The organism is Brachybacterium sp. NPDC056505 (assembly GCF_042794925.1).
Classification (GTDB): domain Bacteria; phylum Actinomycetota; class Actinomycetes; order Actinomycetales; family Dermabacteraceae; genus Brachybacterium; species Brachybacterium kimchii.
This window is the reverse complement of record NZ_JBHTSV010000026.1, coordinates 1-49,969: the sequence shown is the minus strand read 5'-3', so window position 1 is coordinate 49,969 and position 49,969 is coordinate 1. Positions and strand designations below refer to the sequence as shown.

Genomic DNA, 49,969 nt, shown 5'->3' with positions numbered 1-49,969 from the left:
GAAACAGGCCCTCGCCCAGCTCGCAGCCGCCTACCCCGACCGCATCAACCCCTACCTCTGAACACCACCACTTACACAGACAGATTGACAGGCTCCACCGCCTCGATCGCCTCGGAGGCCGACCACATCGTCGAGTACGACCACGAGGACCCGGTGTCGGGTGGTCAGACGGCGGTGGAGAACCTGCACTTCCTGTGCTGGTTCCACCACGCCATGAAGACCGCCGGAACCCTCGACCCCACCCGAATCGAGGCCGACGCCTCGCCCACGGGGCGGGGTGGGACAGTGTGGGAGATCGAGGAACGCGTCCGCGTGTTCCGTGAAGACGACACCGACCTCCTGACACCGCAGGCCGTCGCCCAGCTCAACGCCGTGGAAGAGGCCATGCGGCGCCGGCAGGAGGACTTCCAGCAGCAAGCGGCCGCAGCCGACGCGGCCAACGCGCCAGGCAGCCCGGATCCCGCGAACCTCGACTCGCCCTGGCCCATCCGCCCGGGGCCACCGGACCCCTGGCCCCGCGTGGACATGGACCGCGCGGGCGCCCCGGACGAGGAAGAGTTCCCCGTCGAGAAACCCGCCGGGCGCCGCTGGCAGGGCCGCCCCCACCTGGGGCCCGTATGTCAATGCGGACGCCCCATCCCCGTCCTCGAACGAAAACCCGACCGCGATCCCGAACCACCACCGAAACGGGACCCGGGCCCACCACCCTTCTGACCCCGAGCGCTGGACCGGCTCGCCACCCGAAGCGCCGCCCTCCCCTGTAGAGGGGCACGCCACCGTGGCCCTCTACACGCACGCCCGAAAGCGCGGGCAGCTGATGGGCGGTCTCGGGGCATCGTGGCAACGCATGGAACACTGATCCGCAGGCCACGGAGGGTCCGCGCAGCGGAGGCATCGATGACTGCGCGCGGCCCCGCAACGACTCATCGACGGACCGAGAGGATGCATGGATGGGCCGCGAGGATCGAGCGCAGGCACGACGATGGGGCGCCGCTGCATATGACGGCGCCGTCGGCAGGCGCGATGGCAACTGCTTCGTCTTCGCCGAGATGGCCTTCATCGCCGTGATCGCCGGGATGTACGCCTCGATGGCGCATGGACTGTCGACGCCCACCGCGATCGCCATCGGCATCGGCGTTTTCGTCGGCGGCGGGATCCTGCTGCTGCTCCCGGTCGTGGGGCTCATCGTTTCTCTGCTGCTGTCCGTCGGTTGGGGCATCATCGCCGGGAACATCGCCTTCCACGTCGGCAACCAGCTGCTCGGCATCGTCGTGGGCATCGTCGTCGGCCTGATCGTCGCGGGACTCCACGTCGGCTTCCGCGACTGAGCTCTCCGCCGGGCTCGCCGGCGAATCCCACCGCTGCTCCCTCGGCACGTCTGCGGGCTCGGACCCCTGCGCTCTCTCGCCCCTCCGCCGCCCCGCGACGTGCGAGGATCGGACCTCGGCGGCACGCGCGACCACGAGGCGGAGGAGCATGAGGATGCGGACGATCGGCATGCTGGGCGGGATGAGCTGGGAGTCGACGGCCGAGTACTACCGGCTGGCCAACCAGGCGGTGCGTGAACGCCTCGGCGGGACGCACTCGGCGCGGATCGTGCTGGACTCCGTGGACTTCGCGCAGATCGAGGCCATGCAGGAGGCCGGGGACTGGGACGCGGCCGGGCGCCTGCTCGCCGAGCGCGCCCGTGCCCTCGAAGCAGCCGGCGCCGACCTCCTGGTGCTGTGCACGAACACGATGCACCTGGTCGCGGACGCCATCGAGTCCGCCGTCGACATCCCCCTGCTGCACCTCGTCGACATCACGGCGGGCGCCGTCTTCCGCGCCCCGCTCTCGCGCGTGGGCCTGCTGGCCACCGCCTTCACCATGGAGCAGGGCTTCTACGTGGAGCGGATGCGCGAGCACGGCATCGACGTCATCGTCCCCGACGCCGAGGACCGCGCGCTCGTGCACCGCGTCATCTACGAGGAGCTCGTCGTCGGGGTCGTCAGCGAAACCTCCCGGCGCGAGTACCGGCAGGTCATCCAGCGGCTCGTCGACCGCGGCGCCCAGGGGATCATCCTGGGGTGCACCGAGATCGAACTGCTCATCGGCGCCGACGACGCCCCGGTCCCGGTGTTCCCGACCACGCGTCTGCACGCGCAGGCTGCGGTCGACGCCGCCCTCGCGGACTGACGGGTCCCGCTCAGAACTGACGGGTCCCGCTCAGATCGGCGCGGCTCAGGAAGCGTCGGCCCCGTCGGCCCCGCCGAGGTCGGGAAGGTGCAGCGACCCGTCCTCCGCGAGCGGGAAGCCGGGGTTGAACGCGATCTCCCACAGGTGGCCGTCCGGGTCGGCGACGCAGCCGGCGTACCCGCCGTAGAACGTGTCCGCGGGGGCGCGGGTGACGGTGCCGCCGGCCTGCTCCGCCCGTGCCACGAGCTCGTCGACCTCGCCGGTGGATCGCACGTTGTGGGCGAGCACGATCCCGTCGAACCCGTCGCCCGACGGAAGACCGAAGACACCCGAGTCCGCGGCGAGCTTCTCGCGGCTCCACAGGCTGAGGACCATGCCCCCGGCCTGGAAGAACACCGTCTCCTCGACCTCCTGCCCGCGCCAGCCGAGCGCCTCGTAGAAGGACCGGGCCCGCGCGAGGTCTGCGACGCCGAGCGTGATGAGTGAGATGCGCTGCTCCATGGGGGCGAGACTACTGCGCACCCTCGCCCGCGCTCGCGGTCGCAGCTGCCGGTACCTCGTCCTCCGGCGCCGCCGAGCGGAACCTCCCGCTCAGCGGCAGCATCAGCAGCGCCGCGAGCAGCGGGCCGATCGCGAGGGTCACGAACGCCGAGTACACCGAACCGGTCGAGGCGAACACCGCCCCGACCACGGTCGGCACCACCACGCTGCCCAGCTGCCACACCGCGTTCAGCGTGCCCGCGGCCGAGCCGGAGTCACCCGCACCCGCGTAGTCGAGGATCAGGGCGTTCTGGATCGGCGAGTAGCAGTATGCCGCGAAGCCCAGCACGGGCGCCGCGATGTAGAACGCCGGCAGGGAGCCCAGCGCCCCGAACACCAGCAGCATCAGCGCGAACAGCACGAGGATGCCCGCGGCCAGGTACTTGCGGTGGAAGGGCACGCGCCCCGCCACCAGGCCGATCACGGGCTTCATCACCACGGCGGTGATCGCGAACAGGGCGACGATCCCGCCCGCATGCACCGGGTCGATGCCCTTGCCCTCGATCATCAGGGTGTTCGACCAGGTGATGAAGCCGTACGTGCCCCACAGTGAGAAGAAGCCCGCGATGCCCAGCACGAGCAGGTCGCGGCTGCGCAGCACGCGGCCCAGGTGCGGGGTGCGCGGCGCCGCCGGTGTGGCGAGCTCCGCGCCCTCGGCCTGCGGGGGCCGCGACCGGTGCAGCACGGCGATGACCAGGCCGAGCACGATCGAGATCGCGCCGAACAGGTGGTAGGAGAGTCGCCAGCCGTGCTCGGCGATCATCGTGGGCACCACGAGGTTCGCGACCACCGTGCCCAGCGACGTCGCGGTCGTGAACAGGCCGACGGCGAAGGTCCGCTCGCGCCCCGAGAACCAGGAGGAGATCGACTTCGCGCCCGCCGAGTAGTCGGCTCCCGCGAAGAAGCCGACGAGCGCCTGCGCCACGAGGCCCAGTGCGAAGGACTCGACGCTGCCGAAGAACACCATCCCGGCCCCCGCCAGCACCATCGACGCGGTGAGCACCACGCGCGGCCCCGCCCAGTCGGAGGCCAGCCCGCCCAGGAAGTTCGAGACCACGTAGCCGATGTAGTAGCAGGTCGCGAACACGCCCAGGGAGGCGAGCGCGACCCCGAGGGCCTGCCCGACGCTCGGCGCTGCCGGGCCCCACACGGACCGGTCGAGCGAGGTCATCGTGAAGGCCGCCCAGGCCAGCACCAGGATCAGCCAGCGGCGCGGGTGCGGGGCTGGGAGGGCGGAGGCGACGGGAGCGCCGGGGACGGGTGGGAAGGGGGAGGAGGTGGTCATTCGGATTCCTGACGCGTCGACGCGGGGGAGGGGACGGAGGGCGACGAGGCGTCGAGCAGCGGCATGACCTGCTCGAGGATCGGCTCGGCGGGGGCGAGCGTCCCGGCGTGGGTGCGGCCGGGCAGGGGGACGAAGCGCGCGTCGGGCATCATCGCCGCCGCGCGCTGGGACTCCTCGAAGCGGGGGTGGTCGCGATCGCCGGCCATCCACAGTGCGGGGACCGGGCACGCGGCGAGCTCGGCGTCGGGGATGCCGGGGGTCGTCTCGGTCGCCGTGAACAGGGCGGCCATCGCCAGGGGGTCGGCGGCGAGGAAGGCGGTGCGGGTGCCGCGGTCGCGTCGGCCGGTGACCTCCGGCCCCAGGCCCTGCGCCTGGCAGAAGCCCTCCATGCCCTCGCTGTGCAGGGTCTCGACGGTGCCGGGGAAGAACACGGTGTCCACGGAGCCCTGCTGCGCGGGGGCGGAGCCACCCAGGGAGACCAGGTGCGTGACGCGCTCGGGGCGGCGCACGGCCGCGGTGACGGCGATGCGCGCGCCGAGCGAGTAGCCGATCAGCGCCGCGCGCTCGATGCCCTCGCCGTCGAGGACGCCCAGCAGGTCCGCAACGAACGCGTCCTGGGTATAGGCCGAGGCCACGTGCGGGGCGTCGGACCGCCCGTGCCCCCGCAGGTCGATGCGGATCACCGTCCGGTCGCTCCTCAGCGCGTCGACGTACCCGTACGCGCGCCAGATCGCGCGGGAGAGCACGGAGCCGTGGAGGAGGACGACCGCGGGGCCCGAACCGGTCACGTCATAGGCGATGCGGGCGCCGTCGGAGGGGGAGGGGATCTTCGGCACGGGCTGACGGTAGTCCTCGCCGCGCGGGAGCGGCAAAGCCGTCCCGCGCGGCGAGGGCCTCCCGGTCAGTGGCCGACGGGCGACTCCTCGACCTTCGCGAGCTGCAGGAGGTCCTCGGGGTCCAGCTCGATGTCGTCGACCGCGAGGTTGTCCTCGAGGTGGGCGACGGAGGCGGTGCCGGGGATCAGCAGCACGTTCTCGTACTGGGCGAGCAGCCAGGCGAGGGCGACCTGCGTGGGCGCGACGCCGTGCTTCTGGGCGACCGCGGCGATGTGCGGCCCGGCCGCGATCTTCTCCGGGCCCCCGGTGAACGCCGAGCCCAGGGGGAAGTACGGGACGAAGGCCAGGCCGTGCTCGCGCGCGGCCTCGAGGGCCTCCTGCCCGGAGCGGTCCAGGATCGAGTAGGGGTTCTGCACCGAGACCACGCCTGCCGCCTCGACCGCGCGGCGCACCGTGGCCGCCGGGACGCTCGAGATGCCGATCTGGGCGATCTTGCCCTGCTCGCGCAGCGTCACGAGAGCGGCCAGCTGCTCGTCGAGGTCGGGCTCCTCGCCGCCGGGAGCATCGAGCTCGTAGCGGCGAAGGTTCACCATGGCCAGCTGCTCGGTGCCCAGGGAGCGCAGGTTCTGCTCGACCTGCTCGACGATCTGGTCGGGGTCGCCCGCGGGCAGCCACTCGCCCTTCTCGCCGCGCTGCGCGCCGACCTTCGTCACCAGGCGCAGGTTCTCGGGGTAGGGGTGCAGGGCCTCGCGGATGAGGTCGTTGACGACGTCGGGACCGTAGAACTGGGCGGTGTCGATGTGGTCCACGCCGAGCTCGACGGCGCGGCGCAGCACCTTCTTGTTGTTCTCGGGATCGGCAGACGGTCCGAAGACGCCCGGGCCGGCGAGCTGCATGGCGCCGTATCCGACGCGGCGGACGGTGAGGTCTCCGATGTGTCCAGTGCTCATGGGGGACATCCTGCGCCTCGGTGACCGGGAGCGCCAACGGGTGCGCTGTGGGCGGAATGCGCCTCGGCTCTCGACGAGCGCTCCGGCGATGCGTACACTTTTCTGTACAGGTTGTGATCGGAGTGCGGCACGAGAGGCGAGGCGGTCATGAAGACGATGAGCTACACGGAGTCCCGTGCGCGCTACGCAGAGGTGCTCGACGGCGTCGTCGACGACCGCGAGGAGGTCGTCGTCACCCGTGCGGGGCACGACCCGGTCGTGATCCTCTCGCTCGAGGACTACGAGTCGCTGCGCGAGACCGCGTATCTCATGCGGTCGCCTCGCAATGCTCGCCGTCTCCTGGACGCGATGGAGCGACTCGAGTCCGGGGCCGGCAGCGAGCACGAGCTGATCGAGGACAACGGTCCGGATCCGGATTGGGCCTGAGATGCGGCTCGTCTGGGACGAGAACGCCTGGGAGGACTACCTCTGGTGGCAGGCGCAGGATCGCAGGGCGCTCCGCCGCATCAATGCGCTCCTCAAGGACATCGCCCGGAACGGGAACGAGGGGATCGGCAAGCCCGAAGCCCTCAAGCACGACTTCGCCGGCTACTGGTCCCGCCGGATCACCGACGAGCACCGGCTCGTCTACAAGCTCGTGGGCGCGGAGGAAGTGCGCATCGCCGCGTGCCGGTATCACTACGGGTGAGCCCGGCGCGCAAACACCTCGCCATCCCCGACGGCGCCGCGTAGATTCGCACGCCATGAGCACAGGTGCCTCCCCGCGTCCCGATGCGGCCGACGTCTTCGACCACCTGCGCGCCGAGGACGGCGAGCACGTGGGCTACATGGAGATGACGGCCGACGGCGGCTTCGTCCCCTACGACCTGCTGTGGCAGCGCCGCGGCGAGTCGATGGACCTCGACGAGGCGGAGGCCGTGCTCGACGGGATCGGCCTGCGGCTGCTCGCCGAGGACTGGCTGCTGCAGGAGGAGGCGGGGTGGACGCGCGTGCGCATCCGCGAGATCGATCGCGACCGCGTCGTCGTCGGCCGCGCGATCGAGAACATGTCCGCCCACGTCGCCAAGGCCGTCGACCTGGTGGGAGGCATCGACGTCGAGCTGCCCACCGACCGGCTGCGGCTTGCGGACGCCGCGCGCTGAGGGGGACGCCGTGCATCTCGAGAACATCGTCATCGACGCGGTCGATCCGCACCGACTGGGCGGCTTCTGGCGGCAGCTGCTGGACGCCGAGCCCCTCAGCGACGGGCCGGAGGGGTTCGAGATGCGCGTGCACCTCGATCTCGGGAACGGCCCCGAGCCGGGCGCCTTCCTCGACGTGTGCCTCCAGCCCGTCCGCGTGCCGCCGACCGAGCCCCTGCGCCTTCACCTCGACCTGCTCGGCGGGCCCGGGCAGGCGGAGGTCGTCGAGAGGGCCCTCGCGCTCGGCGCACGGCACCTGGACATCGGACAGGGCGACGTGCCGTGGGTGGTGCTGGGCGACGTCGAGGGCAACCCCTTCTGCGTGATGGAGGAGCGCGCGGCCTATCGCGGCACGGGCCCGATCGCCGCGCTCCCGCTCGACTCCGCCGATCCCGCGCGCGACCGGGAGTTCTGGTCGTGGCTGACGGGATGGACGCCGGTCGACGGCGTGGCCGACGCATCCCTGCGCCATCCCTCGCGCCGCGGGCCGCTGCTCGAGATGTGCGCGGAACCGGCGCCCAAGCGCGCGGCCGACGGCAAGAACCGGATGCACCTCGACGTCCGCCTCGGAGCGGGCGAGGACGCCGATGCGATCGCCGCGGGGATCGTCGCGCGCGGCGGCGCCGAGCTCCGCCCGGGCTGGGGCGACCTGCCCTGGCGGGTGTTCACCGACCCCTCGGGCAACGAGTTCTGCGTGCTGCCCGCGCCGTCGGGCGCCTGAGCGGGGCCCTCGCCGGGACGGCCGGCCTCAGCGGGCGGTCGGGAACATCTGCGCCCGGGCATCGGAGGAGGAGATGACCTCCTTGCCGAACGGGAAGCAGGTGACCGGGATCAGCTTGATGTTCGCCCAGGCCAGCGGGATGCCGATGATCGTCACGGCCTGCGCGACGGCGGTCAGCACGTGCGCGATCGCCAGCCACAGCCCGGCGACCAGGAACCAGATCACGTTGCCCACGGCGCTCATGGCGCCGCCGCGATGGGTGTCCACGACCTCGCGCCCGAAGGGCCAGATCACGAAACCGGCGATCCGGAACGACGCCAAGCCGAAGGGGATCGTGACCACCAGGATGCAGGCGATGATCCCGGCCAGCACGTAGCCCAGGAACAGCGACCAGCCCGCGGTGAGCAGCCAGATGATGTTGAGGATCAGGGTGAGGATCGAACGCATGCCCCGATCGTAGGCGGGGCGGCGCGGAGGCGTCGATGGGGGTTTCCCCCGGTCCTCGGACCCCGGCCCTCAGCCTTCGGCCTTCAGTCCCCGTCGGACGGTCCGTACCAATCGGGCAGCGGCGCGGGCTCGAGCCGGGTGGTGTCGCCGGGGCGCGCGAGCGTCAGCAGCGCGCGCTCCACGTCGTCCTCGCGCTCGAGCAGATCCTCCACGGCCTGCACCTTCTCGCGCAGCTCGGACTCCTTGACGTCGCCCACCACGTCCACGGAGGCGACCACGAAGAGCTTGTTCGCGCCGATCCACTCCGTGTGCAGGAAGGTCACCGTCTCGATGTCGGGGTTCTCCTCGAGGATCGCCAGCAGACGGTTCCTCACCAGCGGCGTCCCGCCCTCGCCGGTGAGCAGCGAGGCGTTGCGGCCGATGAGGATCACCGCGATCACGCCCAGCAGCACGCCGACGAGGATCGAGCCGAGCGCGTCCCACATCGCGTTCCCTGTGACCTGGTGCAGGAACAGTCCGAGTCCCGCGATCACGAGCCCCACGAGCGCCGCCGAGTCTTCGGCGAACACCGCGCGCAGCATCGGGTCGGACGTGGTGCGCACGTAGCGCAGCGGGCTGATTCGACGCCGCTTCGCCCCCGCGCGCGTCTGCCGCAGGGCCTGCAGGAACGAGGTGCCCTCGAGCAGGAAGGAGATGCCGAGGACCACGTAGCCCCAGGTGTAGTCGGCCCCCTCGTCGCCGCTCGCGCCGAGCGATTGGATGCCGTGCCAGATCGACACCCCGGCGCCGACGGCGAACAGGCCGATCGCGGCGAACATCGCCCACACGTAGCCCGAGCGGCCGTAGCCCATGGGGTGGGCGGCGTCGGCCGGCTTGCGGGCGCGGCGCTCGCCGATCAGCAGGAAGACCTCGTTGCCGGTGTCGGCCCAGGAGTGCGCGGCCTCGGCGAGCATCGAGGCGGATCCCGTGAGGGCCGCGACGATCGACTTCGCGATCGCCACCAGCAGGTTCGCCCCGAACGCGAGGATCACGGTGAGGCCGCTGCCGGAGGAGTCGTCGGAGTCGTCCCCTGCCTGCGGGGTCGGCGCGAGCGGCGCCGGGTGAGCCTCCTGCGGGGCTGTGCTCATGCCTCGTCCCTCTCCTCGTCTCCGGTGCTGCGGGCCCTGCCGTCCCATGGGCCGCCCGCCCATTGTGCGCCCGCGGCGGCCTGCGTCGCCGCGTCGGCCGCCTCGCGCAGCACCTCGAGCACCCGCCGCACGGCCGAGCGCTGCGCCGCGTCGGGCCGCATCAGGGCGCTCACGTGGCGCAGGGTCGGCACGCCCTCCACGGGGCGCAGGGCGATCCCGCGATCGGTGCGCGTGGTGTAGCGCGGGAGGATCGCGAGGAGGTCGCTGCGCGCGACGAGGGCCTCGATGAGATGGTTGTCGCGCAGGCGCTGGACCACGCGCAGGTGGACCCCCGTGGCCATCGAGATCGTCTGCAGCACGCGGTCGAAGGGGAAGCCCTCGGGCACGCCGATCCAGTCCTGGTCAGCGAGGTCGGCCGCGGTGAGGGTCGCCCGGGAGGCCAGCGGATGGTCGGCCGACATCGCCACGTCCAGCGGCTCGGCACCGAGCGGCACCACCCGGCAGCGCTCGCTGCCAGCGGGCGCCGGCCCGATCAGCGAATGGCCGATGACGATGTCGTGGTCGGCGGTGAGCGCGGCGAAGGCGGTCTCGGCGATGTCGTCGTCGTGCAGCACGAGGTCGATCCCGGAGCCCTCGAGCGTCGACACCGCGTGCGGGTAGAGGTAGACCGCGGCGCTCGCCAGGGCGAGCACGTCGACCGTGCCGCTGGGCGCGCCCAGCAGGTCGTCGAGCCGGGAGGCGACCCCGGCGACCGCCTCGGCGACCTCGTCCCCGCCGCGGGCCAGCAGGTCCCCGGCCTCGGTGAGCCGCAGACCCCGGCCCTGCGGCCGCACGAGCTGCACCCCCAGGTCGCGCTGGGCGGCGCGCAGCTGCTGCGAGACGGCCGACGGGGTGCGGTGGGTCGCGGCGGCGACGGCGGTGACGCTGCCGCGCGCAGCGAACTCGCGCAGGAGCTCCAGGTGACGCACATCCATGCAGCAACGCTACAACGATGGTGCAGAACTCTGCGATTGTGCTGAAGGGATCGCGGGTGCACCGTGGACCCATGCCCAGCCGCCACCGCCTCCTCGCGATCGCCGTCGCCGCGATCTGGGGCGTCAACTTCCTCGCGATCGACGCCTCCCTGGCGCAGTTCCCGCCGCTGTTCCTGGTCGCCCTGCGCTTCGCCCTCATCGCGATCCCCACCGTGCTGCTCGTGCGCCCGCCGCAGGTCCCGCTGCGCTGGCTGCTGGGCTACGGCCTCGGCTTCGGCGTCGCCCAGTACTCCCTGCTCTACATCGCGATGACCCTGGGCATGCCCGCGGGCCTCGCCTCCCTCGTGCTGCAGGCGTCGGCGCCGTTCACGGTGCTCCTCGGCGTCCTGTTCACCCGGGAGTCGCTGGGGCGGCGCGCCGGGATCGGGATCGGCGTGGCGGTCCTCGGCCTCGCCGTCGTCGGCTGGCACCGGGCGGAGAACGCGGCCATCTGGCCCTTCGTCCTCACCCTGCTCGCGGGCCTCGGCTGGGCGATCGGCAACATCTGCACGCGGGAGGCCCGTTCGACCCAGCCTCTGCGGCTCGTGCTCTGGATGTCGGTGATCCCGCCGATCCCCACGCTCGCGCTCTCCCTCCTCGTCGAGGGGCCGCAGCGCATCGCCGCCTCCGCCGACGGCCTCCTCACCGGTCGTGGCCTGCTCGCGATCCTCGGCCTGCTCTACACGGTGGTCATCGCGACGCTGGTCGCCTCGGGGATCTGGAGCTGGCTGATGTCGCGCCATCCCGCAGGGTCCGTCGCGCCGTTCTCGATGCTGGTGCCCGTGGTGGGGATGAGCGCGGCCTGGATCGTGCTCTCCCAGGGCGTCGCCCCGCTCGAGCTGGCCGGGGGAGTGTTCGTGGTCGGCGGGGTGCTGCTCGCGTCATGGGCGCCGCGGCGGGCACGACGGGCACGACGGGCCGACGGGGCCGTGGCCGACGAGGAACATCAGATGGCGAGACCTGCGCCCGGGGCCGAGGAGGCGCGCGTAGCGTCGCGCCCATGAGCGAGCACCCCGGTCACGGCCACGAGCACCACTACACCCACGGCTACGAGGACGCGGTGCTCTCCTCCCACCGCCACCGCACCGCCGAGAACTCGGCCGCGCACCTCCTCCCGCACCTGCGCGAGGGCATGCGCCTGCTGGACGTCGGCAGCGGCGCGGGCACGATCACCGCGGACCTCGCCCGCATCGTCGGCCCCGAGAACGTCACCGCGATCGAGGTCTCCGAGGAGTCCGCGGGGATCACCCGCAACGAGCTCGCCCGCCAGGGCCTCGAGGGCGTCGAGGTCCGTGCGGCCGACGCCCACCACCTGCCCTTTGCCGATGCCGCCTTCGACGTCGCCCACACCCACCAGGTGCTCCACCACGTCGCCGATCCCGTGCGCGTGCTGGCCGAGATGCGCCGCGTGACCGCCTCCGGAGGCATCGTCTCCGCCCGCGAGGCCGACTACGGCGCCTTCCGCTGGTGGCCCGAGCTGCCGGGCCTGGAGACGTGGCGCGAGCTGTTCATCGAGGCCATGGCCGCCAACGGCGGCACGCCCGACGCCGGTCGGCGCCTGCTGGGCTGGGCGCTCGAGGCGGGACTGAGCGACGTGGAGCCCGGCGCGGGCACCTGGTGCTACGCGACCCCCGCCGACCGCGCCTTCTGGGCCGGTTCCTCCTCGCAGCGCATCACCGCGGGCGCCGTCGCCCAGCAGCTCCTGGACGCCGGCCGCGCGAGCCAGGACGAGCTCGACGCGATCGGCGAGGACTGGAAGCGTTGGGCGGACGATCCCGCCGGCTGGTTCGTGCTGCTGCACGGGGAGATCCTCGCGCGGATGTGACCGGCGCGGACGGCACCCGCGTCCAGGCCGCGCTCAGGCCGAGAGATCCCGGGCGCGCTCGGTGATCTGCTCCGCGACGCGCCGGCTCTCGGCCGCGTAGCCGCCCCCGAACAGGACCACGTGCGCGAGCAGCGCGAAGAACAGGTGCGCGGGGAGATCCTCGCGCCACCCCGTCGGCATCGGGTGCGCGGCCTCGTAGCCCGCGAGGATCGCGTCGATGTGGGGCGCGCCGAACATCGTCAGCAGCGCGAGATCCTCGAGACGGTGCCCGCCGTGCGCCGAGGGGTCGATGAGCGTCCCTCCCGCGTCCGTCCACATCAGGTTCCCCGACCACAGGTCGCCGTGCACGCGCGAGGCATCCTCGCGCCCCTGTCCGCTCACGCCGTCGAAGGCGCCGCCGGCGATCGCGTCGATCGCGCGGGAGACGGCCGCCGATCCGTCGGCCCCGAGCTGCGGGGAGGCGCGGCGCGCGAGCGGCTCCAGACGGTCCTGCGCCCAGAAGGTCGCGAAATCCTCGCGGGCGGTGGTCGGCAGTTCGAACGGCGAGTTGAGCGGACCGAACCACGACGTGTCCGACGGGGAGGCGCCGAATCCCTCGGCTCCTGCGTCGTGGAGGTGGGCGAGGCGCCCGCCGAAGGCGCGGGCATCCTCGGGGGAGGGCCGCACCGACTCGAGGCGCTCGAGGCGCAAGTGGTCCTCGCCCTCCTCGAGCACCTGGACCACGGGCACCGCGCGCGGCGCCGCGAGCCAGGCGAGGCCCGCGGCCTCGGCGGCGAAGAAGCCCTGCGGGGCGCCGGGACGCTGCTTCAGAAAATCAGACATGTGCCACCGTAGGCATGACGACGGAGAGGAGACCACCATGACCGAGGACGAATCCACCGGCGAGCAGCGGCCGCGCAATCCTCTGCGGCGCGGCGCGATCCCCTCGCTCCCGCCGACTGCGGCCTTCCCGTGGTGGCGGCCCGACGAGGACATGGAGGAGGTCGCCGAGGCCGAGAGCGCGAGCGAGACGGATCCCCGCCGCGACGCGGACTTCCTGGACAGCGGCACCATCACCCTCGACGTCCCCGCGGAGGGCGACGAGGGGTCGGGCCGGCACGACGCCCCCTGACCCGCAGACCCGACGGTTCGGACCCGGGCCGGGAAACGGGCGCCCATCGGGTCCATGATCGAGGCCATGAGCAGCACGACCCCGCCGCCCGCCCTTCGCCCGACGGCCTCCCGCGACCCCTCGCCCACGGCCTCGATCGACCGCAGCGACCGCCGTCGCTGGCTCCAGCTGATCCTCGGGGTCGTCCTCTTCCTCGTCGCCGAGGTCGTGATGGGGGCGGTCTCGGTCCTCGCCTCCGTCCTCGCCGGCGGTGACGTCGCGGACGGGCCGGCACCCTGGGCGTTCCTGCTCGGCGGTGTGCTCGCCGCGGCGGTCGGGGTCGGCGGCTTCCTGCTGATCGTCGGGCCCGTCGGCCGCAGCCCCGGCCTCGCCCTGCGCGGGCCCGGCAAGCTCGCGGAGCTCGTCGTCGGCCTCGTCATCGGCACCGTGCTGATCTCGCTGAGCGTCGCCCTGATCGCCCTGCTCGGCGGCTACCGGGTCACAGGCATCTCGCCGTCCCCGCAGCTGCTCGCGCCGCTCGCGATCGGCATCGGCGCCGGTTTCGTCGAGGAGATCTTCTTCCGCGGCATCCTGCTGCGGCTCATCGACGCCTGGATGGGCAGCTGGGGCGCGCTCGTGCTCACCTCGCTCGTCTTCGGACTGATCCATCTCACGAACGACGGCGCAAGCCTCGCCAGCGCGCTGGGACTCGTCGTCGAGGCGGGGATCCTGCTGGGCGCCGCGTATCTGCTCACGCGCAGGCTGTGGCTCGCGATCGGCATCCACATCGCCTGGAACGCGGTGCAGGCGGGTGTGTTCTCCTCCGTGGTCTCCGGCACAGGGCAGCAGGAGGGCCTGCTGCTCGCCGACATCGACGGGCCGACGTGGCTGACGGGCGGGTCGATGGGCGTCGAGGGCTCGCTCGTCACCGTGCTCGTCGGGCTCGCCGCCGGGCTGGTGATGCTGGTCCTCGCGGTGCGGCGCGGGAGGATGCTCGGTCCCGTCAGTCGACGGGAGAGGGACGGGATCAGCGGGTGATCTCGGAGCGCTCCGCTCCTTCAGAACGGGACCCGGCCGACTCCGCCGCGACCGTCTCGCGCCGCAGCCCGCGACCGGCGACGAAGCCGACGAGGGCGATCGCGATGATGAACACGATCGTGCCCAGGGTGAGCGCCTCGAAGGCCGCGTAGGGCACGCCCATCGCGCTCGAGAAATCGTAAGGAACGCCCAGCAGGGTCTCCAGGGTGCCCGGGAACACCGAGACCCATGAGCCCAGTGCCACGAACCCCGTGGTCACGACGCCCAGCGCGACGAACACGCCGTTCGGGCCGGGCACGCGGAAGGGCCGCGGCTGGCCCGGGAACCGCAGGCGCAGGCGCACGGCCGCGGGGATCACCAGCAGGTAGCTGAACAGGTAGGTGGTGATCGCGACCGAGAGGACCACGTCGAACAGCGCCGCGCTCGAGCCGGTCAGCTGCATCGCGGCGATCATGAACACCGTCGCGACCGTGCCGGAGAGCAGGTTGACGCGGATCGGGGTGCCCAGGCTCCGGTGGAACTTCCCGAAGAAGCCGCCGAAGAAGGAGCCGTCTGCCGCGGCGATGGCCTGCATGCGGTCGGACATGATCATCCACGCCGCGCCCTGCCCGATGTTCGCGAGCAGGAACAGGATGACGGCCGCGGTGAGCACGACGGGCGCCGCCGCTCCGTAGACGGAGAACACGGTCGCGACCGCGCGCAGCAGACCGGAGACCCCGTCGATGTCGGAATGCGGGATGACCAGCAGGATCGTGAAGACCGGGATCAGGTAGAGCACGCCGGCCATCGCCGAGGAGCGCAGCACGGAGAAGGCGACGTCCTTCTCGGCGTTCTTCATCTCGCCCGAGGCGCTGGAGCCGGACTCGAAGCCCAGGAACGCGAACAGCAGCAGCGGGGTCAGGGTGATGAACCCGGTGACGGTGGGGGAGAAGTCGCCGATCGCGAGGCTCTGCACGCCGTGCTGGGCCGCATAGATGATCGCGGTGAGGATGAACAGGCCCAGGAACACGATCTTGCAGACCGCGCCCATCGTCGGGATCCACTTCGCGCGCTTCAGGGAGAGGATCGCCGCGAGCACGGTGATCCAGATGAACGCGGTCTTGAAGGCGTAGTCGGCGAACGAGCCCTCGGCGAAGTGCACAAGATGCTCGCGGGCGGCCTCCGCGCACAGGAACGCCATCGACCCGCCCACCCACACGGGCTGCGTGATCCAGGTGAACGCCGAGGCCACGGCCGCGGCGGGGCGCCCGAAGGCCTGACGCACCCACAGGTACACGCCGCCCTCGCCCACGAAGGCGGAGCCGGTCTCGGCGAAGATCAGCGCGTAGGGGACGAGGAAGACGATGATCAGGAAGACCAGCCAGGTGAACGTCTCCGGTCCCTGCGAGGACACCGAGCCGAGCATCTCGAGGCCGACGACGGCCGAGACCACGATGAACACGATGTCGAAGCGCCCGAGCGTCCGATGCAGCACCTGGTTCTGCTCCTCGGCGAAGCGGGTGCTGCCGTCGGGGCCGATCTCGGTCATGCCGGTGCTCTTCTCTGGCGGGGGCGGAGGAGGGGCGCGGAGGTCGTCCGGGTGACGGGACACCGTCTCTGCGCCGGGGCGAGCATAGTCTCCACGGCCGCGCCCGCGCCCCCGCGCCCTCGATGCGGCCAGGGATCCTCACACCGCGGGCCTCACACGGCGGGCGTCGCGAACCCTCCGTTGGACAGCAGGAGCTGGCCGCGGATCCAGCCGCCGCGCTCCGAGACCAGGAAGCGCACGAGATCCGCGACGGTGCTCGGGGCGCCGAGACGCCCGCCGGGGGTCTGGGCGGCCCCGGCCTCGCGCACGGCGTCGTCCATCCAGCCGGTGTCGATCGGGCCGGGGTTCACGACGTTGGTGCGGACGCCGCGATCGGCGAGCTCGTGCGTGCCCGCCAGCACGAGCCGGTCCAGCGCGCCCTTGGTCGCGCCGTACGGGAGGTTGTGGGCGGTGTGGTCGCTGGTGAGGGCGACGACGGCCCCGCCGGGGGTGTCGGCGCCGACCTCCACCTGCTCGGCGAAGGCCTTCAGCAGCAGCCAGCTGGCCCGCACGTTCACCGCATAGTGGCGGTCGAAGCTCTCCACGGTGGTATCGAGGATCGCCGAGTCCACGGACTCGCAGTGGCACATGACGAGCGCGCCCAGCCGACCGAGCTCGGCGCTCGCGGCGTCGAGGATCCGCGGGGGCTCGGCCGGATCGGACAGGTCGCCGGGGACGAGGACCACGTGCCGGCCGACGCCGCGCAGCTCCTCGGCGAGGACCTCGACGTCGGAGGGCTCGGCGTTCACGCGCCGGTCGTAGTCGTCGGAGAAGCTCAGGGCGAGGTCGAAGCCGTCCTCGGCCAGCGCGCGGGCGATCGCGGCGCCGATCCCGCGGCGCCGGCCCACGCCGGTCAGCAGCGCGGCGCGGGGGAGGGGCAGGTCGTCGGTGTTCTCGTGCGTCATGGGGCGGACGCTACGGCGGGGCGTGCAGGTGGGCAACGGGATTATCGGGCGGCCCGGCCGACGGACAGGAGGGTTGTCCCGGTGCGGACGTGACAGCTGTCAGGGGAGGGCGGGACGGGCGCCGCCTAGCGTCGAGTGCATCGACAGCACACGCGCCGACGGCGCTCGGCCAGGAGGGCCACCATGGATCGCTTCGACGACAGCTTCCCCCGCTCGGACAGCAGCGACGCGGAGACGGATCTCCGCCGCCGCGCGGTCGAGCGCCTGCACGCCCGTCGCAACCTCGTCATGAGCCTTGCCGTGTACGTCGTGGTCAACGGCATGCTCGTGGTGTTCTGGGCGCGCAACGGCGGCGGCTTCTTCTGGCCCTTCTTCCCCATCGCCTTCTGGGGCATCGGGCTGCTCTGGCAGGTGCTCGGCGTCTTCGGCGGTGGAGTCAGCGAGGAGCGGATCCAGGCCGAGATGCGGCGGCTGGGCGGCGAGGGTCGCTGACGTGCGCGGGCGGCCCCGTGCCCGCGGGTTCCGCTCAGCCCGTGATCGTCCCGGCAGGCGCCTCGTAGGGGCTGAAGAACTCGTTGGCCCCCTGCCCTGACAGGGTCATGAGGATCGTGGGGACCGTGACCCCGTCGATCTGCTCGCGGATGATGTCGGCGTGGCCCGCGTGCCGGGCCAGCTCCTCGACCTGATGGACCAGGTAGTAGCGCTGCAGGATCGGCGTGGGTGCGGTGATCCCGGCCCAGGGGGCCGGCGCCTCCTGCGAGGCCGCCGCCGGGTCCGTCGATCGCAGAGCGGCGAGGTAGTCCGCGCGCGCGGCGTCGAAGGCGGGCAGCAGCGCGGCGGCCGACTCGTCGTCGCCGAGCCGCGTGCTGTCCGCGTGCTTCGCGAAGGCCTCCGGAGTGAGGGGATCCAGGCGGGGCCCTGCGGTGAGGCGCTCGGTGGCTTCGCGCATCACGTAGATCGCATGCTTGACCAGCGCACCCACCGAGAGCGCGCTGCGGCAGGGCGCGGCATGCGCCTGCTCCTCGGTGAGGCCGTGGATGCTCGCGCGCAGGGCCTCGAGCTGTGCGTCGATGTATCCGACGAGGCCGTCGATCTCGGTGTCCTGCGTGGGTGCGTACATGGTGTGCTCCTGGCTCGGTGCGGGGCCGGGAGCGGTGCGCTCCGTGGCCATGAGTACATACTGCGCCGCGGTGCGGACGATTTCTGTCCTTTGAAGCAGGCGTCGCGCGGTGCGCCGTGCGTCCCGGATACCGTCGGCCCCATGCGCATGTTCCCTCTCGCAGACGGCACCGAGCTCGCCACCTGGACAGACGGCGAGGCCGGGGCCCATCCGCCCGTCGTGCTCGTCCACGGCGGGCCGGGCCTCTGGGACGACCTCGGCGACCTCGCCGCTCTGCTCTCCGACCAGACGCTCGTGCACCGTTACGACCAGCGTGGATGCGGACGCAGCACGCCCAGGCCCGTGCCCGAGGAGCAGCTGGCCGTGCGGCGCTCCGTCGCCGACCTCGAGGAGCTGCGCGCCGCGCTCGATACCCGGCACGGCGGCCACGAGCGATGGATCGTCGTCGGCCACTCCTTCGGCGCCTCCCTCGCCCTCGCCTATGCGGGCGCGCACCCCGAGCACGTCGCCGCCGTCGGCTTCCTCAGCGGCACGGGCATCGGGGACTGGCGCACGGACTTCCGCGCCGAGCGCGACCGCCGACGCGAGGTCGCCGGGATCGCCGAGGAGCTCGCCCGGCTCGACGGCCTCGGGCCGGACGGACGCACCGGGGAGCAGGAGACCCGCTGGCGCACCCTGCAGTGGGCCACAGACTTCGCCGACACCGCCGACGGGATCGCGCGCGCCGAGCGCCTCGCCGCCGTCGGGCTCGACATCGAGCACACCGCGAACCGCCTGGCGGCGGCCGATCCCGCGGTGGCCGACGACGCCCTCGTCGCCGACCTCGCGAGGATCGACGCGCCGGTCTGGTTCCTCCACGGGCTCGCCGATCCGCGGCCGGTCGCCGGCGTCGTCGCGCTCGCCGCCCATGCGCGTCGCGGACGCAAGCGGATCATCGAGGCCGCCGGACATTTCCCCTGGGTCGAGCGGCCCGAGCGCACCCGCGAGGTGCTCGAGGAGGTCCTGCGCTCCGCCGGGTGAGCGGGGCGGGGACGGCGACGGGCAGGGAGCGCTCGGGAGGCGCGGCTAGACTCCATGGGTCCCCGACACCCCTGCCGCCCGAGGAGGCTCCCGCCCAGTGCCGCCGCTGCTCTCGCGCCCGTTGGACGCTCTCATCGCCTCCGATCCGGGTCTGAGCAGACTCCGCATGGGCCTCGCCGGGGCCTGCTGCGTCGCCGCGAACCTCGCCGCCGAGGCACTGCTGGGCACGGCCCTGCACCTGGAGCCGGCCGCACTGCTGCCGACGATGATCCTCGGCGCGGTGATCGCGATGATCGGCTCGAACGCCCTCGCGCGCCCGATGGCCCGCGAGAGCCTGCGCGCAGCGCTCTTCTTCCCTGTCGCGATGGGCGTCGGCCTGGTCGTCGGCACCCTCGTCGGCGACTCCCTGTGGCTCTCGCACCTCGTGTTCGTGCTGGTCATGTTCGGTGCCGTGTACGTGCGGCGCTTCGGCCTCGACTTCTTCTTCTACGGCTTCCTGCTGTGGATGGGGTTCTTCTTCTCGCTGTTCCTGCGCCCGACGCCCGGCCAGCTGCCGCACCTCGTGCTCGCCGTGGTGGTGGGCACCGCTGTCGTCGCCCTGCTGTGCACCACGGTGTTCCGGCCCCATCCGCGGCGTACGCTCGCGCGGGTCTTCCGCAGCATGGTCGCGCGCCGCAGCCGACTGCTGCGGCTGATGGCCTCCCGGCTGCGCGCGCCGTCGCAGCGGGACCGCGACCGGCTGACCCGACGCGTCTTCGACGAGCGCGCCCTGTTCGACGAGATGGTGCTCATGAGCGACGGCTGGGCGGCGAACGCCCGGGCGCTGCCGGTGGGCTGGAGCGCGGAGACCGTGCGCCGCAGCCTGCTCGAGGGCCAGCTCTCCCTGGACCTCGTGGGCTGGGCGTCCCTGCACCTCATGGAGGCGCCGCCGCGCGTGCGCTCGCTCGCGGCGCGGGCCCTGGTCCATCTGGCCGACGGCGACGCCGAGAGCGCCCGCAGGGTCGCCGCGCTGCTCGAACGGATGATGGCACGCGAGGGCGCTCCCGGACAGGACCCCGCGGCCGACGGGGCGATGGACGCAGGCCGCCTGCGCCGTGAGGTGCGCTCCCTGGTGCGCGGCATCGACGAGCTCGTGCGACGGCCGGCCGATCCCCATCTGCCCCCGGACCTCGAGCGCAACGCCGAGTTCACCCCGGCCGCGGCGCTCACCGGGCTGGGCATGCTGCCGGGGCCACCCTCGGTCGCCAAGGACGTGCGCGCCCGCGGCGCCCGCTGGAACCCGGTCGTGCGCGCGCAGGCGACCACGCGGCAGGCCGTGCAGGTCGCGATCGCCGGTGCGCTCGCGATCCTCGCGGGCACCCTGATCAGCGACTCGCGCTACTACTGGGCGGTGATCGCCGCGTTCGTGGTGTTCACGGGCACCGGCACCCGCATGGACTCCTTCGGGAAGTCCCTGAACCGCGTGATCGGGACGGTGCTGGGCCTGGTGGTGGGCATCGCGCTCGCCGCCCTCACCGCGGGCCATCCGATGATCGAGCTCGCGGTCATCCTCATCAGCGTCTTCTGCGGCTTCTACCTGATCCGCATCTCCTACGCCTACATGATGCTGTTCGTGACGATCCTGGTCGCGCAGCTCTACGGGATCCTCGGCCTGTTCTCCGATGCCCTGCTCCTGCTGCGCCTCGCGGAGACCGTCGCGGGCGCGGGCATCGGCGTGCTCGTGGCGCTGCTGTTCGCTCCGGTCAGCACGCGCGACACCGTGGCGCGCGCGGAGCGCGAGGTCGCCGCGTCGATCGGCGACCTCATGGAGGGCACGGCGCTCGCGCTGCGCGAACCCGGCCCGGCGGTCCAGCACGAGGTCGACGCCCTGCTGCTCGCGACGATCGGCGCCCGCAGGCGGCTCGCGCTCGCGGCGGCGCCGCTGACGCGCTACCACCTCACCGAGCACCGTCCGCGCCGGGTGCGCCGCCGGCTCACCGTGGTGGCGACGTCCGTGAGCATCGCCCGCACCGTGACCAGCCGCGTCATGGCACGGGCCGCGAGCGGTGGCCCGATGGACCCGGTGGGCCCGGCGGACCAGGTCGAAACGGTGGACTCGCCGAGGGTCGATCCCCGGGTGGCCGACGCCTGCGACGCCGTCGCCGCCCTCGCCCGCGACGTCGCCGACGAGGAGCGCGTGGCGGAGGCGAGCGCCGCCGTCGGCGCCGCACCCGCGCCCGGCGAGGGGCCGCAGGACTCCCGCGCCGCCCACGGCTCCCATGCCGCCCGCACCTCCCGGACCTGGGAGGACGAGACGCTCGAGCAGCTGTCGATGCTCGCCCGCTCCCTGCGCGAGATCGGCCACCCGGCCGCGCGCTGACCGACTGACCGAGGGGGCAGGCCGGCGGCCAGCGCCTCAGAGGTGCTCGGTGGGTCTCTCGAGCAGCTCCTCCGCCTCGTCGAGGACCTTCTGCTGCGAGGCGGGGAGATCCGAGGCCTCCGTGTCCTCGCCGCCGATGCCGGGAGAGGTGCTCGGCGCCTGGCCGTGGGCCTCGCCGAGCGCCGCGTTCACGAGGGCTGCGAGCACCACCACGGCGGCCGCCCCGGTCGGCAGCCACATGGCGGCCTGCGCCCCGACGTTCTCGGCGAAGGCACCGGTCAGCGCCGAGGCACCGGACTGGCCGACGATCGTCGCGGAGCCCAGCATCGTCATCACCGTCGCCGAGCGGCCGCGCGGGGAGCGGTCCGCGGCGAGGCTGTACAGCGTCACGACCGTCGGCCCGATCCCGATGCCCGCGATCGCCATCGCGCCCGCGGTCCCGGCCAGGCCGCCCGCGAGGCCGAAGGCGACCATCGCGGCGAGCATCAGGGCCGAGAACACGAGCCAGCGCCAGCGGAGCGCGAACCGCTCCGGGAACAGCGAGATGCTCAGCGCGAGGATCGTCGAGCCCACGCCCATGATCCCGTAGACGAGCCCGGCGGAGTCGCCGTGACCGGTCTCCGCGAGGAAGGCCGTGAGCGAGGTGAGGACCGTGCCGAAGAAGAGGCCGACGCCGAGCGCGCCCGCGACCACCACGAGCACCCGCGCGCTGCGCAGCTCCCGCGCCGGGGCCTGCACCACGGGCGATCCCGTCGCCGGCGCCGCGGCGCGCGCCGTCGGATGCAGAGCGAAGGCGGTGACGAACACGAGGGTGAGGACCGCCGCGCCGATCATCGGGGCCGCGGCGCTCATCGTCGTGGCCAGCAGGCCGACCACGACGGGGCCGAACACGAAGGCGGTCTCGTCGGCCGCGGACTCGTAGCCCATGGTCGCGTTGAGGCTCTTCGCGCGGCGTCCCGAGGGCAGGCGGGTGAGGATCAGGTGCACGAGGCGGCTGCGCGAGAGCGGACCGATCTGCGGGGAGGACGCGCCGATCACGAAGCCCACGGCGAGCACCGCGGGATCGGGCAGGGAGCTGAAGGCCACGGCGGCCATCGCGAGCAGGGCCAGGGAGTTCACGATCCCCGCGAGCAGGATGACCGGGCGCTGGCCGATGCGGTCGGCCGCCGCGCCCAGCAGCGGGCCGACGAGCGCCGAGCCGAGGCCCACGACCGCCGAGTTCAGCCCGCCCAGCGCGATCGAGCCGCGCGCGGACACGACGAGGGTGAGCGTGCCCACGACCATCATCGCGAACGGGAAGCGGGCCACGAACGCGATCGGGAAGTAGGCGAGGCCGGCGGCGCGCGTCAGGGTGGTGGCCTGCGGGGCCGGCGTCGGGTTCTGCGGCGAGGTCATCGATCCTCCGGACGGTGGGGTGCCGCCTTGGACGGCCCGCACCGGAGAAGAACTGCCGGATGGTCTGCGGACCCGAGGTGATGCACTGCTGATGGGACGCTGGGAGCCTATCCGGGGGCGCCGCCCCGGGGCCAGGGATCCGCCCCGGGACGGCCGTGGAGGTCACAGATTCGCCGGCGCGGGATCGCACCTGATATCCGGTGCGGCACGGTACGGCGCACAGTGCGCGGCACGGAGCACAGTGCGCGGCACGGGGCACGGGGCACGGGGCACGGGGCGTCGACGGGCGGTTGTCACGGAAGGGCCGGTGGTGAGGAGCGATGGCGATATCGCCACGGCTCCCCAGCATCGGCCCGTCCGCGACAGGTCCGGCCGGATCCCCCGCCCTGCCTCGCCTGCGGCCGCCTCCTGCATCCCGTCAGCCCGGGCCCATCGCCCCCGAGTCGACGTAGGCGAGCAGGGCGTCGCGCACGTATGCGCCATGGCCTCGGTAGGTCGCGTCGAAGCGCGGGTCGTCGGCGTACATCGGCACCAGGTTCCGGATGTACTCCGGCGTCGGGTCGGTGTACCGCGCGAGCCAGGCGACGTGCCGCCTGCAGATCGCCTGTACCCGAGGATCCTCCGGGGGCATGCCCTGCTCGTCGGCGGAGGCGAAGGCGTCGACGAGGGACTGGGAGAGGGCGAGCTCCGCCTCCTTCTCCTCGGCGCTCATCGAGTTCCACGCCGCGATCGACTGCTGGTGGGCCGCGGCGCCCCAGCGCTCGGTGACCTCCTGCTCGAAGACCTCGGGGTCGAACCCGTCGAAGGTGCGCTCGGTCATGATGCTCTCCTTGCTCCGCAGTGACTGCAGGGTCGTGGTGACCGACGCGAGCTGCCTGCTCAGGCGGGAGATCTGCTCCCGCAGCAGGTCCGCGTGCTCGGCGAGGGCGTCGACGCTCGAGGTGGGCCGGGAGAGCATCTCCCGGATCGCCTCGAGCCCCAGGCCGAGGTCCCTGAGCGCGACGATGCGCAGCAGCACGGCCACGGCACCGTCGTCGTAGAACCTCTGCCCGGCGTGATCCGTGCGCGACGGCGGGAGCAGTCCGATCGCGTCGTAGTGGCGCAGGGTGCGGGTCGAGATGCCCACGCGCTGCGCGAGCTCGCCGATCGGCACGTCGGCCGGCTGCGTCGTCATCGCTCCTCCTGTCCTCGGCGGGGTCGTCGGATCATCCTCGTCGAACGCGGTGGTCCTGCGTCGGCAGGAGCGACGCTATGAGTTGACGCCGCGTCAAGCGCAAGGTCGACCGTGCGCGGGTCGCTGCCCAGCGCGGATCACGCCACGATGAGGACGATGCCGCCGAGCACGATCGCCGCCCCCATCACCCGGCGCACCGGGTCCGGCTCGCGGAACAGCCACCAGGCCAGCAGCGACCCCACCACGATCGAGGACTCGCGCGCCGGCGCCACCAGCGAGACCGGCGTGGACCGCATGGCCTCGAGCACGAGGACGTACGCGAGCGGCGAGAGCATGGCGACCACGCCGACCTCCCGCCACCGTCGGCGCAGCACCCCGCCCACCGGCGCGGCGCGCCCACGACGCAGGGCGCCGGGCGTCATCGCGAGCGCCTGCAGGGTGCAGCCGAAGGAGAAGTAGACGACGGGCGCGAGGGACCACGTGGTCACCGCGTGGTCGTCCCAGAGGGTGTACGCCGCGATGCCGGCACCGGTCGCGGCGCCCCAGGCGATGCCCGTCGACGCCCGGTGCCGCAGGGCGCGCGCACCTCCGGTGGCGACGACCACGATCCCGGCGATCACCACCACGGCCCCCGCGATCGCCGGCCACCCGGGGCGCTCCCCGAGCACCGTGAGGGCGAGCACGACGGTCAGCAGAGGGCCCGTCCCGCGGGCGACGGGGTAAACGACGCCCAGGTCGGCGCGCTGGTAGCCCGTCTGCAGGCACAGCTGGTAGGCGATGTGGAAGACCGCGGAGACCGCGGGTCCCACCAGCAGCTCCCAGCCCCAGGGCCACCCTGCGCGGGCGAGGAGCACGAGCCCCAGCGGCAGCCACAACACCGCGGAGAAGACGTTGTACCACCACACGAACACGTACCCGTCGCCGCTCGCGCGCTTCGCGGCGAGGTTCCACAGGGCGTGCAGCACCGCCGCGGTGAGCACGAGCGCCAGGGCGGAGGGCGTCATGGGCGCTCGGCCGGCCTCGTGGCCGCGCAGCTGCGGGGTGGCATCCGAGAAGGCTACGCGGAGGCCCCTTGACCTGGAGCGCGCTCCAGCATCCATGCTCATGCGCATGGCACGCATCGCAGCACCCGCACCCGCACCCGCCCTCCCGACGACGCCCGCACCGCCCGCCCTCGGCACCATGCACATGGGCACCCGCCTCGACGAGCGCGAGAGCTTCGCCCTCCTGGACCGCTTCGTCGCGCTCGGCGGACGCTGGCTCGACACCTCCGACAACTACTACTTCGACCAGGACGCCTCAGGGCTCGGCGGGCAGAGCGAGGCCGTCATCGGCCGCTGGCTGCGCGCGAACCCCGGCGCCCCGGTCAGGATCAGCACCAAGGTCGGCGCCGAGCCGAACCGTCCCGGCGGCTTCCCGGACGATCTCGAGGGCCTCGCGCCGGACGCCGTAGACCGCGCGCTCTCCCGCAGCCTCGAGCGCCTCGGCGTCGACGCCGTCGACCTCTACTGGGCGCACATCGAGGACCATGACGTCCCGTTCACGCAGGTCGTGGAGACCTTCGGAGCTCTCGTGGCGGACGGGCGCGTGCGCGCCTGGGGTCTGTCGAATCATCCCTCCTGGCGCGTCGCCGAGGCCCGGCTCCACGCCCGCGAGGCGGGCCTGGCGGGCCCGTCGGCCTACCAGCAGCGCTTCTCGTACCTGCAGCCGCTGCCCGGCACCGAGGTCGAGGGGCAGCCCGTGGAGCTCGGCATGCTCGGCGCCGACGGACTCGACCTGCTGCGCCGCGACCCCGCGCTGACCGGCTGGGTCTACACCCCGCTGCTGCGCGGCGCCTACGACCGCGCCGACCGTCCGCTGTCCTCCGAGTACCGCCATCCCGGCAACGAGAGGCGCATGGCCGCCCTCGCCGAGGTGGCGGGCGGTCGCGGGCTCAGTCGCGGCCAGGTGGCGCTCGCCTGGCTCACCGGAGGGGCTCCTGCCCTGGTGCCCATCATCGGCGGCAGCCGGATCGCGCAGCTCGACGAGGCCTGGCGCGGAGCGACCACCGTGCTCACGGCGGAGGAGAGGGAGACCCTGGACGCTGCGGGGTGAGGGTCGACGCGGTCGCCGCGGGCGGGCTCGCTCCCGCGATCGTCACCCCCGCGATCGTCACTCCTGCGCGCTCACCTCCGAGGCTGCTCGCGCGCTCCGTAGTAGGCGATCTTGTCGTCGAGCACCTCGAGGGCCCGCCGCGTCGCCCGCTGCCGCTCCTCGAGCTCCGCACGCCGCTCCCGCAGGAAGGTGACGCGATCCGTGGGATCCGCGCTCTGCGTCAGCAGCCTCGTGAACCGCCGCAGGTCCTCTATCCCGAGGCCGGCATCGCGCAGGCAGGTGACGATGCCGATCCAGGCCACGTCGTCGGCGGAGTACCGGCGACGGCCGCCGGCATCCCGTGCGATCGGGCCGATCAGCCCCTCGCGCTCGTAGTAGCGCAGGGTGTCGAGGCTGAGCCCGGTCGCGGCGGCGGCGTCCGCGGGGGAGCGGTCCGCGGGGTCCGAGGGGGCGGTGGTCCGGGACCGGTCAGCGGCGTCCATGTCCCGGAGGGTACCGGGCCGCGGGGCGGCTCACGCTGCACGGGCCGTCAGCACCTCCGGCAGCTCGCGGACGCCGTCCTCGGCGAGGAAGTGCCCGGCTCCGGTCACCACCTGCGCGCGCACCCCGAGCCCGGCCGCGACCTCGTCGCTCAGGCGAGGTGGCACGATCGGGTCCTCGTCCGAGCGCAGCACGTGCACGCTGCCCAGCAGAGGTCGCAGGACCTGCAGGTCGAGCCCTTCATAGAACGCGTGCTGCGGAGCCTGGCGGGAGGCCGTGCCGGGCGCGTTCCACTCCTCCTGCTCTCCCGCGCCCGATGGGCCCTCCCCGAGGAACGCATCGAGCTGCGGGTCGCCCACGGGCGGCACGGGGGAGATGAACGGGGCGACGCCCACGAAGGCACGCAGACGCACGGGGCGCCCTGCGTCGGCGAGAGCGCGCAGAGCCTGCAGCGCGGCGGCGTTCCCGAGGCTGTGGGCCACCACGGCCGTGCCGTCGCCGAGTCGGTCGAGTGCGGCGGCCACGAGAGGCACCCATGCCTCGGCGCGCGGGGACAGCGGCTCCGGGAGCGCGAGGCGCTCCGCGCCCGGCCGGACGGCGGCGAGCCACGGGAACCAGTGGTCCTGGGGCGAGGCCCCGAAGCCATGGACGATGAGGAGTCGATCGGCGTGCGTCATGGGATCGGACGCTAGGGGTTACCGTCAGCGAGAAGGTCAAGCGCCGCCACCCGTCCGCCCGTGCAGTAGGAGGCCGCAGATGCTCATCGCCGATTTCGCTCGCCGCGCCGGCGTCTCCCCGCGCGCCCTGCGCCACTACGAGGAGCAGGGCCTGCTCGCCCCGGAGCGCACCCCGGCCGGGTACCGGCAGTACGACGAGTCGGATCTGCCGACGGTCGAGCGGATCCGCCTGATGATCGAGGCGGGTCTGTCCACCCGCGTGATCGGCACCTACCTGGACTGCGTGCGCGGCGGCGCCGACGGGCACGAGGTCGAGATGTGCCCTGACCTGCGCCGGGAGCTCGAGCGCGTCGAGCAGCGCCTGGACCGCCGCAGCCGCGAGATCGAGCGGACGCGGCGGGCTCTCTGCGCCCTCAGCTGAGCGCGCCGCGCCACTCCTCCTCATGGGCGGCGGCGAACACGGCAGCCTCTCGCCAGTGGTCGCCGTGGCCCGTCATGAACATCGACCCCCACGGCTCGCGACCCTCGGCGTGCGAGCGTGCGAGCGTGCGAGCAGATCGTGCATCGCCTGCGTGCGCTCGGCCAGGAGTCGCGGCAGTTGGGCGCGCATGTCCGCGTCGGCCTCGTAGCCGTCGACGACGAGGGCCCGCAGGCGCGCGGCGACGTCCGCGGGGTCGGCCCCGGCGACCATTCCCGAGAACGACTGCGCCGCATAGGCGAGGTCCCAAGCGCGGGTGCTCGGCCCGGCGCCGTCGGGGTCGATGAGGATCATCCGCTCGCCGTCCACCAGCAGATTCCAGGGGGCGATGTCGTGGTGGCAGATCAGCTCGGGCGGTGTCGGGGCGGGCAGCAGCACCTCCCAGCGGGCGCCGTGCGGCTCGGAGGTCCCGCGCCCGTCGGCGGTGGTCCCCGGAATCGGGGAAAGCGGGAACCGGTCCCGCGACAGGGCGGCGCTCGCCTCGTGCACGTCGCGCACCAGGCGGCCGACGCGCTCCAGCTGGCCGACGTCGAGCTGCCCGATGTCCATGGCGAGGACGCCCGGCACGTGCTCGATGATCTGCCGGCCCGTGTCGTCACGGCCCAGGTGGGCGGGCACGTCGATCCCCGCCGCGCGCAGCGCCTCCGTGTACCGGGCGACGAGCGGCGTGCCGGCGTGCCACGGCTTGCGCACGGTGTCGCCGACGCGCACCACGCCCGCGCTCGCGTTCCCACCGGTCAGCGAGATCTCGCGGGCGTCGTCTCCGGTCTCCACGCCCGGGACGGTACCGCGCAGCCGCCGAGCACGGCGACCGATTTCCACTGGTCGCGGGCGCGGTCAGACCTGCGGACGCGCTCAGACCTGCGGGCGCGCCGCCCCGGCGGCCTCGGTGCGCGTCGTCCTGTCCGCGTCGGGCGCAGCGGGATCCGCGACGGCGTCCTGCGCCGGTGCGCCGGGCTCCTGGGCGGCGACCTCGGCCTCGACCTCGGCGAACGCCTCCGCCTCGGCCTTCTGGTCGGCCTGGATCTCGGCGAAGGACGTGCGCACGGAGTCGTCGTAGGCCTTCTGGTCCAGGATCTTCTCGCGCTTGGCGACGATCACGGCGACCAGGGACTGGCCGGTGACGTTCAGGGCGGTGCGGCCCATGTCCAGGATCGGGTCGATCGCGAGCAGCAGGCCCACGCCCTCGAGCGGGAGGCCCAGGGTCGACAGGGTCAGGGTGAGCATGACGGTCGCGCCGGTCATGCCGGCGGTCGCCGCCGAGCCCAGCACGGAGACCAGCACGATCAGCAGGTAGTCGGTGATCCCGAGCGGGACGCCGAAGAAGTTCGCCACGAAGATCGCGGCGAGCGCCGGGTAGATGGCGGCGCAGCCGTCCATCTTGGTGGTCGCGCCCAGCGGGATCGAGAAGGAGGCGTAGTGGCGCGGCACGCCCATGCGCTCGGTGACCGTCTGGGTCATCGGCATGGTGCCCAGCGAGCTGCGGGAGACGAAGCCGAGCGAGGTCGCGGGCCACACGCCGCGGAAGAACGAGCCGATCGAGAGGCCGCTGGTGCGCAGCAGGATCGGGTAGACCACGAGCAGCACCAGCAGCATGCCGATGTAGACGTCGGCCACGAACACGCCGAGCTGCCCGATCGCGTCCCAGCCGTAGCTGGCCACCGCGTTGCCCAGCAGGCCCACGGTGCCGATCGGCGCGAGGCGGATGACCCACCACAGCAGCTTCTGGACGATCTCGAGGGCGGAGCCGGTGATCTTGAGGAACGGATCGGCCTTCTCGCCGACGGAGAGCACGGCGATGCCCACGGCGATCGAGATGACGAGGATCTGCAGCGCGTTGAAGCTCAGGGAGATCGAGCCGTCGTCGCCCGCGCTGCCCTCGATGCCCAGGAAGTTCGAGGGGACCAGGCCGATGAGGAAGTCGAGCCAGGTGCCCTGCGTGTCGGAGGCCTGCGCGGCGTCGGCCGAGACGCTCGAGTTCGCGCCGGGGCTCGTGATCGCGCCCAGGCCGATGCCGATGAGCACGGCGATCAGCGAGGTGATCGCGAACCAGAGCAGGGTCTTCCAGGCGAGCCTGGCGGCGTTCGTGACCTTCCGCAGGTTCGCGATCGAGGTGACGATCGCGAGGAAGATCAGCGGCGGGACCAGGGCCTTCAGCAGCGTGACGAAGGCGGTGCCGATGGTGTCCAGGGTGGTGGTCAGCCAGTTGGCGCCCTCCTCTCCGCTGCCGGGGCCCATGGCCGAGGCCACCAGGCCGAGGGCGACGCCGAGGACCAGGCCGATGAGGACCTGCCAGCCGAAGGGGATGCGCGCGATCGCGCGCAGCGGGTTGCGGGTGCTGCGCGGGGCGGGGGAGGGGGTCGTGGTGCTCACGAGGGACGACGTTAGGAGCACGCCCCGGCCAGGTCAATGCCTTGACCATAGGGTCACATAAGCAAGGCTATGGATCTGGTCGGTCGACGGCCGGACATCCGCGCGGAACCGGGTGCCCCGCCGCGCAGGAGAACCGGCCGACGAGTCCGGCGATCCGGGCGCGCAATGGCATCCTGGTCGGACTATGGCATCCCGAACCCCGGACCAGACGTCCCCGAAGCCGCCCAAGGCGCCGGCCGCGGACGCCACCCTGCGCGTGCTGACGTACCTCTCCTCGCGGCGGGCGCCCGTGGCCGCCGCGCGCGTGGCCCAGGACCTCGAGCTGCCGAGGTCGACCACGTACGACCTGCTCGGGACGCTCGTCGCCCACGGCTATGCACTGCATCTTCCGCAGGAGCGGCTGTACGCGCTGGGACCCGCCGCCTACGAGGTCGCCGTCGGCTACATGCGCCATGCGCCGCTCGCCCGGGTGGGCCGGGTCGTCCTCGAGCGCACTGTCGACACCATCGGCGAGTCCGGTCACCTCGCGGTGCTCCACGGCCGCGACGTCCTCTACGTCGTCGAGGACCGCGCGAAGGGGCGCGGCAGCCTCGTCACCGATCAGGGCGTGCGCCTCCCCGCGCACCTCACCGCGACCGGCCGGGCGATGCTCGCGGCCCTGCCCCTCGTGCAGCTGCGCAGCCTGTTCACCTCGCGCGAGGATCTCGTGCCCCGTCGGCCCGGGGTCGGGCCGACGACGCCCGCGCAGCTCGCCGCGATCCTCGAGCAGGTGCGCCGCGACGGCTTCGCCCGCGAGGACGGCGAGGTCACCCCCGGGTACCGCTCGGTCGCGGCGCCCGTGCTCGACCACGCGGACTGGCCGATCGCGGCCATCGGCCTCACCTGGCAGTCCAACCGCCTGGGCGAGGACAAGGTCGCCGAGTGCGCGCGCGCCGTGCAGGCCGCCGCCGAGGAGGTCGCCCGCGCCGCGACCGGCCGGCGCCCTCGCGAGGAGCGCGCCGAGGACTAGCGCGGCGCCGGGCCGCGGCGGCTCAGAACTCGATACCCGCCGGATCGGCGCCGATGCGGCCGGCCTCGCCCCGGTCGAGGGTCGCGAGGCGCTCGAGGTCCTCGTCGGTGAGCTCGAGCTCCGCGGCGGCGAGGTTCGAGACGATGCGCTCGGGCGTCACGGACTTCGGGATCACGATGTTCCCGATCGCGAGGTGCCAGGCGATGACGACCTGCGCGGCGGTGGCCCCGTGGGCGGCGGCGATCTCCGTGATCACCGGGTCCTGGAGCAGCTCGCCGCCCTGGCCCAGAGGAGACCAGGCCTCGGTGAGGATGCCGTGCTCCCGGCCGAAGGCGCGCAGCTCCTCCTGGGCGAAGTCGGGGTGCAGCTCGATCTGATGGATCACCGGGGTCACGCCCGTGGCCTCGATGATCTCCTCGAGCTGTGCCACGGGGAAGTTCGAGACGCCGATCGAGCGCGCCTTGCCCTGCCTCTGCAGCTCCACGAGCGCCTTCCATGCCTCCACGTGCTTGCCCTGCTTGGGCTTCGCCCAGTGGATGAGGTAGAGGTCCACGTACTCGAGGCCCAGGCGCTCGAGCGAGGCGTCGAGCGCCGCGATCGCGCGGTCGTAGTCGTGGTCGTCGTTCCACAGCTTGGTGGTCACGAAGACGTCCTCGCGCGGCAGGCCGGAGGCGCGCAGGGCGCGGCCCACGCCCTCCTCGTTGTCGTACGCCTTGGCGGTGTCGATGTGGCGGTAGCCGGCCTCGAGGGCCTGGCCGACGACGTCCGCCGCGACCTCGTCCTCGACCTGCCAGACGCCGTAGCCGAGCTGGGGGATGGTGTTGCCGTCGGCAAGGGCGATGTTCGCGACGCTGCTCATGGTGCTCCTCGTGCGGGTGGTCGGTGGGGCGGGCCGGTGCCGGTGCGGGGCTCGGGCGCGCGGCCGCCTCTCGATCGGGAGGTCGGCCGACGCCGCACTGGGCACGGGCACGGGTGCGTCCAGCCTAGGCCGACGGAGCTCCGCCGTCGGCCCCTGCGCCCCGGCGCTGATCCCGTGAGCGCGCTCACGCTGCGGTAGGATCCCCAGATCGCGGGCCCAGGGCCCGCGCCGCGGGTGCCCCGCCCGCCCGAGTCGGCGTCACCGAGCGCGAGATCCGCGCCGTGCGCCGTACCCGCCCGATACCTTCCCCACCTCCGACCCCGGGAGTCCCTCATGACACAGGAAACCGGCGCCGGCTCCGGCGCACCCGGCGATCCCGCCCTCCCCGCCCCCGACGGCGACGGCTCGTCCTCGGGCCAGGGCACCGAGCTCAAGAAGGCCATCACCCCCGGCCTGCTGCTGCTGTTCATCGTCGGCGACATCCTCGGCACCGGCGTCTACGCGCTGACCGGCCAGGTCGCCGGCCAGGTGGGCGGCGCGGGCTGGCTGCCGGTGATCCTCGCGTTCGTGGTCGCGATGATGACGGCGCTCTCCTACGTGGAGATGGTGACGAAGTACCCGCAGGCCGCGGGCGCCGCCCTGTACGTCCACAAGGCCTTCGGCATCCACTTCGTCACCTTCATGGTGACCTTCGCGGTGCTGTCCTCGGGCATCACCTCGGCCTCCAACAGCGCGATCTTCCTCTCGGAGAACGTGCTGGCCGTCTTCCACCTCGAGGACACCCTGGGCAAGGACGGCGCGCACCACGTCGCGACGATCATCGCGCTGGTCTTCATCGGCCTGATCGCCTGCATCAACTCCTACGGCGTGAGCGAGTCGGTGAAGCTGAACGTGGTGCTCACGCTCATCGAGTTGAGCGGTCTGGCGATGGTGCTGATCATCGGCTTCCTCGCGATCGGCCGCGGCGACGCGGACTTCTCCCGCGTGGTGCTCTTCGAATCGCCCGACGACAAGTCGATGTTCATGGCCGTGATCGGCGCGACCGCCCTCGCGTTCTTCTCGATGGTCGGCTTCGAGGACTCGGTGAACATGGCCGAGGAGACCGTGAACCCCTCGAAGAACTTCCCGAAGATGCTGCTGGGCGGCCTGTCGATCACGGGCGTGGTCTACGTGCTGGTCTCCCTCACGGCGGTCGCCGTGGTCCCGATCGGCGAGCTCACCACCGCGACCACCCCGCTGCTGAGCGTGGTCTCGCACGGCGCGCCGAACCTGCCGATGGACACGATCTTCCCGATCATCTCGATCTTCGCGGTCGCCAACACCGTGCTGATCAACATGATGATGGCCTCGCGCCTGCTCTACGGCATGGCCAAGCAGGGCGTGCTCCCGCCGTTCCTGGGGGTCGTCCTCAAGGGGCGGCGCACGCCGATCGGCGGCGTCATCTTCTCGACGCTGCTCGCCATGGCCCTCGTGATCGTGGTCAGCTACGCGCTGCCGGACACGATCATCAAGAACCTGGGCGGCACCACCGCGCTGCTGCTGCTCATCGTGTTCTGCCTGGTGAACGTCTCGGTGCTCGTGCTGCGCAAGGACCCCGGCGAGAAGGGCCACTTCCGCACCCCGATGATCCTCGCGGTCCTGGGGGCGATCACCGCGCTGATCCTGGTCACGCCCATCGCCCAGCCCAAGGAGAACTACTGGATCGCGGGCGGCCTGCTGGGCGTTGGCCTCGTGCTGTACGTGATCACCTACCTGTACAACTCCGCGATCAAGGGCAGGCGCACGCGCTTCCACGACCAGGACGAGATCGGCCGCGAGTGAGCGGCCGGGTGCCTGGTCGCGGCGCTCGTCGAGACCTCGAGATCCCGATCCACCCTGAGCAACCCCGAGACACCTGGAGTCGACGATGAAGATCCTGCTCGGCTACGTGCCCAGCCCCACCAGCGAGGCCGCCCTCGAGTACGCGCTGGAGGAGGCGAGGACCAAGGACGCGACGCTCGTGGTGCTCGCCTCCGAGCGCAGCGACGATCCCCGCAAGAACGCGGGCGATGCGGGACGCGAGCCCCTGCGCGAGCGGCTGGAGGCCGGCGGCGTGCACTTCGAGCTGCGGAACGTGCCGCGGCGCGACGACGCGGCCGACGACATCCTGCGGACCATCGACAACGAGAAGATCGACCTGGTCGTGCTGGGGGTGCGCCGCCGCACCCCCATCGGCAAGATGCTGCTGGGCTCCACCGCCCAGCGCGTGATCATGGAGGCGCCGTGCCCCGTGGTGTGCGTGAAGCCGACGACGCGGGGGCGCTGAGGGGCGAGCCCATCACCCACCCGGGCCAGCCCTCACCCCGTCCGCACCACGATCTCGCGCATGGCCTGCGCCGCGTCCTCGGCACGGCCCTCGCTGATCGCGCGGGCGGCCTGCAGGTGCAGGTCCACGTCGCGCGGTTCGGGCGGCAGGTCGGCGCGCTCCACGAGCGCTCTCTCGCGCAGGCTCTCCTCGATCACCGCGCGCAGCCGCGCGAACATCGCGTTGTCGCAGAGCGTGAGCACTGCGGCGTGCAGGGCGCTGTCGACGGCGAGGAACGAGTCCGGGGCGTCGTCCTCGGCACCCGCGCCGGGGCCTGCCCACTGACGCATCCGCGCGGCGGCGTCGTCCAGTGCACGGAGGTCCGCGCCCGGGGCCTTGCCCGCGGCGACGCGCCTCGCCGCCGCCGCTGCGGCCTCGGGCTCGACGGCGCGGCGCAGGGCGCGCAGCTCGGCGATCTGCGTCGGCCGTTCAGGTCCGGCGAGGCGCCAGCGGATCACGAGCGGATCCAGCACGTCCCAGTGCTCGCGGCCGCGCACCCTCAGTCCCACGCGCCGGCCGGCGCTGAGCATGCCCAGGGCGGTCAGCACGCGCGTCGCCTCGCGGACCACGCTGCGCGAGGTGCCCGTGCGCCCGACCAGGCCCTCGACGGTGTCCGCGTGCCCCGCGGGCAGGTCGCCGCGGACGATCGCCGTTCCCAGCTCGTCGAGCGCCCCGTCGAAGCGCGTCGGATGCGCGCCGGTCCGGTCGTCGTGCCCGCTCGCCGGCGGCAGCCCGTCGTGCCCGCTCACGCCTGCGAGACCGGTGAGACGACCAGCTCGTCGACGCGCATGTGCGCAGGGGTGTCGAGCACGAAGCAGGCGGCGCGCGCCACGTCCTCGGGGCTGAGCATGACGGCGCGGGCCGCGGCGTCGGGCACCTCGGGGCGCTGGTCGAGGAAGTCGGTCGCGACGTCGCCCGGGCACAGGTGGCACGCGCGCACGCCGTGACCCGCCTCCTGCTGGTTCAGGGTACGCACCAGGGAGCCGAGGGCCGTCTTGGACGCCGAGTAGGCGACGCCGGCCCCCGGCTGGAAGCTCCAGCCCGCGAACGAGGAGATGACGACGGCGACGCCGCCGCTCGCGCGCAGGTGGGGGAGGGCGGCATCCAGGGCGCTCGCCACGGCGGTCAGGTTCGTCGCGACGACCTGGTCGAACTCGCCGAGGTCCTGATCCTCCCAGCGCCTGCGCGGTGCGTTGAGACCGGCCGCGAGCACGACCCCGTCGAGTCGTCCGAAGCGGCCTGTGACCTGCGTGAGCGCTGACCTCACGGCCTCGCGGTCCTGGACGTCGAGAGGGAGGGTGAGCCCGGTCCCGCCGGCGTCCTCGACCGCGCGGACCGTGGCTTCGAGGGCGTCGATCCGACGGCCGCTGACGGCCACGTCCCAGCCGGCGCGGGCGGCGGCGATCGCGCTCGCGCGACCCATGCCGCTGCCGCCGCCGGTCACCCAGAGGACCCGGCGCGCGGGTGCGTCGGCTGCGTGGGACTGCGGTGCGTCGTGCGTGGTCATGGCGTCCTCCGGAGGGTCGTCGTGCGCGCGCCTTGTGCGGGTGCCGTGCGCGCCGTCCTGAATAGTATGCTTTTTCGAAGCGGCGTTGAACACCCGGCGTCGACGCGCACCACCGAGGAGGAGCGAGCGATGGAGCTGGATCTCAAGGACCGCGTCGTGGTCGTCACGGGCGCCGCGCGGGGCATCGGCGCGGTGATCGCCGGGCGCTTCGCCGCCGAGGGCGCGCGCGTGGTCGCCCTGGACCTCGCATTCCCCGAGGATGCCGACGGGGCCGCAGAACCTTCTCCGTCGAGCGATCCCGCCCCGTCGAGCGATCCCGCCCCGTCGAACGCTCCCGGGCCGAACGCCGCACCCCACCCGATCACCCGCCTCACCTGCAACGTCGCCGACCCGGAATCGGTCTCCGCCGCGGTCTCGGAGATCGTCGAGCGCCACGGCACGATCGACGTGCTCGTGAACAACGCGGGCATCAACGTCGACGGGCCCGTCGCCGACCTCGAGTGGGAGCGCTGGCGCGCCTGCTTCGACGTGAACATGGGCGGCGTGTTCCTCATGAGCCGGGCCGTCGCCCCGGTCATGCAGGAGGCCGGCCGCGGGCGGATCCTCAACGCGGCGTCGTTCGCGGCCATCGTGCCGAGCGTCGGCAGCGCCGCCTACGCGGCCTCGAAGGCGGCGGTCGTCCAGTTCACGCGGGTGCTCGCCTCCGAACTCGGTCCGTGGGACATCACGGTGAACGCCTATGCGCCGGGCATGGTCCCCACCGCGATGAACGGCTTCGCCGAGATGCCCCAGGACGCCCAGGACCGCCTCCTGGACACGCTCTCGCTGCGGCGCTGGGAGAGCCCGGACGACGTCGCGAACCTGCTGATCGTCCTCGCGAGCGACGCCGCGGGCTACGTCACCGGCACGCTGCTGGACGTCTCCGGCGGCAAGCTCGCCACCCAGATCCCGGCGCGCGCCTACGGGCGCTGATCCGAGGGGCCCGTCGGGTCCGTCCGATCCGACGGCTCCTCCGCATCCCCGCCGAACACGTCGGGGACCCCGTCGGCGTCCGCGTCGGCCGCCTCGCGCTGGGCGATCTGCTTGTAGTGCCGGTCCCGGGGCAGCAGGATCACCGCGCCCACCACGGCGGCGAGCACGGAGGCGGTGAGCACGCCGACCTTCGCGTGGTCGTGCATGGGGTCGGACGCCTCGAAGCTGAGCTCCGAGACGAGCAGCGAGACGGTGAAGCCGATGCCCGCGAGCGCCGCCATGCCCACGAGGTCCATCCAGCGCACATCGGGATCGAGGTTCGCGCGCTGCAGACGCGTGACCAGGAACGTCGAGCCCACGATGCCGATGATCTTGCCGCACACGAGCCCGACGACCACGCCGATCGCGACGCTCGACTCCCAGGCCTCGAGGAGCCCGCTGGCGCCGCCCACGGCCACGCCCGCGCTGAAGAACGCGAACACGGGCACCGCGATCCCGCTGCTCAGCGGCCGGAAGCGGTGCTCGAAGGTCTCGGCCAGCGAGTACTGCGCGCCCAGGCGGGTGCGCGAGCGGACCGGCACCATGAAGGCGAGGACCACGCCGGCGATCGTCGCGTGCACCCCGGAGTTCAGGAACAGCGCCCAGGTGATCGCCCCGAGCGGCAGCAGCAGGAACCATGCCGCGCCGTAGGAGATCCGGAACAGGGACTCGGCGCGCGTGGCCAGCAGGCGGTACGCGGCGATCGGCACGATCGCGAGCACGAGGTAGAGCAGGTGCAGGTCGCTCGAGTAGAAGATCGCGATGATGAGGATCGCGATGAGGTCGTCGACGATCGCGAGGGTCAGCAGGAACGTGCGCACCGCGCTGGGCAGGTGCGAGCCCAGCAGGGCGAGCACGGCGAGGGCGAAGGCGATGTCGGTCGCGGCGGGGATCGCCCAGCCCGTGAGCGCCCCCGGCGGACCGAAGACGTTGATGACCGTGAAGATGACGGCGGGCACGGCGACGCCGCCTGCCGCGGCGACGACCGGCACCAGCGCCTTCCCCGGTGAGCGCAGGTCGCCCACCGTGAACTCCATCTTGAGCTCGAGGCCCGCGAGGAAGAAGAAGATCGCGAGCAGCCCGTCGGCCGCCCAGTGCCCGATGCTGAGGTTCAGGTGGAAGCTGCCCACGTCGAAGCCCAGATGCGCATCGCGCACCCCGAAGTACGCCGGGGCGAGAGGTGAGTTCGCGAGCACGAGGGCGAGCACGGTCGCCCCCAGCAGCACGAATCCGCCGGTGGTCTCCTGCGTGAGGATCCGCTCGATGCGCAGGTGCTCGCGGTAGGTGCCGCGTTCGAGGATCCTGCGGCGTCGTCGGGACTCGTGCTCGGTGCGTCGCTGACTGGTCATGGTGCGGCTCTCCTCGGGAGTGGGGGTGCCGGGGTCTCAGGGCTCATCGGGCCGGGGCGGGGAGTCGAAGGCCCCTGCGGGCTTCCGGCTGCGGCCGACGGGCGGCACGGCGGGGCGCGTGCCGCGCACGTCGGGGTCCAGGTGCGCGAGTGCCGCGCCGACCTCGCCGTCGGTCGTCACGAACAGCATGACGATCCGGCCGAGCAGCAGCAGGGTGAGGGCGAGCCCGATGGCCTTCAGCCACAGCGGCTGGGCGATGAACAGCAGCATCATCGCGATCAGCGTGGGCGCGAGGTACATGGCGGCGCGCTGCACGTAGCCGCCGAAGCTCGGCATCTTCACGCCCGAGGTCTCGGCGAGCGACTTCACCATGAAGTTCGGGCCGTTGCCGATGTACGTCATCGCTCCGCACAGCACGGCGCCCAGCGAGATCGCCATCAGGTACAGCTCGGGGACGTCGGCCACGCGCGGCTCGCCCGGCAGCTGCGAGGCCATCTCGAAGAAGGTCGCATAGGTGGGGGCGTTGTCGAGCACGGAGCTCAGGCCGCCCGTGAACACGAACAGCGTGATCTCGTTCAGGGGGAGCGACGGGGCGGCGGAGCGCAGCACCGCGAGCGCCGGGATCATGGTCAGGAAGATGCCGACGAAGAGCGCCGCGACCTCCTGGATGGGCCCGAACTCGAACTCGTTCTCGTCGTAGCGGATGCTGCGGCTTCCCAGGAACAGCGAGCACAGGGCCGCGCCGATCATGACGATCTCCCGCCAGGGCACGTACTGGGTCCACGTCGCATGGCCCTCGACGATCGCGTCGGGATCGAGCGAGGGGATCAGGGCGACCGCGAAGATGATGATCGCGAACCAGATGGCGTTGCTGGCGCCCACGAGCTTCAGCGGGATCACGTTCACGGTGTCCGCGTAGACGTCCTCCTTCGCCTCGTGCGCGATGATCCGCCGGTCCAGCGCCCAGTACGTCAGCAGCAGCATCGCGTTGACGAACAGCCACATCGGCAGCAGATGGAAGGTCCAGGTGAACGGCACGCCGCGCAGCATCCCCAGGAACAGCGGCGGGTCGCCGAGCGGTGTGAGCAGGCCGCCGCAGTTGGCGACGATGAAGATCGCGAACACCACGGTGTGCGCCTTGTGCCGCCGTTCGAGGTTCGTGTTCAGCAGCGGGCGGATCAGCAGCATGGCCGCGCCCGTGGTGCCGATGAAGCTCGCGAGCACCCCGCCGATCGCGAGGAAGATCGTGTTCACGCGCGGCGTCGCGGCGATGTCGCCGCGCAGGAAGAAACCGCCGGAGACGATGAACAGGGCGAGGAGCAGCGCGATGAACTGCCCGTACTCCACGAGCGCATCGACGACCAGGTGCCACTCGCCCACGGCGATCACGCCGATCGCGACGGGCAGGCCCAGCAGGAGGGCGTAGACGAGCTGGTTGCGCGGGCGGTCCCAGAGCTTCGAGAGCGAGGGGACGAGCGGTGCGATCGCGATCGCCGCGAGCATCAGCACGAACGGGGCGATCGTCCAGGCCGGGAATGTCATCGGGCCTCCAGGGCAGGACGAGGTCGGGGATCAGGGCACTCTATGCTCTGATGCCGACCAGACTTCCCGGCTCACCGCAGTCCATGGTGCCACGGCGCACGCGGTTGGGCGTGAGCGTCCGGGAGACGGGAGGGCGTGGTTGCGGGGGCCGAGATTCCGCTGACGCTCAGGAGGCCGCGAGCGCTCCCGCGACGTTCCGCAGGAAGCGTTCGCACCAGGCGAGCTGCTCGATCTCCACGAACTCGTCGGTGCCGTGGGCCTGGGCGATGTCGCCCGGGCCCACGACCACCGCGGCCATGCCCGCGTGCTCGTAGATGCCCGCCTCGGTGCCGTAGGTGACCTTCTGCTCCGTGCGCTCGGCTCCCAGAGCCACGGCCGCGCGGGCAGCCGGCCCGTCGGCCGAGCCGTCGAGCCCGTACAGCAGGGAGACGACGTCGAGCTCCGCGCCCACTCTCTGCGCCGCCGCGGGGTCCGACGGGTCGGCGGGTGCATCGGCCTTCATCTGCTGGTCCAGTCGGTCGATCTCCTCCTGGATGCATGCGACGATCGGCTCGACGTCGACCTGCGGGAGGGCGCGGAACTCGAACTTCAGGTGGACGTCCTGGGGGACGGTGTTGGTGGCGATGCCGCCGTCGAAGAGGTTCACGCCGCCGGTGGTCCAGGCGACGGGGAAGGCGGGGTCGTGCGGGCCGTTCTCCCGCAGGTCGTCGACGATCTCGCGGTGGAACCAGTCCACGAACCGCGCGGCGTAGCGGATCGCGTTCAGGCCGTGGGGGAGGAGGCTCGAGTGGGCGGCGACGCCGTGGAAGTCGGCGTGCAGCACGTTCATCGACTTGTGGGCGGGCACGGCCCGCATCGACGTCGGCTCGCCCACGAAGGCGACCGCGGGCCGGATCCCGAGCTCCTCCAGCTGGGTGACGAGGGCACGGGCGCCGTTGCAGGTGGTCTCCTCCTCCCAGGTCGCCGCGATGTGCACGGGCACGGTGCGGCGGGCGGCGGCGAACTCGGGTGCGAGCGCCGTCGCGATCGCCAGGTAGGACTTCATGTCCGCGGTGCCGCGCCCGTACAGCCGCCCGTCGCGCTCGGTGGGCGTGAAGGGGTCCGACGCCCAGTCCTGGCCGGTCACCGGCACGCAGTCGGCGTGCCCGGCGAGCAGGACGCCACGGCGGGTCGGATCCTCGGGGTCGACGAAGCGCCCGTCGGCCCCCGGGTCGTCCTCCGCGTTCGCGGGGAAGGTCGCCACGAGGTTCGCGTTCCTCCCGTCGCCCCTGGGCAGCACCTGCACCTCGGCGCCGGCCTCCCGCAGCGCCCGCTCCATGAGCGCGATCGCGGGCAGGTTCCCGGTCGCGGAGGTCGTGTCGAGCGCGACGAGCGCCTCGACGAGCTCGCGAGCGGTCGAGGACAGTGTCGGATCGGGGGTCGGAACAGCGGAAGACGAGGTCATGGGCCCACTGTACGGGCGGCGGCACCGGTGGCGGGCGGCCCGATGACGGCATGCGTCCGGGCGTGTCCGCCCGCAATGTCCGGTGGTTACAGCCGCAAGAGGCTGTGCATTCTGGCATGTGTCTGGTAGGGCACATACGCTGAGGCGTCGGCCGAACTCGAGTGCGGGGGCGAGTCCCGTGCGTCATCGTCGATCGGAGACACGTGAACACGTCATCCGCAGTCCCGTTCAAGCATCCGGACGAACCTCCCACGACGACGACGGGAGGGACCCCGTTCGCGGATCTCCCGCCGCGCAAGACCATCAGAGAAGCGGTCGCGGCCTCGGCGATGGGCAACGCCACCGAGTGGTACGACTACGGCGTCTACGCCGTCGTCGCCACGTACATCGCCTCGCACTTCTTCCCCGAGGGGTCCGCGGCCCAGTTCTGGACCTACGCGTTCCTCGCGATCTCCTTCATCGCCCGCCCCTTCGGCGGCTTCATCTGGGGACCGCTCGGCGACCGGTTGGGCAGGAAGCACGTCCTCGCCCTCACGATCATCATCATGTCGCTCGCCACGACCCTCATCGGCGTGCTCCCCACGTACGAGCAGGTCGGCATCCTCGCGCCGATCCTCCTCGCCGTGCTGCGCATCGTGCAGGGCTTCTCGACGGGCGGCGAGTACGGCGGCGCGGCCACGTTCATGGCCGAGTACGCGCCGGACAAGCGTCGCGGCCGCTACGGCAGCTTCCTCGAGTTCGGCACGCTCGGCGGCTTCGCGCTCGGCACCATCGTGGTGCTGATCCTGCAGCTCATCCTCTCCGAGGACGCCATGGCCTCGTGGGGCTGGCGCCTGCCGTTCTTCCTCGCGCTGCCGATGGGCCTGATCGGCCTGTACCTGCGGTCGCGCCTGGACGAGACCCCGGTCTTCCAGGACCTCGAGCACGAGGGCGAGGCGCAGCAGTCCGCCGTCCACGGGCTCGTCAGCCTGATCCGCGACTACTGGAAGCCGATCCTCACGATGGCGGGCCTCGTGATCCCGCTGAACATCGCGAACTACACCCTGCTCACCTACATGCCGGGCTATCTCGAGACCAAGATCAACATGTCGGCGAACCAATCGCTGGCGACGATCCTCATCGGCGAGGTCATCATGATGGCGCTGCTGCCGTTCTGCGGCGGGCTCTCCGACGTCATCGGCCGCAAGAAGATGTGGTGGACCTCGATGATCGGCCTGTTCGTCATGGCCCTGCCGATGTACTACCTGATGGGCCAGGGCTTCTTGTGGGCGATCATCGGCTTCGCGGTGCTGGGCCTGCTGTACATCCCGCAGCTCTCGACGATCTCCGCGACGTTCCCGGCGATGTTCCCGGCCCATGTGCGCTTCGCGGGCTTCGCGGTGACGTACAACTTCTTCACGTCGGTCTTCGGCGGCACGGCCGCGCCGATCAACGAGGCCGTGGTGAGCGCGACCGGGTTCCTCGAGTTCCCGGCCGTGTACGTCATGTTCGGCTGTCTCTTCGGCATCGTCGCCCTGTTCTTCCTCAAGGAGACGGCCGGTGCATCGCTGGTGGGCACCGACGTTCCCGAATCCCAGCGCGAGGACTACGGCGTCGAGGCGATCACCGCCGAGACCCAGGCCCTCGACGACTGCGGCCGCTGACCGCGAGGGGGCCGAGGCGCGGCCGGTCTGACAGGATCGAGCCATGACCTCGCCCTCCGCGGCCTCCAGCGCCCGTGCGGCCGACGCCGCAGCATCCGCATCCGCCCCGAGCACCGAGCCCGGGAAGACGCCGAGCACTCGGCGCTTCCGACAGGTCGACGTGTTCGGGGCGGACGCGTTCGCCGGCAACCCCCTCGCCGTCGTCGTCGATGCCGACGGCCTGAGCGACGCCCAGATGCAGCGCATCGCCTCCTGGACGAACCTCTCGGAGACGTCGTTCCTTCTCGCCCCCACCCGACCCGGCGCCGACTACCGCGTCCGCATCTTCAGCCCCTCGACCGAGCTCGACTTCGCCGGCCACCCGACCCTCGGCAGCGCCTTCGCCTGGCTCGCCGCTCAGGCGGACGGCGGGGAGGCGACGGGCTCGGCCGACGAGCGCATCCTCGTGCAGGAATGCCGTGCGGGACTCGTCGAGGTGCGGGTGGACGACGACGACCTCGCCTTCGCCGCTCCGCCCCTCGTGCGGAGCGGACCGATGGACGCCGACCACCTCGCGAACGCCGCCGCGGCGCTCGGGATCGATCCCGCGGACGTCCTCGATCACGCCTGGGTCGACAACGGTGCCGGCTGGTGCGTCCTCGAGCTCGCCTCCGCGCAGGACGTGCTGGACCTCGAGCCCGATCTCGCGGCGATCCCCGGGCGCAAGATCGGCGCGCTCGGTGCCGTCGGGACAACGACCGATGCTCCGACCACGGACGCCGACGGACCCGCTTACGAGGTCCGCGGCTTCGTCGCGCCCGATCCCGACTCCGGCACGCCGGGCTACGAGGACCCCGTGACCGGCAGCCTCAACGCCGGCATCGCGCAGTGGATGCTCGAGCGGGGACGGCTCGTCCCGCCGTGGACGGTCCGGCAGGGCACCCGGCTGGGGCGCGACGGCCGCGTCCTCGTCGACGTCGACGTCGAGGGGACGGTATGGATCGGCGGGACGGTGAGGACCGGCATCCAGGGCGAGATCCTCGCCTGAGGCGCGTCGCCTGACCGGGGGATCGGATCCGCTTTCCGGGTCGGGCCGGCCGGATCGGATCGGGACGGATCAGGTCAGGCCGGGCCGGGTCAGCCGATCGACGGCGGGGGCGTGTTGGCGCCCGCGAGCCCGTACGGCTCGCCCTCCTCGACGAACAGCCGCAGCCGCTCGTTGAGGTCCAGCCAGCCGGCGTCGTAGCCGGCGGCGACGCCCTCGGGGATCTCGCCCATCTGCGAGTGGTCGACGGTGACGTGCGTGCCCTCGCCCTCGTCGGCGAAGACATAGGAGACGGTGCCCCAGCTGGGGCCGCCCATCCCCATGTTCCCCGTCCAGGCGTAGGTGCGCTCGTGGTCGATCTCGGTGAGGATGCCCCAGGCGGCGCGGTGGGATCCGGAGTGCTCGACGATCGGCGCGCCGATCTCGACGGGCATCTCGATCGCGGACCCGGGCTGGTCGAGCAGGGTGTACGGCGCGCCCCACCACTGCGAAGGGTGCTCGCGGAAGGCGCGCCACACGGCCTCCCGGGACGCGGCGATCACGATGGACTGGGTGACGTGCATGGTCGTGAGTGACATGGCGTTCTCCTCGGCGCTGAGTCGCAGTCGGTGCAGGGAGGCGGCGAGAGAGCGGTCCGGCGGAGCGAGCCAGCCGATCGTCGCCTCGTAGAGGGCGGAGCCGTTCAGGGCGTTGATGCGCTCGCGGCCGCTGCGGGTCGCGAGCACGAGATCCGCTTCGCGCATCTGCTGCAGATGGCGCAGGGTCGCGAAGCGGCTGGTGGAGAGGCCCTCGTTCTCGAGGGTCTCGTGGATCCGGCCGGTGGGGGCGGGAGCGCCCCGCAGGATCTCGACGATCCGGCGCCGCGCGGGATGGGCGAGAGCGTCCCAGACCGACGCGTGCCCTGCAGGGGCGTCAGGATCGGCCATCGGGACCTCCGCCGGGACGTGTGCGGAAATACGCACATGTTGAGCATGCGCTGGGCGCGGCCCAGAGTCAAGGGGCCGGAAGGGGGCGCGGGCGGCTCTCGAGCCGGAACGGGCGAGCGCGGCCCTGAGCCTCGATCGGGCGAGAGGACGAGCTCAGCCGGGGACAGTCGACGGACCCAGCATCGAGAGGTGAGTTGTCGCTCGTATTCGGGCTCCATAAGGACAACAACTCACCTCTCGGCGACCGATCGCGCCGACCGATCGCGCCGACCGATCGCGCCGACCGATCGCGTCGGCCGATCTCGACGGCCGGCGAGTCGTCTCAGCTGGTGCGGCGGCGCCTGCCTGAGCGCTTGGCCGTCTGCTTCACGGGCGGCTCGATCGCGCGCACCAGGCGCTCGTGCCCGGTCTCCTCGAGCTCGGCGATGTCGTCGTTGGCCTTGAGGAAGTCGGAGAACGAGCGGAAGCCCAGCAGCTTCTCGCTGAACGAAGGGTCCATGCGGCGCATGTACGTCTTCACGAGCGAGCTGTGCAGCCACTCGGTGTCGTCCCGCTCGCCCAGCTGCAGGGCGCGGCCCAGCAGCCTGCTCGCCGCCGCCTGCGCCTCCTCGGGGCTGATGTCGTCGGAGTCGTCGATGTCCAGATCCGCATCGAGAGCGTCGAGGTCCGCATCCGAGGCGGCTGCATCGGCTGCATCGGCCTGGTCTGCGCTGTCGGCCGCGTCGCCCCCGCGCTCGGAGCCCTTGTGCTTGCCGCTCTTGCCTCCACTCCCGGCGGAGCCCTTGGCGCCCTTCGACCCCTTGGCAGCGGAGCCGGAACCGTCGGCCGTCTCGGCGCCGGTGGGCCCGGCGCCGGCACCATCGGACCCGTTGGGCCCGTCGGACCCGTCGGACCCGCTCGACCCGCCCGCGCCGTTCGTTCCGTCCGATCCGTTCGAGCCGTCGGCCCCGCCCCGGCCCTTCTTCGCGCCGGAGCCGCCGCGCGAGGAGCGGGACTTCGCCGGCTTCTCGGGCAGCTCGATCCCGGGCAGGGTCTCGTAGGAGTCGAACTGGTCGCAGGCCGCGGCCAGGGACTTCGCGGTCGAGCCGGCGACGCCCACCGCGGCGACGTACGTGCCCAGGCGCTTGCAGCGCTGGGCGAGCGGGACGTAGTCGCTGTCCCCGGCGACGATCACGACGTGCGTGAGGTCGGGGATCCGGAAGCAGTCCTCGACGGTGTCGACGGCCAGGCGGATGTCGGCCCCGTTCTTCGCGTAGGCGGCGGCCGGGAAGAGCTGCACGAGGTCCACGGCGCGCGCCACCAGCTGCGAGCGGTACTCGGCGTTCACGGGCGCCGACCAGTCGGCATACGCCCTCGTGAGCATGATCGAGCCGAAGGACGCGGCGTGGTCGATGAGCGCGCCCACGTCGACCGTCGCCTCGGCGAGGCGCTCGGCGACGTCGGGGTCGTTGGGATCGGCGGCGATCTTCTGGCGGTCGCGGCTGAAGGAGTGACGCCCGTGCACACGGTCGTACCAGGACATGACGATGTTGTCGAAGTCCAGGTAGACGGCGACGCGGGGATCGGTGGAGTCTGCCATGGGTCCAGTCTGCCCGCTCCGCGTCGCCCGGCATACTCTGGCCCCATGACGACGACGCTTCCGTACGGCACCTGGCCCTCGCCCATCACCGCCCAGCAGCTCGCCACCGGGGGAGCGCGTCTGGGCGGCCCGGTGTTCGTCGGCGAGCAGCTGTGGTGGCTCGAGGGCATCGCCGCCGAGGGCGGGCGCCAGGCGATCGTGCGCTCCGCCGATGCCGTCGCCGCCCCCGCCGCCGCGGGCGAGCGCTCACCCGCGACGGGCTCCGAGCGCACTGGGACGGTCACCGTGCTGCCCGCCCCCTTCAACGCCCGCTCCCGCGTGCACGAGTACGGCGGCGGCTCCTGGGCCGCGGTCCCGGACGCGCCCGTCGACGAGGACCCCACCGGCCTCCGCGACCCCCTCGTGCTGTTCGTGAACTTCGACGACCAGCGGGTCTATGCCTTCACCGAGGGGCAGGAGCCGCGTCCCCTGACCCCCGTCGGCCCCGAGGTCGAGTCCGCCCACGGACCTTCCCTGCGCTGGGCCTGCCCCACTCCGGTGACCCTCGCCGACGGCTCCCGCGAGGTCTGGTGGATCTGCGAGGACCACACCGGCGGCGCCGAGGGGCCGCACGCGGACCCCGACGGCGCCCCGCACATCGAGCGCTTCGTCGCCGCGGTCCCGCTGGACGGCTCGGCCGCCGAGGACCCGGGCGCCATCCGCCGCGTCACACCCGCCTCCCGCTTCGTCGCCTACCCGCGGCTCAGCCCCGACGGCACGCGCGTCGCCTGGATCAGCTGGGAGCATCCGCGCATGCCCTGGGACGGGACGCTCCTGCACGTCGCCCCGCTGATCGGCGGCAGCGCGGGGACCGGCGAGATCGTCGCCGGCGGACCCGGCGGACCCGGCGGACCCGGCGGACCAGGCATCCCCGGCGGACCCGGCGGCGCGGCCGAGGGGCACCGCGAGATCTCCGTGCTGCAGCCCGAGTGGCTCGACGACGAGCACCTGCTGTTCGTCTCCGACGAATCGGGCTGGTGGAACCCGCGCGTGTGGTCGTCGGCCGACGGGAGCCGTGCCGTGCTGCCCGCGGACTCGCCCTTCACGCAGCAGGAGTTCGGCGGCGCCATGTGGGGCCTGGGCACCACCTGGTACGCGGTGCTCGACGCCGACCACGCCCTCGTCGCCCACGGGCACGCCGGCGAGACCCTGGGCGTGCTCACGATCTCCAGCGGGGAGCTCGTCGACCTCGACCTCCCGCTGACCTCGATCGCCGCCATGGACGTGCGCGAGGACGGCGCCCTGACCCTGCTCGGCGCCTCACCGGCCCGCTTCTCCGCCGTCTACCTCACCTGCATCGAGGGCGGGCTCGCCGCCCCGCACATGGGCGTCCTCCACCAGGTGCGATCCTCGCGGGACGACGCCCCGGACCCCGACGTCCTCCCGAGCGCCGAGGAGATCGAGGTGCCCCTGCCCGACGGCGGCACCGTCCACGCGATCTGGTTCGCCCCGCGCCAGAGCGGCATCGAGGGCCCGGCCGAGGAGGTCCCGCCCGTCATCGCCCGGGTGCACGGCGGACCCACGTCGGCCGTCCCGCCCGTGCTCAGCCTCCCGGTCGCCTACTACACCTCGCGCGGGATCGGCGTGGTCGAGGTCAACTACGGCGGCTCCACGGGCTACGGGCGCGCCTATCGCGACCGCCTCAAGGGCCAGTGGGGCGTGGTCGACGTCGCCGACACCGTCGCCGTCATGGACCATCTGGTCGCCTCGGGGCTGGCCGACGGTCAGCGCCTCGGCATCGAGGGCGGCAGCGCGGGCGGCTGGACCACGCTCGCCTGCCTGACCCGCACCAGCACCTTCTCCGCGGGCGTCTCGAGCTTCGGGGTCGCCGAGCTCGAGAACTTCATCCGCGACACCCACGACTTCGAGTCCCGCTACGTCGACGGGCTCGTCGGCCCCTACCCCGAGCGGAAGGACCTGTACGCGGAGCGCGCCCCGCTCAGCCACGTCGACGAGCTCGAGTGCCCCGTGCTGCTGCTGCAGGGGGACGAGGACCGCATCGTCCCGCCCAGCCAGTCCGAGATGTTCCGCGACGCGCTCGCCGCCAAGGGCATCCCGCACGCCTACCTCCTGTTCGCCGGGGAGCAGCACGGCTTCCGCAAGGCCGAGAGCATCATCCGCGCGACCGAGTCCTCGCTGTCCTTCTACGGCCAGGTCTTCGGCTTCACCCCGCCCGGCGTTCCCGTGCTCGAACTCGTGACACGCTGAGAGGAGGGCCGACGGAGTCCCACAGGTCGGCCCTCCCGATCCCCGCCCGTCCGGCCGACGGCGGCGTACTGCCGTCGTCGACCCGAGGTCCAGGAAAGATCCGCACGCGATGCCCCGGCACCGCACCTCGCACAAGGAGGCCCCATGGTCACCCGTCAGTTCCCCAAGCCCGAAGAGATCTTCGAGCTGATGAAGTTCCGCAAGCCCTCGCTCGACTTCACCGGGACCCGACTGGAGAAGGCGCAGTCCATCTACGACCTGCGGAAGATCGCCAAGCGCCGCACCCCGGCCGCGGCCTTCGACTACACCGACGGCGCGGCCGAGCGCGAGATCTCGATGCGCCGTGCCCGCAAGGCCTTCGAGGACGTAGAGTTCCACCCCGGCATCCTCACCGACGTCTCCCACGTCGACCCGAGCGTGCAGATCCTCGGCGGGCCCTCGGCGCAGCCCTTCGGCATCGCTCCCACGGGCTTCACCCGGCTCATGCAGACCGAGGGCGAGATCGCCGGCTCGGGCGCCGCGGGCGCCGCGGGCATCCCCTTCACGCTGTCCACCCTGGGCACCACCTCGATCGAGGACGTGAAGGCGACCAACCCGCACGGGCGCAACTGGTACCAGCTGTACGTCATGAAGGACCGGTCGATCTCCTACGGGCTCGTCGAGCGCGCCGCGAAGGCCGGCTTCGACACCCTCTTCTTCACCGTCGACACCCCCATCGCGGGCGCCCGTCTGCGCGACAAGAAGAACGGCTTCTCGATCCCTCCGCAGCTCACCCCGGGCGTCGTCATCAATGCGATCCCGCGCCCTTGGTGGTGGATCGACTTCCTGACCACCCCGAAGCTCGAGTTCGCCTCGCTCACCTCCACGGGAGGCACCGTCGGCGAGCTGCTGGACTCCGCGATGGACCCGTCGATCGACTACGACGACCTGCGCGAGATCCGCGAGATGTGGCCCGGGAAGATCGCCATCAAGGGCGTGCAGAACGTCGAGGACGCCAGGAAGCTCGCCGACCTGGGCGTCGACGCGATCGTGCTCTCCAACCACGGCGGCCGACAGCTCGACCGCGCGCCCGTGCCCTTCCACCTGCTGCCCGAGGTCAAGCGCGAGGTCGGCTCGGACGCGGAGATCATCGTGGACACCGGCATCATGAACGGGGCCGACGTGGTCGCCGCGATGGCGCTCGGCGCCGACTTCACGCTCGTGGGCCGCGCCTACCTCTACGGACTCATGGCCGGCGGCCGGCGGGGCGTGGACCGCACCATCGAGATCCTCTCCGACGAGGTCCAGCGCACCATGCGCCTGCTCCAGGTGCACTCGGTCGAGGAGCTCGAGCCGCGCCACGTCACCCAGCTGCGCGACCTCGAGCCGATCACCCGGCCGGGGGTGCACGAGGGCGCCGAGGGCTGACGTCCGGCCCGGGTCCGGGGCCGACTGGGCCGGTGCCGGGGCCGGCTGGGCCTGGCCGGTGCCGGGCTGGGCCCGGGCTGGGGTCGACGGCTTCATCCGGAGCTTCGATGTCGCTGGGTGAGGTCTCAACGCCTATATGTGGGGGGGTACAAAACCCCGCGCAAAGAAAACGGGGGGGGCCGGGGGGGGTGGGTGAGGGCCCCCCCCC

General features: G+C 72.4%; 50 protein-coding genes and 1 pseudogene. 24 read left to right on the top strand and 27 right to left on the bottom strand.

Annotated elements, in window-relative coordinates:
- Positions 1-84: 84 nt before the first annotated feature.
- The 3 genes from ACFQ53_RS12785 (at position 85) to ACFQ53_RS12775 (ending at position 2,175) form a co-directional block, all read left to right on the top strand.
- Positions 85-714, top strand: coding sequence for an HNH endonuclease signature motif containing protein (locus tag ACFQ53_RS12785; protein ID WP_377860227.1), 630 nt, complete (start codon positions 85-87; stop codon positions 712-714).
- A 236-nt stretch (positions 715-950) separates the two neighbouring features.
- On the top strand, positions 951-1,328 hold the full coding sequence (locus ACFQ53_RS12780; RefSeq protein ID WP_377860225.1) for a hypothetical protein: 378 nt from the start codon (positions 951-953) through the stop codon (positions 1,326-1,328).
- A gap of 148 nt (positions 1,329-1,476) precedes the next feature.
- Positions 1,477-2,175 carry an aspartate/glutamate racemase family protein gene (locus ACFQ53_RS12775; protein ID WP_377860224.1) on the top strand — a complete coding sequence of 233 codons (699 nt, stop codon included), beginning with the start codon at positions 1,477-1,479 and terminating at the stop codon, positions 2,173-2,175.
- A gap of 45 nt (positions 2,176-2,220) precedes the next feature.
- Here ACFQ53_RS12775 and ACFQ53_RS12770 read toward each other — a convergent pair whose 3' ends face one another.
- The 4 genes from ACFQ53_RS12770 to ACFQ53_RS12755 all read right to left on the bottom strand — a co-directional run bounded on the left by ACFQ53_RS12770 (position 2,221) and on the right by ACFQ53_RS12755 (position 5,786).
- Positions 2,221-2,676, bottom strand: a complete 456-nt coding sequence (locus ACFQ53_RS12770; RefSeq protein WP_377860222.1) for a VOC family protein — start codon at positions 2,674-2,676, stop codon at positions 2,221-2,223.
- A gap of 10 nt (positions 2,677-2,686) precedes the next feature.
- Positions 2,687-4,000, bottom strand: coding sequence for a nitrate/nitrite transporter (locus ACFQ53_RS12765; protein WP_377860220.1), 1,314 nt, complete (start codon positions 3,998-4,000; stop codon positions 2,687-2,689).
- Positions 3,997-4,836, bottom strand: a complete 840-nt coding sequence (locus ACFQ53_RS12760; protein ID WP_377860218.1) for an alpha/beta fold hydrolase — start codon at positions 4,834-4,836, stop codon at positions 3,997-3,999. The genes ACFQ53_RS12765 and ACFQ53_RS12760 overlap by 4 nt, the downstream gene beginning before the upstream one ends.
- 65 nt (positions 4,837-4,901) lie before the next feature.
- Positions 4,902-5,786, bottom strand: a complete 885-nt coding sequence (locus ACFQ53_RS12755; protein ID WP_377860216.1) for an oxidoreductase — start codon at positions 5,784-5,786, stop codon at positions 4,902-4,904.
- Between the two features lie 147 nt (positions 5,787-5,933).
- Here ACFQ53_RS12755 and ACFQ53_RS12750 point away from each other — a divergent pair, with 147 nt between their 5' ends.
- The 4 genes from ACFQ53_RS12750 to ACFQ53_RS12735 are packed head-to-tail and all read left to right on the top strand — an operon-like array spanning position 5,934 to position 7,688.
- Positions 5,934-6,212 carry a type II toxin-antitoxin system Phd/YefM family antitoxin gene (locus ACFQ53_RS12750; protein ID WP_377860214.1) on the top strand — a complete coding sequence of 93 codons (279 nt, stop codon included), beginning with the start codon at positions 5,934-5,936 and terminating at the stop codon, positions 6,210-6,212.
- Between the two features lies 1 nt (position 6,213).
- Entirely contained in the window at positions 6,214-6,474 is a 261-nt protein-coding gene (locus ACFQ53_RS12745; protein WP_377860212.1) for a Txe/YoeB family addiction module toxin, read from the top strand.
- Between the two features lie 55 nt (positions 6,475-6,529).
- Positions 6,530-6,928, top strand: a complete 399-nt coding sequence (locus ACFQ53_RS12740) for a serine/threonine protein phosphatase (RefSeq protein ID WP_377860210.1) — start codon at positions 6,530-6,532, stop codon at positions 6,926-6,928.
- Between the two features lie 10 nt (positions 6,929-6,938).
- A complete protein-coding gene (locus ACFQ53_RS12735; RefSeq protein WP_377860208.1) occupies positions 6,939-7,688 on the top strand; it encodes a VOC family protein in 750 nt (249 codons plus the stop codon).
- A 27-nt stretch (positions 7,689-7,715) separates the two neighbouring features.
- Here the strand turns inward: ACFQ53_RS12735 and ACFQ53_RS12730 are convergent, their stop codons facing one another.
- From ACFQ53_RS12730 to ACFQ53_RS12720, 3 genes are all read right to left on the bottom strand, one after another.
- Positions 7,716-8,135: a YccF domain-containing protein gene (locus ACFQ53_RS12730; RefSeq protein ID WP_249477687.1), complete on the bottom strand. Its 420-nt coding sequence runs from the start codon at positions 8,133-8,135 to the stop codon at positions 7,716-7,718.
- 83 nt (positions 8,136-8,218) lie between these two features.
- On the bottom strand, positions 8,219-9,262 hold the full coding sequence (locus ACFQ53_RS12725; protein WP_377860206.1) for a cation diffusion facilitator family transporter: 1,044 nt from the start codon (positions 9,260-9,262) through the stop codon (positions 8,219-8,221).
- Positions 9,259-10,236: a LysR family transcriptional regulator gene (locus tag ACFQ53_RS12720; protein WP_377860204.1), complete on the bottom strand. Its 978-nt coding sequence runs from the start codon at positions 10,234-10,236 to the stop codon at positions 9,259-9,261. Before ACFQ53_RS12720 ends, ACFQ53_RS12725 begins: the two co-directional genes overlap by 4 nt.
- A gap of 71 nt (positions 10,237-10,307) precedes the next feature.
- Between ACFQ53_RS12720 and ACFQ53_RS12715 the strand changes: the two genes are divergently transcribed.
- Together ACFQ53_RS12715 and ACFQ53_RS12710 are read left to right on the top strand one after the other, a co-directional pair.
- Positions 10,308-11,279 carry an EamA family transporter gene (locus ACFQ53_RS12715; protein ID WP_377860202.1) on the top strand — a complete coding sequence of 324 codons (972 nt, stop codon included), beginning with the start codon at positions 10,308-10,310 and terminating at the stop codon, positions 11,277-11,279.
- Positions 11,276-12,100: a methyltransferase domain-containing protein gene (locus tag ACFQ53_RS12710; protein WP_377860200.1), complete on the top strand. Its 825-nt coding sequence runs from the start codon at positions 11,276-11,278 to the stop codon at positions 12,098-12,100. Before ACFQ53_RS12715 ends, ACFQ53_RS12710 begins: the two co-directional genes overlap by 4 nt.
- Before the next feature lie 33 nt (positions 12,101-12,133).
- Here the strand turns inward: ACFQ53_RS12710 and ACFQ53_RS12705 are convergent, their stop codons facing one another.
- Positions 12,134-12,922, bottom strand: a complete 789-nt coding sequence (locus ACFQ53_RS12705; protein ID WP_377860198.1) for a fructosamine kinase family protein — start codon at positions 12,920-12,922, stop codon at positions 12,134-12,136.
- Between the two features lie 37 nt (positions 12,923-12,959).
- Here ACFQ53_RS12705 and ACFQ53_RS12700 point away from each other — a divergent pair, with 37 nt between their 5' ends.
- Both ACFQ53_RS12700 and ACFQ53_RS12695 read left to right on the top strand, forming a co-directional pair.
- Positions 12,960-13,211, top strand: coding sequence for a hypothetical protein (locus tag ACFQ53_RS12700; RefSeq protein WP_377860196.1), 252 nt, complete (start codon positions 12,960-12,962; stop codon positions 13,209-13,211).
- 66 nt (positions 13,212-13,277) lie between these two features.
- Positions 13,278-14,228: a CPBP family intramembrane glutamic endopeptidase gene (locus ACFQ53_RS12695; protein ID WP_377860194.1), complete on the top strand. Its 951-nt coding sequence runs from the start codon at positions 13,278-13,280 to the stop codon at positions 14,226-14,228.
- On the opposite strand, the gene ACFQ53_RS12690 is transcribed toward ACFQ53_RS12695, so the two are convergent.
- Complete coding sequence (locus tag ACFQ53_RS12690; protein WP_377860192.1) at positions 14,218-15,756, bottom strand: APC family permease; 1,539 nt, start codon at positions 15,754-15,756, stop codon at positions 14,218-14,220. The genes ACFQ53_RS12695 and ACFQ53_RS12690 overlap by 11 nt on opposite strands.
- 152 nt (positions 15,757-15,908) lie before the next feature.
- Positions 15,909-16,700, bottom strand: coding sequence for an SDR family oxidoreductase (locus ACFQ53_RS12685; RefSeq protein WP_377860190.1), 792 nt, complete (start codon positions 16,698-16,700; stop codon positions 15,909-15,911).
- Between the two features lie 183 nt (positions 16,701-16,883).
- Between ACFQ53_RS12685 and ACFQ53_RS12680 the strand changes: the two genes are divergently transcribed.
- A complete protein-coding gene (locus ACFQ53_RS12680; RefSeq protein ID WP_377860188.1) occupies positions 16,884-17,192 on the top strand; it encodes a 2TM domain-containing protein in 309 nt (102 codons plus the stop codon).
- Between the two features lie 34 nt (positions 17,193-17,226).
- Here ACFQ53_RS12680 and ACFQ53_RS12675 read toward each other — a convergent pair whose 3' ends face one another.
- Entirely contained in the window at positions 17,227-17,871 is a 645-nt protein-coding gene (locus ACFQ53_RS12675; RefSeq protein ID WP_377860186.1) for a DUF664 domain-containing protein, read from the bottom strand.
- A 90-nt stretch (positions 17,872-17,961) separates the two neighbouring features.
- Here ACFQ53_RS12675 and ACFQ53_RS12670 point away from each other — a divergent pair, with 90 nt between their 5' ends.
- Both ACFQ53_RS12670 and ACFQ53_RS12665 read left to right on the top strand, forming a co-directional pair.
- Positions 17,962-18,840 carry an alpha/beta fold hydrolase gene (locus tag ACFQ53_RS12670; RefSeq protein WP_377860184.1) on the top strand — a complete coding sequence of 293 codons (879 nt, stop codon included), beginning with the start codon at positions 17,962-17,964 and terminating at the stop codon, positions 18,838-18,840.
- A 166-nt stretch (positions 18,841-19,006) separates the two neighbouring features.
- Positions 19,007-21,199 (top strand): FUSC family protein, encoded by a 2,193-nt coding sequence (locus ACFQ53_RS12665; RefSeq protein ID WP_377860182.1) that lies wholly within the window; start codon positions 19,007-19,009, stop codon positions 21,197-21,199.
- 36 nt (positions 21,200-21,235) lie between these two features.
- Here ACFQ53_RS12665 and ACFQ53_RS12660 read toward each other — a convergent pair whose 3' ends face one another.
- From ACFQ53_RS12660 to ACFQ53_RS12650, 3 genes are all read right to left on the bottom strand, one after another.
- On the bottom strand, positions 21,236-22,594 hold the full coding sequence (locus tag ACFQ53_RS12660) for an MFS transporter (protein ID WP_377860180.1): 1,359 nt from the start codon (positions 22,592-22,594) through the stop codon (positions 21,236-21,238).
- Between the two features lie 418 nt (positions 22,595-23,012).
- Positions 23,013-23,768, bottom strand: coding sequence for a MerR family transcriptional regulator (locus ACFQ53_RS12655; RefSeq protein WP_377860178.1), 756 nt, complete (start codon positions 23,766-23,768; stop codon positions 23,013-23,015).
- A 137-nt stretch (positions 23,769-23,905) separates the two neighbouring features.
- Positions 23,906-24,772 (bottom strand): EamA family transporter, encoded by an 867-nt coding sequence (locus ACFQ53_RS12650; RefSeq protein WP_377860176.1) that lies wholly within the window; start codon positions 24,770-24,772, stop codon positions 23,906-23,908.
- Between the two features lie 106 nt (positions 24,773-24,878).
- Here ACFQ53_RS12650 and ACFQ53_RS12645 point away from each other — a divergent pair, with 106 nt between their 5' ends.
- A complete protein-coding gene (locus tag ACFQ53_RS12645; RefSeq protein WP_377860174.1) occupies positions 24,879-25,862 on the top strand; it encodes an aldo/keto reductase in 984 nt (327 codons plus the stop codon).
- A gap of 71 nt (positions 25,863-25,933) precedes the next feature.
- Here ACFQ53_RS12645 and ACFQ53_RS12640 read toward each other — a convergent pair whose 3' ends face one another.
- A complete protein-coding gene (locus tag ACFQ53_RS12640; RefSeq protein ID WP_377860172.1) occupies positions 25,934-26,344 on the bottom strand; it encodes a MerR family transcriptional regulator in 411 nt (136 codons plus the stop codon).
- A 30-nt stretch (positions 26,345-26,374) separates the two neighbouring features.
- The gene (locus ACFQ53_RS12635; RefSeq protein ID WP_377860170.1) at positions 26,375-27,019 is read right to left on the bottom strand and encodes an RBBP9/YdeN family alpha/beta hydrolase; all 645 of its coding nucleotides are present in this window, start codon (positions 27,017-27,019) and stop codon (positions 26,375-26,377) included.
- 79 nt (positions 27,020-27,098) lie between these two features.
- Between ACFQ53_RS12635 and ACFQ53_RS12630 the strand changes: the two genes are divergently transcribed.
- Complete coding sequence (locus ACFQ53_RS12630; RefSeq protein ID WP_377860168.1) at positions 27,099-27,440, top strand: MerR family transcriptional regulator; 342 nt, start codon at positions 27,099-27,101, stop codon at positions 27,438-27,440.
- Positions 27,441-27,512: 72 nt separating this feature from the next.
- Here the strand turns inward: ACFQ53_RS12630 and ACFQ53_RS12625 are convergent, their stop codons facing one another.
- On the bottom strand, positions 27,513-28,271 hold the full coding sequence (locus tag ACFQ53_RS12625; RefSeq protein WP_377860166.1) for a phosphotransferase enzyme family protein: 759 nt from the start codon (positions 28,269-28,271) through the stop codon (positions 27,513-27,515).
- An 81-nt stretch (positions 28,272-28,352) separates the two neighbouring features.
- The gene (locus ACFQ53_RS12620) at positions 28,353-29,870 is read right to left on the bottom strand and encodes a dicarboxylate/amino acid:cation symporter (protein ID WP_377860164.1); all 1,518 of its coding nucleotides are present in this window, start codon (positions 29,868-29,870) and stop codon (positions 28,353-28,355) included.
- Positions 29,871-30,054: 184 nt separating this feature from the next.
- Between ACFQ53_RS12620 and ACFQ53_RS12615 the strand changes: the two genes are divergently transcribed.
- Positions 30,055-30,879, top strand: coding sequence for an IclR family transcriptional regulator (locus ACFQ53_RS12615; RefSeq protein WP_377860162.1), 825 nt, complete (start codon positions 30,055-30,057; stop codon positions 30,877-30,879).
- Between the two features lie 22 nt (positions 30,880-30,901).
- On the opposite strand, the gene ACFQ53_RS12610 is transcribed toward ACFQ53_RS12615, so the two are convergent.
- Positions 30,902-31,738 (bottom strand): aldo/keto reductase, encoded by an 837-nt coding sequence (locus ACFQ53_RS12610; RefSeq protein ID WP_377860160.1) that lies wholly within the window; start codon positions 31,736-31,738, stop codon positions 30,902-30,904.
- A gap of 333 nt (positions 31,739-32,071) precedes the next feature.
- Here ACFQ53_RS12610 and ACFQ53_RS12605 point away from each other — a divergent pair, with 333 nt between their 5' ends.
- Together ACFQ53_RS12605 and ACFQ53_RS12600 are read left to right on the top strand one after the other, a co-directional pair.
- On the top strand, positions 32,072-33,559 hold the full coding sequence (locus ACFQ53_RS12605) for an APC family permease (protein ID WP_377860158.1): 1,488 nt from the start codon (positions 32,072-32,074) through the stop codon (positions 33,557-33,559).
- 85 nt (positions 33,560-33,644) lie between these two features.
- Entirely contained in the window at positions 33,645-34,043 is a 399-nt protein-coding gene (locus tag ACFQ53_RS12600) for a universal stress protein (RefSeq protein WP_377860156.1), read from the top strand.
- A 32-nt stretch (positions 34,044-34,075) separates the two neighbouring features.
- Here the strand turns inward: ACFQ53_RS12600 and ACFQ53_RS12595 are convergent, their stop codons facing one another.
- Together ACFQ53_RS12595 and ACFQ53_RS12590 are read right to left on the bottom strand one after the other, a co-directional pair.
- Positions 34,076-34,831 (bottom strand): FadR/GntR family transcriptional regulator, encoded by a 756-nt coding sequence (locus tag ACFQ53_RS12595; protein WP_377860154.1) that lies wholly within the window; start codon positions 34,829-34,831, stop codon positions 34,076-34,078.
- On the bottom strand, positions 34,828-35,589 hold the full coding sequence (locus tag ACFQ53_RS12590) for an SDR family oxidoreductase (RefSeq protein WP_377860152.1): 762 nt from the start codon (positions 35,587-35,589) through the stop codon (positions 34,828-34,830). The genes ACFQ53_RS12595 and ACFQ53_RS12590 overlap by 4 nt, the downstream gene beginning before the upstream one ends.
- Before the next feature lie 129 nt (positions 35,590-35,718).
- On the opposite strand from ACFQ53_RS12590, the gene ACFQ53_RS12585 reads away from it, so the two are divergent.
- Entirely contained in the window at positions 35,719-36,561 is an 843-nt protein-coding gene (locus ACFQ53_RS12585) for an SDR family NAD(P)-dependent oxidoreductase (RefSeq protein ID WP_377860150.1), read from the top strand.
- Here ACFQ53_RS12585 and nhaA read toward each other — a convergent pair.
- The 3 genes from nhaA to ACFQ53_RS12570 all read right to left on the bottom strand — a co-directional run bounded on the left by nhaA (position 36,549) and on the right by ACFQ53_RS12570 (position 40,935).
- The gene (gene nhaA / locus ACFQ53_RS12580) at positions 36,549-37,949 is read right to left on the bottom strand and encodes a Na+/H+ antiporter NhaA (RefSeq protein WP_377860148.1); all 1,401 of its coding nucleotides are present in this window, start codon (positions 37,947-37,949) and stop codon (positions 36,549-36,551) included. The genes ACFQ53_RS12585 and nhaA overlap by 13 nt on opposite strands.
- 36 nt (positions 37,950-37,985) lie before the next feature.
- A complete protein-coding gene (locus tag ACFQ53_RS12575) occupies positions 37,986-39,491 on the bottom strand; it encodes a sodium:proton antiporter (protein WP_377860146.1) in 1,506 nt (501 codons plus the stop codon).
- Between the two features lie 166 nt (positions 39,492-39,657).
- Complete coding sequence (locus tag ACFQ53_RS12570; protein ID WP_377860144.1) at positions 39,658-40,935, bottom strand: M20/M25/M40 family metallo-hydrolase; 1,278 nt, start codon at positions 40,933-40,935, stop codon at positions 39,658-39,660.
- Between the two features lie 203 nt (positions 40,936-41,138).
- Between ACFQ53_RS12570 and ACFQ53_RS12565 the strand changes: the two genes are divergently transcribed.
- On the top strand, positions 41,139-42,578 hold the full coding sequence (locus ACFQ53_RS12565; protein WP_377860142.1) for an MFS transporter: 1,440 nt from the start codon (positions 41,139-41,141) through the stop codon (positions 42,576-42,578).
- A gap of 43 nt (positions 42,579-42,621) precedes the next feature.
- Complete coding sequence (locus ACFQ53_RS12560; RefSeq protein WP_377860140.1) at positions 42,622-43,605, top strand: PhzF family phenazine biosynthesis protein; 984 nt, start codon at positions 42,622-42,624, stop codon at positions 43,603-43,605.
- Between the two features lie 89 nt (positions 43,606-43,694).
- Here ACFQ53_RS12560 and ACFQ53_RS12555 read toward each other — a convergent pair whose 3' ends face one another.
- From ACFQ53_RS12555 to ACFQ53_RS12545, 3 genes and pseudogenes are all read right to left on the bottom strand, one after another.
- Complete coding sequence (locus tag ACFQ53_RS12555; RefSeq protein WP_377860138.1) at positions 43,695-44,528, bottom strand: helix-turn-helix domain-containing protein; 834 nt, start codon at positions 44,526-44,528, stop codon at positions 43,695-43,697.
- A 322-nt stretch (positions 44,529-44,850) separates the two neighbouring features.
- Positions 44,851-45,090 carry an OST-HTH/LOTUS domain-containing protein gene (locus ACFQ53_RS12550; RefSeq protein WP_228359634.1) on the bottom strand — a complete coding sequence of 80 codons (240 nt, stop codon included), beginning with the start codon at positions 45,088-45,090 and terminating at the stop codon, positions 44,851-44,853.
- Between the two features lie 444 nt (positions 45,091-45,534).
- Positions 45,535-46,107, bottom strand: a pseudogene (locus ACFQ53_RS12545) (NYN domain-containing protein); the annotation flags it as partial.
- A 45-nt stretch (positions 46,108-46,152) separates the two neighbouring features.
- Here ACFQ53_RS12545 and ACFQ53_RS12540 point away from each other — a divergent pair.
- Positions 46,153-48,354, top strand: a complete 2,202-nt coding sequence (locus ACFQ53_RS12540) for a prolyl oligopeptidase family serine peptidase (RefSeq protein WP_377860136.1) — start codon at positions 46,153-46,155, stop codon at positions 48,352-48,354.
- 144 nt (positions 48,355-48,498) lie between these two features.
- Positions 48,499-49,761 (top strand): alpha-hydroxy-acid oxidizing protein, encoded by a 1,263-nt coding sequence (locus ACFQ53_RS12535; protein ID WP_377860134.1) that lies wholly within the window; start codon positions 48,499-48,501, stop codon positions 49,759-49,761.
- Positions 49,762-49,969 lie beyond the last annotated feature (208 nt).

Excerpts from the sequence above, each read along its gene's own strand:
- ACFQ53_RS12780 (WP_377860225.1), top strand. The coding sequence starts at position 951 with ATGGGCCGCGAGGATCGAGCGCAGGCACGACGATGGGGCGCCGCTGCA.
- ACFQ53_RS12775 (WP_377860224.1), top strand. The coding sequence starts at position 1,477 with ATGAGGATGCGGACGATCGGCATGCTGGGCGGGATGAGCTGGGAGTCG.
- ACFQ53_RS12770 (WP_377860222.1), bottom strand. The coding sequence starts at position 2,676 with ATGGAGCAGCGCATCTCACTCATCACGCTCGGCGTCGCAGACCTCGCG.
- ACFQ53_RS12765 (WP_377860220.1), bottom strand. The coding sequence starts at position 4,000 with ATGACCACCTCCTCCCCCTTCCCACCCGTCCCCGGCGCTCCCGTCGCC.
- ACFQ53_RS12755 (WP_377860216.1), bottom strand. The coding sequence starts at position 5,786 with ATGAGCACTGGACACATCGGAGACCTCACCGTCCGCCGCGTCGGATAC.
- ACFQ53_RS12750 (WP_377860214.1), top strand. The coding sequence starts at position 5,934 with ATGAAGACGATGAGCTACACGGAGTCCCGTGCGCGCTACGCAGAGGTG.
- ACFQ53_RS12745 (WP_377860212.1), top strand. The coding sequence starts at position 6,214 with ATGCGGCTCGTCTGGGACGAGAACGCCTGGGAGGACTACCTCTGGTGG.
- ACFQ53_RS12740 (WP_377860210.1), top strand. The coding sequence starts at position 6,530 with ATGAGCACAGGTGCCTCCCCGCGTCCCGATGCGGCCGACGTCTTCGAC.
- ACFQ53_RS12730 (WP_249477687.1), bottom strand. The coding sequence starts at position 8,135 with ATGCGTTCGATCCTCACCCTGATCCTCAACATCATCTGGCTGCTCACC.
- ACFQ53_RS12725 (WP_377860206.1), bottom strand. The coding sequence starts at position 9,262 with ATGAGCACAGCCCCGCAGGAGGCTCACCCGGCGCCGCTCGCGCCGACC.
- ACFQ53_RS12720 (WP_377860204.1), bottom strand. The coding sequence starts at position 10,236 with ATGGATGTGCGTCACCTGGAGCTCCTGCGCGAGTTCGCTGCGCGCGGC.
- ACFQ53_RS12715 (WP_377860202.1), top strand. The coding sequence starts at position 10,308 with ATGCCCAGCCGCCACCGCCTCCTCGCGATCGCCGTCGCCGCGATCTGG.
- ACFQ53_RS12710 (WP_377860200.1), top strand. The coding sequence starts at position 11,276 with ATGAGCGAGCACCCCGGTCACGGCCACGAGCACCACTACACCCACGGC.
- ACFQ53_RS12705 (WP_377860198.1), bottom strand. The coding sequence starts at position 12,922 with ATGTCTGATTTTCTGAAGCAGCGTCCCGGCGCCCCGCAGGGCTTCTTC.
- ACFQ53_RS12700 (WP_377860196.1), top strand. The coding sequence starts at position 12,960 with ATGACCGAGGACGAATCCACCGGCGAGCAGCGGCCGCGCAATCCTCTG.
- ACFQ53_RS12695 (WP_377860194.1), top strand. The coding sequence starts at position 13,278 with ATGAGCAGCACGACCCCGCCGCCCGCCCTTCGCCCGACGGCCTCCCGC.
- ACFQ53_RS12690 (WP_377860192.1), bottom strand. The coding sequence starts at position 15,756 with ATGACCGAGATCGGCCCCGACGGCAGCACCCGCTTCGCCGAGGAGCAG.
- ACFQ53_RS12685 (WP_377860190.1), bottom strand. The coding sequence starts at position 16,700 with ATGACGCACGAGAACACCGACGACCTGCCCCTCCCCCGCGCCGCGCTG.
- ACFQ53_RS12680 (WP_377860188.1), top strand. The coding sequence starts at position 16,884 with ATGGATCGCTTCGACGACAGCTTCCCCCGCTCGGACAGCAGCGACGCG.
- ACFQ53_RS12675 (WP_377860186.1), bottom strand. The coding sequence starts at position 17,871 with ATGGCCACGGAGCGCACCGCTCCCGGCCCCGCACCGAGCCAGGAGCAC.
- ACFQ53_RS12670 (WP_377860184.1), top strand. The coding sequence starts at position 17,962 with ATGCGCATGTTCCCTCTCGCAGACGGCACCGAGCTCGCCACCTGGACA.
- ACFQ53_RS12665 (WP_377860182.1), top strand. The coding sequence starts at position 19,007 with ATGGGCCTCGCCGGGGCCTGCTGCGTCGCCGCGAACCTCGCCGCCGAG.
- ACFQ53_RS12660 (WP_377860180.1), bottom strand. The coding sequence starts at position 22,594 with ATGACCTCGCCGCAGAACCCGACGCCGGCCCCGCAGGCCACCACCCTG.
- ACFQ53_RS12655 (WP_377860178.1), bottom strand. The coding sequence starts at position 23,768 with ATGACGACGCAGCCGGCCGACGTGCCGATCGGCGAGCTCGCGCAGCGC.
- ACFQ53_RS12650 (WP_377860176.1), bottom strand. The coding sequence starts at position 24,772 with ATGACGCCCTCCGCCCTGGCGCTCGTGCTCACCGCGGCGGTGCTGCAC.
- ACFQ53_RS12645 (WP_377860174.1), top strand. The coding sequence starts at position 24,879 with ATGGCACGCATCGCAGCACCCGCACCCGCACCCGCCCTCCCGACGACG.
- ACFQ53_RS12640 (WP_377860172.1), bottom strand. The coding sequence starts at position 26,344 with ATGGACGCCGCTGACCGGTCCCGGACCACCGCCCCCTCGGACCCCGCG.
- ACFQ53_RS12635 (WP_377860170.1), bottom strand. The coding sequence starts at position 27,019 with ATGACGCACGCCGATCGACTCCTCATCGTCCATGGCTTCGGGGCCTCG.
- ACFQ53_RS12630 (WP_377860168.1), top strand. The coding sequence starts at position 27,099 with ATGCTCATCGCCGATTTCGCTCGCCGCGCCGGCGTCTCCCCGCGCGCC.
- ACFQ53_RS12615 (WP_377860162.1), top strand. The coding sequence starts at position 30,055 with ATGGCATCCCGAACCCCGGACCAGACGTCCCCGAAGCCGCCCAAGGCG.
- ACFQ53_RS12610 (WP_377860160.1), bottom strand. The coding sequence starts at position 31,738 with ATGAGCAGCGTCGCGAACATCGCCCTTGCCGACGGCAACACCATCCCC.
- ACFQ53_RS12605 (WP_377860158.1), top strand. The coding sequence starts at position 32,072 with ATGACACAGGAAACCGGCGCCGGCTCCGGCGCACCCGGCGATCCCGCC.
- ACFQ53_RS12600 (WP_377860156.1), top strand. The coding sequence starts at position 33,645 with ATGAAGATCCTGCTCGGCTACGTGCCCAGCCCCACCAGCGAGGCCGCC.
- ACFQ53_RS12590 (WP_377860152.1), bottom strand. The coding sequence starts at position 35,589 with ATGACCACGCACGACGCACCGCAGTCCCACGCAGCCGACGCACCCGCG.
- ACFQ53_RS12585 (WP_377860150.1), top strand. The coding sequence starts at position 35,719 with ATGGAGCTGGATCTCAAGGACCGCGTCGTGGTCGTCACGGGCGCCGCG.
- nhaA (WP_377860148.1), bottom strand. The coding sequence starts at position 37,949 with ATGACCAGTCAGCGACGCACCGAGCACGAGTCCCGACGACGCCGCAGG.
- ACFQ53_RS12575 (WP_377860146.1), bottom strand. The coding sequence starts at position 39,491 with ATGACATTCCCGGCCTGGACGATCGCCCCGTTCGTGCTGATGCTCGCG.
- ACFQ53_RS12570 (WP_377860144.1), bottom strand. The coding sequence starts at position 40,935 with ATGACCTCGTCTTCCGCTGTTCCGACCCCCGATCCGACACTGTCCTCG.
- ACFQ53_RS12560 (WP_377860140.1), top strand. The coding sequence starts at position 42,622 with ATGACCTCGCCCTCCGCGGCCTCCAGCGCCCGTGCGGCCGACGCCGCA.
- ACFQ53_RS12555 (WP_377860138.1), bottom strand. The coding sequence starts at position 44,528 with ATGGCCGATCCTGACGCCCCTGCAGGGCACGCGTCGGTCTGGGACGCT.
- ACFQ53_RS12540 (WP_377860136.1), top strand. The coding sequence starts at position 46,153 with ATGACGACGACGCTTCCGTACGGCACCTGGCCCTCGCCCATCACCGCC.
- ACFQ53_RS12535 (WP_377860134.1), top strand. The coding sequence starts at position 48,499 with ATGGTCACCCGTCAGTTCCCCAAGCCCGAAGAGATCTTCGAGCTGATG.